The 51,723-nt window shown below is 47.1% G+C and carries 49 protein-coding genes, 2 tRNA genes and 1 pseudogene; 40 read left to right on the plus strand and 12 right to left on the minus strand.

The annotated features are described in order from the left end of the window. Window positions 1-115: 115 nt before the first annotated feature. From NFS35_RS22875 to NFS35_RS22965, 19 genes and pseudogenes are all read left to right on the plus strand, one after another. Window positions 116-189: transfer RNA gene (locus tag NFS35_RS22875), tRNA-Met, on the plus strand. Between the two features lie 37 nt (window positions 190-226). Further along, a tRNA-Phe gene (locus NFS35_RS22880) sits at window positions 227-299 on the plus strand. A gap of 43 nt (window positions 300-342) precedes the next feature. Continuing rightward, window positions 343-1,908: a glycosyltransferase family protein gene (locus NFS35_RS22885; protein WP_251209380.1), complete on the plus strand. Its 1,566-nt coding sequence runs from the start codon at window positions 343-345 to the stop codon at window positions 1,906-1,908. A gap of 170 nt (window positions 1,909-2,078) precedes the next feature. After that, window positions 2,079-3,701 (plus strand): L,D-transpeptidase family protein, encoded by a 1,623-nt coding sequence (locus tag NFS35_RS22890; protein ID WP_251209381.1) that lies wholly within the window; start codon window positions 2,079-2,081, stop codon window positions 3,699-3,701. Window positions 3,702-3,927: 226 nt separating this feature from the next. Beyond that, window positions 3,928-4,515: an HD domain-containing protein gene (locus tag NFS35_RS22895; RefSeq protein ID WP_251209382.1), complete on the plus strand. Its 588-nt coding sequence runs from the start codon at window positions 3,928-3,930 to the stop codon at window positions 4,513-4,515. 5 nt (window positions 4,516-4,520) lie between these two features. Beyond that, the gene (locus NFS35_RS22900) at window positions 4,521-6,098 is read left to right on the plus strand and encodes an aminotransferase class I/II-fold pyridoxal phosphate-dependent enzyme (RefSeq protein WP_275564729.1); all 1,578 of its coding nucleotides are present in this window, start codon (window positions 4,521-4,523) and stop codon (window positions 6,096-6,098) included. 75 nt (window positions 6,099-6,173) lie between these two features. After that, complete coding sequence (locus NFS35_RS22905; RefSeq protein ID WP_251209383.1) at window positions 6,174-6,569, plus strand: hypothetical protein; 396 nt, start codon at window positions 6,174-6,176, stop codon at window positions 6,567-6,569. A 1-nt stretch (window position 6,570) separates the two neighbouring features. Beyond that, window positions 6,571-7,986: a pyruvate kinase gene (gene pyk, locus NFS35_RS22910; RefSeq protein WP_251209384.1), complete on the plus strand. Its 1,416-nt coding sequence runs from the start codon at window positions 6,571-6,573 to the stop codon at window positions 7,984-7,986. A gap of 3 nt (window positions 7,987-7,989) precedes the next feature. Continuing rightward, window positions 7,990-8,586 (plus strand): nucleoside/nucleotide kinase family protein, encoded by a 597-nt coding sequence (locus NFS35_RS22915; RefSeq protein WP_251209385.1) that lies wholly within the window; start codon window positions 7,990-7,992, stop codon window positions 8,584-8,586. Between the two features lie 81 nt (window positions 8,587-8,667). Then, on the plus strand, window positions 8,668-9,108 hold the full coding sequence (locus NFS35_RS22920; protein ID WP_251209386.1) for a YaaR family protein: 441 nt from the start codon (window positions 8,668-8,670) through the stop codon (window positions 9,106-9,108). Window positions 9,109-9,208: 100 nt separating this feature from the next. Next, the gene (gene holB / locus NFS35_RS22925; RefSeq protein WP_251209387.1) at window positions 9,209-10,201 is read left to right on the plus strand and encodes a DNA polymerase III subunit delta'; all 993 of its coding nucleotides are present in this window, start codon (window positions 9,209-9,211) and stop codon (window positions 10,199-10,201) included. Between the two features lie 109 nt (window positions 10,202-10,310). After that, a pseudogene (locus tag NFS35_RS29765) lies at window positions 10,311-11,195 on the plus strand (PSP1 domain-containing protein); the annotation flags it as partial. A gap of 418 nt (window positions 11,196-11,613) precedes the next feature. Then, a complete protein-coding gene (locus tag NFS35_RS22935; RefSeq protein WP_251209388.1) occupies window positions 11,614-12,405 on the plus strand; it encodes a tRNA1(Val) (adenine(37)-N6)-methyltransferase in 792 nt (263 codons plus the stop codon). An 89-nt stretch (window positions 12,406-12,494) separates the two neighbouring features. Further along, window positions 12,495-13,346, plus strand: a complete 852-nt coding sequence (rsmI, locus tag NFS35_RS22940; protein WP_251209389.1) for a 16S rRNA (cytidine(1402)-2'-O)-methyltransferase — start codon at window positions 12,495-12,497, stop codon at window positions 13,344-13,346. Between the two features lie 58 nt (window positions 13,347-13,404). Then, complete coding sequence (locus NFS35_RS22945; RefSeq protein ID WP_251209390.1) at window positions 13,405-13,584, plus strand: DUF6472 family protein; 180 nt, start codon at window positions 13,405-13,407, stop codon at window positions 13,582-13,584. Window positions 13,585-13,845: 261 nt separating this feature from the next. Continuing rightward, a complete protein-coding gene (locus tag NFS35_RS22950) occupies window positions 13,846-14,031 on the plus strand; it encodes a hypothetical protein (RefSeq protein ID WP_251209391.1) in 186 nt (61 codons plus the stop codon). Between the two features lie 40 nt (window positions 14,032-14,071). Then, the gene (locus tag NFS35_RS22955) at window positions 14,072-14,326 is read left to right on the plus strand and encodes a spore coat protein (protein WP_251209392.1); all 255 of its coding nucleotides are present in this window, start codon (window positions 14,072-14,074) and stop codon (window positions 14,324-14,326) included. A gap of 173 nt (window positions 14,327-14,499) precedes the next feature. Then, a complete protein-coding gene (locus NFS35_RS22960; protein WP_251209393.1) occupies window positions 14,500-15,252 on the plus strand; it encodes a nucleoside recognition protein in 753 nt (250 codons plus the stop codon). Continuing rightward, on the plus strand, window positions 15,249-15,776 hold the full coding sequence (locus NFS35_RS22965; RefSeq protein WP_251209394.1) for a spore maturation protein: 528 nt from the start codon (window positions 15,249-15,251) through the stop codon (window positions 15,774-15,776). Before NFS35_RS22960 ends, NFS35_RS22965 begins: the two co-directional genes overlap by 4 nt. Before the next feature lie 201 nt (window positions 15,777-15,977). Here NFS35_RS22965 and NFS35_RS22970 read toward each other — a convergent pair whose 3' ends face one another. The 6 genes from NFS35_RS22970 to NFS35_RS22995 form a co-directional block, all read right to left on the minus strand. Continuing rightward, entirely contained in the window at window positions 15,978-16,532 is a 555-nt protein-coding gene (locus NFS35_RS22970; RefSeq protein WP_251209395.1) for a CAP domain-containing protein, read from the minus strand. A 238-nt stretch (window positions 16,533-16,770) separates the two neighbouring features. After that, a complete protein-coding gene (locus tag NFS35_RS22975; protein ID WP_251209396.1) occupies window positions 16,771-17,235 on the minus strand; it encodes a hypothetical protein in 465 nt (154 codons plus the stop codon). Next, window positions 17,180-18,607 carry an AAA family ATPase gene (locus NFS35_RS22980; protein ID WP_251209397.1) on the minus strand — a complete coding sequence of 476 codons (1,428 nt, stop codon included), beginning with the start codon at window positions 18,605-18,607 and terminating at the stop codon, window positions 17,180-17,182. The genes NFS35_RS22975 and NFS35_RS22980 overlap by 56 nt, the downstream gene beginning before the upstream one ends. A gap of 5 nt (window positions 18,608-18,612) precedes the next feature. Continuing rightward, window positions 18,613-19,143: a hypothetical protein gene (locus NFS35_RS22985; protein ID WP_251209398.1), complete on the minus strand. Its 531-nt coding sequence runs from the start codon at window positions 19,141-19,143 to the stop codon at window positions 18,613-18,615. After that, window positions 19,082-19,498, minus strand: a complete 417-nt coding sequence (locus NFS35_RS22990) for a hypothetical protein (protein WP_251209399.1) — start codon at window positions 19,496-19,498, stop codon at window positions 19,082-19,084. The genes NFS35_RS22985 and NFS35_RS22990 overlap by 62 nt, the downstream gene beginning before the upstream one ends. A 7-nt stretch (window positions 19,499-19,505) precedes the next feature. Further along, on the minus strand, window positions 19,506-19,706 hold the full coding sequence (locus NFS35_RS22995) for a hypothetical protein (RefSeq protein ID WP_251209400.1): 201 nt from the start codon (window positions 19,704-19,706) through the stop codon (window positions 19,506-19,508). 290 nt (window positions 19,707-19,996) lie between these two features. Between NFS35_RS22995 and NFS35_RS23000 the strand changes: the two genes are divergently transcribed. Beyond that, window positions 19,997-20,311, plus strand: coding sequence for a helix-turn-helix domain-containing protein (locus NFS35_RS23000; RefSeq protein WP_251209401.1), 315 nt, complete (start codon window positions 19,997-19,999; stop codon window positions 20,309-20,311). 94 nt (window positions 20,312-20,405) lie between these two features. On the opposite strand, the gene NFS35_RS23005 is transcribed toward NFS35_RS23000, so the two are convergent. From NFS35_RS23005 to NFS35_RS23020, 4 genes are all read right to left on the minus strand, one after another. Next, window positions 20,406-22,043, minus strand: coding sequence for a hypothetical protein (locus NFS35_RS23005; RefSeq protein WP_251209402.1), 1,638 nt, complete (start codon window positions 22,041-22,043; stop codon window positions 20,406-20,408). After that, window positions 22,028-23,452 carry a hypothetical protein gene (locus NFS35_RS23010; protein ID WP_251209403.1) on the minus strand — a complete coding sequence of 475 codons (1,425 nt, stop codon included), beginning with the start codon at window positions 23,450-23,452 and terminating at the stop codon, window positions 22,028-22,030. Before NFS35_RS23010 ends, NFS35_RS23005 begins: the two co-directional genes overlap by 16 nt. A gap of 139 nt (window positions 23,453-23,591) precedes the next feature. Further along, a complete protein-coding gene (locus NFS35_RS23015) occupies window positions 23,592-25,571 on the minus strand; it encodes a DNA-directed RNA polymerase subunit alpha C-terminal domain-containing protein (protein ID WP_251209404.1) in 1,980 nt (659 codons plus the stop codon). Window positions 25,572-26,061: 490 nt separating this feature from the next. Continuing rightward, window positions 26,062-26,838, minus strand: a complete 777-nt coding sequence (locus tag NFS35_RS23020; protein ID WP_251209405.1) for an inositol monophosphatase family protein — start codon at window positions 26,836-26,838, stop codon at window positions 26,062-26,064. Window positions 26,839-26,997: 159 nt separating this feature from the next. On the opposite strand from NFS35_RS23020, the gene NFS35_RS23025 reads away from it, so the two are divergent. From NFS35_RS23025 to guaA, 4 genes are all read left to right on the plus strand, one after another. Next, window positions 26,998-28,821: a glycerophosphoryl diester phosphodiesterase membrane domain-containing protein gene (locus NFS35_RS23025; RefSeq protein ID WP_251209406.1), complete on the plus strand. Its 1,824-nt coding sequence runs from the start codon at window positions 26,998-27,000 to the stop codon at window positions 28,819-28,821. A 16-nt stretch (window positions 28,822-28,837) separates the two neighbouring features. Next, complete coding sequence (locus tag NFS35_RS23030) at window positions 28,838-30,013, plus strand: Gfo/Idh/MocA family protein (protein ID WP_251209407.1); 1,176 nt, start codon at window positions 28,838-28,840, stop codon at window positions 30,011-30,013. Window positions 30,014-30,154: 141 nt separating this feature from the next. Next, window positions 30,155-30,898: an HAD family hydrolase gene (locus NFS35_RS23035; protein WP_251209408.1), complete on the plus strand. Its 744-nt coding sequence runs from the start codon at window positions 30,155-30,157 to the stop codon at window positions 30,896-30,898. A gap of 137 nt (window positions 30,899-31,035) precedes the next feature. Beyond that, the gene (guaA, locus tag NFS35_RS23040) at window positions 31,036-32,328 is read left to right on the plus strand and encodes a glutamine-hydrolyzing GMP synthase (RefSeq protein WP_251209409.1); all 1,293 of its coding nucleotides are present in this window, start codon (window positions 31,036-31,038) and stop codon (window positions 32,326-32,328) included. Between the two features lie 86 nt (window positions 32,329-32,414). Here guaA and NFS35_RS23045 read toward each other — a convergent pair whose 3' ends face one another. Beyond that, entirely contained in the window at window positions 32,415-32,975 is a 561-nt protein-coding gene (locus NFS35_RS23045; protein ID WP_251209410.1) for a helix-turn-helix domain-containing protein, read from the minus strand. A gap of 172 nt (window positions 32,976-33,147) precedes the next feature. Here NFS35_RS23045 and NFS35_RS23050 point away from each other — a divergent pair, with 172 nt between their 5' ends. The 16 genes from NFS35_RS23050 to NFS35_RS23120 all read left to right on the plus strand — a co-directional run bounded on the left by NFS35_RS23050 (window position 33,148) and on the right by NFS35_RS23120 (window position 50,661). Further along, window positions 33,148-33,342, plus strand: a complete 195-nt coding sequence (locus NFS35_RS23050; RefSeq protein ID WP_251209411.1) for an ICEBs1 excisionase — start codon at window positions 33,148-33,150, stop codon at window positions 33,340-33,342. Continuing rightward, window positions 33,339-34,418, plus strand: a complete 1,080-nt coding sequence (locus NFS35_RS23055) for a site-specific integrase (protein WP_251209412.1) — start codon at window positions 33,339-33,341, stop codon at window positions 34,416-34,418. The genes NFS35_RS23050 and NFS35_RS23055 overlap by 4 nt, the downstream gene beginning before the upstream one ends. Then, a complete protein-coding gene (locus NFS35_RS23060) occupies window positions 34,408-34,743 on the plus strand; it encodes a plasmid mobilization protein (protein ID WP_408629650.1) in 336 nt (111 codons plus the stop codon). Before NFS35_RS23055 ends, NFS35_RS23060 begins: the two co-directional genes overlap by 11 nt. A 113-nt stretch (window positions 34,744-34,856) precedes the next feature. Continuing rightward, window positions 34,857-35,504 (plus strand): CHC2 zinc finger domain-containing protein, encoded by a 648-nt coding sequence (locus NFS35_RS23065; protein WP_251209414.1) that lies wholly within the window; start codon window positions 34,857-34,859, stop codon window positions 35,502-35,504. A gap of 1 nt (window position 35,505) precedes the next feature. Then, entirely contained in the window at window positions 35,506-36,798 is a 1,293-nt protein-coding gene (locus NFS35_RS23070; RefSeq protein ID WP_408629651.1) for a VapE domain-containing protein, read from the plus strand. 608 nt (window positions 36,799-37,406) lie between these two features. Beyond that, window positions 37,407-38,771, plus strand: coding sequence for a plasmid recombination protein (locus NFS35_RS23075; protein WP_251209416.1), 1,365 nt, complete (start codon window positions 37,407-37,409; stop codon window positions 38,769-38,771). Between the two features lie 202 nt (window positions 38,772-38,973). Continuing rightward, entirely contained in the window at window positions 38,974-39,177 is a 204-nt protein-coding gene (locus tag NFS35_RS23080; RefSeq protein WP_330640422.1) for a helix-turn-helix domain-containing protein, read from the plus strand. Window positions 39,178-39,230: 53 nt separating this feature from the next. Then, a complete protein-coding gene (locus NFS35_RS29445) occupies window positions 39,231-39,545 on the plus strand; it encodes a type I restriction-modification system subunit M N-terminal domain-containing protein (RefSeq protein WP_330640420.1) in 315 nt (104 codons plus the stop codon). 3 nt (window positions 39,546-39,548) lie between these two features. After that, the gene (locus NFS35_RS23085; RefSeq protein ID WP_330640421.1) at window positions 39,549-40,823 is read left to right on the plus strand and encodes an N-6 DNA methylase; all 1,275 of its coding nucleotides are present in this window, start codon (window positions 39,549-39,551) and stop codon (window positions 40,821-40,823) included. Next, a complete protein-coding gene (locus NFS35_RS23090; protein WP_251209418.1) occupies window positions 40,810-41,919 on the plus strand; it encodes a restriction endonuclease subunit S in 1,110 nt (369 codons plus the stop codon). The genes NFS35_RS23085 and NFS35_RS23090 overlap by 14 nt, the downstream gene beginning before the upstream one ends. A 176-nt stretch (window positions 41,920-42,095) precedes the next feature. Then, complete coding sequence (locus tag NFS35_RS23095) at window positions 42,096-43,931, plus strand: AAA family ATPase (protein WP_251209419.1); 1,836 nt, start codon at window positions 42,096-42,098, stop codon at window positions 43,929-43,931. A gap of 6 nt (window positions 43,932-43,937) precedes the next feature. Beyond that, window positions 43,938-44,471 carry a hypothetical protein gene (locus NFS35_RS23100; RefSeq protein ID WP_251209420.1) on the plus strand — a complete coding sequence of 178 codons (534 nt, stop codon included), beginning with the start codon at window positions 43,938-43,940 and terminating at the stop codon, window positions 44,469-44,471. A gap of 1 nt (window position 44,472) precedes the next feature. Further along, the gene (locus tag NFS35_RS23105) at window positions 44,473-47,751 is read left to right on the plus strand and encodes a type I restriction endonuclease subunit R (RefSeq protein WP_251209421.1); all 3,279 of its coding nucleotides are present in this window, start codon (window positions 44,473-44,475) and stop codon (window positions 47,749-47,751) included. Window positions 47,752-47,858: 107 nt separating this feature from the next. Beyond that, complete coding sequence (locus NFS35_RS23110) at window positions 47,859-48,968, plus strand: hypothetical protein (RefSeq protein ID WP_251209422.1); 1,110 nt, start codon at window positions 47,859-47,861, stop codon at window positions 48,966-48,968. A 28-nt stretch (window positions 48,969-48,996) separates the two neighbouring features. Continuing rightward, a complete protein-coding gene (locus NFS35_RS23115; RefSeq protein ID WP_251209423.1) occupies window positions 48,997-50,364 on the plus strand; it encodes an ATP-binding protein in 1,368 nt (455 codons plus the stop codon). Between the two features lie 126 nt (window positions 50,365-50,490). Continuing rightward, on the plus strand, window positions 50,491-50,661 hold the full coding sequence (locus tag NFS35_RS23120; protein WP_183080572.1) for a hypothetical protein: 171 nt from the start codon (window positions 50,491-50,493) through the stop codon (window positions 50,659-50,661). A gap of 405 nt (window positions 50,662-51,066) precedes the next feature. Here the strand turns inward: NFS35_RS23120 and NFS35_RS23125 are convergent, their stop codons facing one another. Next, entirely contained in the window at window positions 51,067-51,627 is a 561-nt protein-coding gene (locus NFS35_RS23125; protein ID WP_251209424.1) for a helix-turn-helix domain-containing protein, read from the minus strand. Window positions 51,628-51,723: the final 96 nt, after the last annotated feature.

Here is a 51,723-nt window from a genome sequence, read left to right on the forward strand (position 1 = left end):
TTCCCGAGTGGCCAAAGGGGACAGACTGTAAATCTGCTGCAAATTGCTTCGGTGGTTCGAATCCACCTCCATCCATTTCCTTTCGGGGAAATAGAATATATCAATTGAATAATGACGCGGGGTGGAGCAGTCTGGAAGCTCGTCGGGCTCATAACCCGAAGGTCACAGGTTCAAATCCTGTCCCCGCTACTACAAACTTATGAATAAGAGTTCAATAAGTTTGAATGCCCAGATAGCTCAGTTGGTAGAGCAGAGGACTGAAAATCCTCGTGTCACTGGTTCGATTCCGGTTCTGGGCATTTTTTGCTGTATAAAAAAGCATTTAGATACAGAGGACTACAAATGTTAAAAAAGGCTTGCCAAAGGAAGATTACTGAAAATTTTTTTTGTAAGGTATTTTGTATCCTTGCAATGATTATGTTTGGCATTCTGGTTTACCATAGTTTGGGGATAACCGGAGAAAATAGCGGCGAATTGACGGATGAACATATATACTTTAGGCATAATTCAGTTGTGCTGAATTTGATTGTGCTTAGTCTTGCTTTTATTTTGCTTTCATTTTATGGACAGCTGAAAAAGTATTTTCATACAAAAAAGCGGAGAAATGTGCTTTTGGCAGTCGTCTGTATTTTTGCGGTCTTATTTGCTGTCTATTGGATTGCGACGACAAAAACGGCTCCATGGGGAGATCCGGGATACATATTAGCATATGCGAGACAGTTTCAAGAGGGAAATTATAGTGCATTTGGCCCCGGTGAATATCTGGCGGTTTATCCACAGCAATTGGGACTGATAACCGTATTGAGATTCTTCAACAGGCTGTTCGGGGAAAATGATTACAAAGCATTTAGCTATTTTACTGCTATGATGCTACCTTTGATTATATTGTCAGGTATGAAGATTGTCAGATATCTTGTAAAAGATAACGCAAGTGCAGAACTCTTTTATATCTTATTTGTGTTCACTTGTTTTCCTATGTATGGATATACGCCTTTTATTTATAGCGATTTATGTTCTTTAGAGATTGGGATGTTTTCTGTGTGGGCCTTTCTATCCTGCCTTGAAAGGCTTCGGGGCGGAAAACTTATCTGGCTGGGGATGACAACGGGCATTGCGTTTCTTTTGAGGAGCAATATTATCATTATGATTATTGCATTGTGGATTGTCCTGGCAGTGAAGCTGATTTGTGATTCGACGAAGAGACGAAGCGCCTTAGCAATGGGAATTGCGATGATTGCAGGACTCATGTTGTTTTATGCAGGCCTGAATTTCGCATACAGGGATGTCAAAGATAAAAATGCGGATGCGCTTCCGGCTATGGCATTTATTGTAATGGGACTGAATGATGACTATGGGTATTCAGGATGGCACAATTTTTATGGAGTAAATCTGTTTGCTGAATGTGAAAATGATGCCCGACTTACAACAGAGTATGCGAAAGAGGATTTGAAAGCTTATATAAGTTTGTTTGGCGGGAATCCGGAGTACATGGTAGATTTTTTTGTAAGAAAAATGAATGCTCAGTGGAATGCTCCGATGTACCAGTGTATTGTTTCCAACAATCATGTGGTGGGAACACAGGGAAAGCTGGCATCAAGCATTTATGAAAAGGGCTATTGGTATCGATTGGTGAATTCCTATATGAAGATTTTCCAGATGATTCTTTATGCGTCGATTTTGTGTTTATTGATTGCCCGGCATAAGGATTGGATGAGTATTGATAAATATGTGCTGTTAATTGCAGTATTTGGCGGGTTTCTGTTTAGCCTGATATGGGAAGCAAAGACAAGGTATATATTTCCGTATTTATTGATGATGTTGCCGTATATGGCTGTGGGTGCCGATGTAATTGTCAGATTTTTGGAGTCGAAGATTACTTTTCTGGCAAAGACTGCTGACATGGAATAATTTAGCGGGAAAACTTGTATTATGGGATAAGATCGATTCTGGATATTTTTGGTGGATATATAGCATGAAAAGGTATAATTTCAGCCTTTTGATGCTATATTTTTGTGATAATATGTGCTATAATAAGCTAAATGCATATATGAATAATCATTCATTTAGGGAGAAGCACGATGGAAGAGAGACAGACTGGGGAAATGGCGGAAACGGAAAATATTTTAGAGAAAAAAAAGCCGAAGCCGAAGCGAAAAAGAAAGTTTATTCTTACCGCGATTCTTCTTATACTTGTGGCATCGTTGGCAGTGGTGGCATATCTTTATTACCGGGGGGTAGTGTATTATCAAACCCATTTTTTCCCAAATACGAATATAAATGGTATGGACTGCGGCGATATGGAGGCTGCGCCTATCATAGAAGCGCTGGAACAACGTATCAGCGAGTATGCGTTGGCGGTGGTGGGCCGGGACTACCAGACAGGCGAAGGAGATACAATCCTCGGTGTCATTGCGCCGGAGGATATCCGGCTGAACTATGTCGGTACGAGGGAGGCTGTGGAGTCGCTGCTGCAGCAGCAGGATGAGTTCATGTGGTTCGAGGCTTATCTGGACAGAAGCTATATCTATACTTTGGAACAGGACATGACCTTTGACGAGGCGTTGCTGAACAGCACGGTAAAGTCCTGGGATGCCTGTAAGAGAAGTAATATGCGGATACCAGAGAATGCCTATATCAGCGATTATTCGGAGGAACTGGGCGGTTATGAAGTCATTCCGGAGACCACAGGTACAGTGCTTGATGTGGAGAAAGCGATTCTCCTTATCGTGGAGGCAGTTGGAGCGCAGGAGGCATCGATCAATCTGGAGGAGCTGGAGTGCTATCTGGATGCCACTGTGAAAAAGGATGATAAGCAGCTGAACCGCATTGTGGACAATGCGAACAAATGGCTTGGTACAAAGGTTGTCTATGATTGGAACGGAACGAGAGTCGTACTGGACAATGAAACTTTGAAAGACTGGGTTTCCATTGAAGACGGCAAGGCTACCTTGGATGAAGAAGCCATCGGGACTTTTGTAAAGGAACAGGCAGCATCATATGATACCTATGGCCGCAGGAGGAACTTCATGACCACCTACGGATATGAGATATCGCTTCCCGGGCGGAATTATGGATGGAAGACTGATGTGGAGAGTGAGACGGAGGAGCTGACAAAACTGATATATCAGGGGAGCAGCATTGAGAAAGAACCTGCGTACAGCATCAGAGCCAGGCAAAAGGGAGATAATGATATCGGGAATTCTTACATAGAGGCGGATATGAACAGCCAGCATCTGTACCTGTATAAGGACGGAGCGGTAGTGCTGGAGACGGATTTTGTGTCCGGCACGATGATTTCCTCTTTTGACTGTGTGACGCCGGAGGGTGTGTTTGGGCTATTGTACAAATCTACCGATGCGGTGCTGGTAGGAGAGACATATCGCACTCCGGTGAAATATTGGATGCCTTTTTACGGGAATTACGGTATGCATGACGCCAACTGGAGAGGCGCGTTCGGCGGAGAGATTTTTATAACGAACGGCTCCCATGGCTGCATCAATCTTCCGCCCAGCATGGCGGCGCAGATTTACCAATATGTATCGGAAGGCTTTCCCGTGATTTGCTATTATCCTCAGGGGATCCCTTATATAGGACCTCCCGCAGTGCCGGAGGAAGGTGAGATACCGGTGGAAGGCGAGGTGCCAGTGGAAGGTGAGGTGCCAGTGGAAGGTGAGGTGCCGGTGGAGGTTCCCATAGAATAAACGGGAAATAGCCTGTTCATGAGGTTCTGTGTGGGGGCTGGCCAGGGTGACAGGGATGCCGGTACGATGGCGGTCTGTAGTCGGGATTTGCGGCAAACTTTGCTGGCGTGTAGTATAGATTCGGGAGGAGCGTATGTTCGGAATCTGCCGAGACATTCAGGTTAATGTGAATAGAGATATGAGTCAAGAAAGAAATATGGGAAATATGGAAAATATGGAAAGGAAAATGACGAAAAAGCGTACGGAAAGACAGGCCAGAAGATGGCGGAAAAAACTGGAGCGTTTTCGGAGGGAAGAGCGCCAGATTCGGGAGGTGGCTCCGGATATTCTGAAATCGCATAATTTCCATCGGATGAAAGAGTATATCCAGCATGGGGATGTGACTGTGAATGCTCATGTACTGAGCGTGGCGAGATGCAGCATTGCCCTCAGTGAGTATCTGCACATCTCCTGCAGCAAGAGGGAGCTGATCAGGGGAGCGCTGCTCCACGACTATTTTCTCTATGACTGGCACATTCCCGATGAGGAAAATCCTCACAGGCTCCATGGCTTTTATCATCCGGGCACGGCCCTGCGGAATGCGTCAAAGGAATATCGGCTGACTGTCCGGGAGAAGAATATCATAAGCCGGCATATGTGGCCGCTGACTGTGGTGCCGCCAGGCTGCAGAGAGGCATGGATTGTGACAGCTGCGGATAAATGGTGCTCGCTTTTGGAGACATTATATATCTATAAAGGGCATGGCGCGGTACATGCCAGGTTAGGGACAGTACATCAAATCAGAGACAGGCATGTCAAAGTAGGGAATAGTTGAGCGGAGTGGAGCATTTATTTGAAAAATTATCAAATTATACGGAAAGAGATATCTATCCTTATCATATGCCGGGACACAAGCGCAGAAGTTTCGGAATGCTTCCGGAGGAATTGTATAAAATAGATATCACGGAGATAGACGGCTTCGATAATCTGCACCAGCCGGAGGATATTCTTCGCAGTCTGCAGCAGGAGGCCGCCGCTCTTTACGGCGCGGAGGAAAGCTTTTATCTGGTGAATGGGAGTACCGGCGGGATTCTGAGTGCGGTCAGCAGCGCATTGCCTGTAGGCGGACATATTCTCATGGCCCGCAACTGCCATAAATCGGCATATCATGCGGCTTATCTGCGAGGGCTTTCTGTCACATATCTGTATCCGCCCTTTCTGGAGGAATATGACATTTATGATGCCATAGAGCCATGGCAGATTCGGCAGGCTTTGGAGTGGGAACCGGACATAGGGGCTGTCCTGATAGTGTCTCCCACCTACGAGGGGAGGATATCGGACATCCGGGCCATCGCGGAGATTGTCCATGAAAAAGGGATTCCGCTGATTGTGGACGAGGCTCATGGAGCCCATCTGGGGCTGGGTGGAGGGCTGCCGCCGAACAGTTGCCAGTTGGGTGCAGATTTGGTCATCCACAGCATCCATAAAACTCTGCCCGCCCTGACACAGACGGCGCTGCTGCATGTGAATGGCGGCAGGATTGACAGGGAGCGCCTTCGGAGGTTCCTGCGCATTTATCAGTCCAGCAGTCCCTCCTATCTGCTGATGGCGGGCATCGACAATGCGCTGGAACATGTGAAAGAAGACAGGAGCGTTTTCGTTCGCTTCAGGGAACGCTATGAGAGCTTGGTGCGGAATCTGACGGATTGCTGCCGGTATCTGCGTTTTTTGCCGATGGAAGACGGAAAACAGGATGTGGGCAAGCTTTTGGTCTCGGTAAAGCAGAGCGGCCTGACTGGCAGACAGTTGTATGATATTTTGTTGCAGAAATATCATCTGCAGCCGGAGATGGCAGCTGTGAGTTTTGTTTTGGCTATGTTCACGGTGAACGATAGCGAGGAGGGATACCGGCGCATGGCTCGGGCGCTATTGGAGATAGACGCCAGCCTGGGAGGAGAGAGGGCGGAGAATATTTTCTGTGAATTTAGGGCACAGGGGCATGGGAAAAGGTGTAGTGGGCAAGATGCGGAAAACTTCGAGGAGGGGCGCAAGAGGCAAGACGTGGAAAGCTTTGAGAGACGGCTTTGCGTAGAGGTTTCAGACAGCAATCCGGAGCGCCGGGAGAAAGGGGAGCACCGGGAAAAAAGGCAGGACGATGGAATCATTCCATTGGCGGAAGCCTGGGACAGGAAGACGGAAATGACTTCTCTGGAAGAGAGTGTCGGCAGACTGATAGGGGAATTTATCAATCTGTATCCGCCCGGTGTGCCGCTGCTGGTGCCGGGAGAACGGATGACGGAAAGGCTGTGCGGAGAGATTCGAAATGCCCTGGAGCAGGGGCTCCAGGTACAGGGCGTCCAAAGAAAGAAGCGCCAGGGGGAGGCCGCAGAAGTGATTTCTGTCCCGGTAATCCTATAATAAGTGCCCTTTTTTCTGTAGAATGCCCTAAGGATGCTTATACAGGTAAAACGCTTTATTAGTGGAGGCGCGGAAGTGGATTTAGAGAAAATCAGAGCCGTTTTCCCGGATTTTCAAATCGGGCATTTTCATATGTTTCATACAATTACTTCGCTAAAATGGGAAAATATATTTGAGTGTGAATCCGGAGAAGAACACAAAAATCTTTCACTTATCATGACTTGTTCCGATGGTTATTATATCAAGTTGGAATTTGCAGATGTAAATGCTATGTGTTTTAGGGGAAACGGACAGATTTCGGGATTTTACATCAAAGACATGTCTGGAAGAGGATATGAAAATGGTTCAAGATATGAAGTCGGTGATTATGAGGAAAACGAAATTTCGTTTTATTGTTCCGATGTAATAGTCAAAGAGCTGGTGAGATTCCAGCACAGCACCAGAATCCAGAAAGAAAAGAGAGGTCAGTAAAATGAGGAGAACAAAAATCATCTGTACCATAGGCCCGGCCAGTGAAAGCGTGGAGCGGCTGCGGGAGCTGATGCTGGCGGGGATGAACGTGGCCAGGTTCAATTTTTCCCACGGCACCCATGAGGAGCAGCGGGAAAAGTTCAGGAGGGTGGTGCAGGCCAGGGAGGAACTGGGGCTTCCTGTGGCTACCATGCTGGATACAAAGGGGCCGGAAATCCGCCTGCGGGATTTCGAGGGAGGCAGAGCGGAGCTGGTAAGCGGCCAGCAGTTCGTGCTGACCACAGAGGAGATTTTGGGCACGGCGCAGAAAGCTGCGATTTCCTATAAGAATCTGAAGAATGATATCGAAAAGGGCACTACCATCCTGATTGACGACGGCCTGATTGAGATGACAGTGGAGGAAATCCGCGGAGAAGAAATCGTCTGCCGTGTGGTGAACGGCGGCTTCGTCTCCAACCATAAAGGCCTCAACGTGCCGGGGGCGGTTCTGTCCATGCCTTATATCAGCGAGGTGGACAGGGCGGACATCCTGTTCGGCATTGAGATGGGCCATGACATTCTGGCGGCATCCTTTGTGAGATGCAAGGAAGACATCCTTGAAGTGCGGAAGATTCTGGAAGAGCATAACTGCAATATGAAAATCATCGCCAAAATAGAGAATATGCAGGGCATCCAGAATCTGGAAGAAATCCTGAGCGTATCTGACGGCATCATGGTGGCCAGGGGAGATATGGGCGTGGAGATTCCTTTCGAGGAGGTGCCCATACTTCAGAAGAAGATGATTAAGCTGGCCAATGACCAGGGAAAGCATGTCATCACTGCCACGCAGATGCTGGAGTCCATGATCAAGAATCCAAGGCCTACCAGAGCGGAGACCACGGATATCGCCAACGCCATTTACGACGGCACCACGGCAATCATGCTTTCCGGGGAGAGCGCGGCAGGAAAATATCCGGTGGAAGCAGTGATGACCATGGCGAAAATTGCGGAATGTGCCGAAAAAGATATTGATTACGGAAAACGGATGCGGCGCCATGAGCATGGGCAGGGCGCGGACATCACCACGGCGCTTGCCTATGCCACCTGCACGGCTGCTATGGATTTAGAGGCGGCGGCAATCATCACGGTGACTATGTCGGGCTTTACCGCGGCCGCCATTTCCAGATTCAAACCCCAGAGCCCTATCATAGGCTGCGGGGTACAGGAAAAGGTCTGCAGGCAGCTGAACCTGCTGTGGGGCGTGACGCCTTTGAAGATACAGGAGGAGGAGAACGCCGAGACGCTGTTCGCCAACGCGGTGGAGGAGGCGAAGAGAGCAGGCTACGTGAAAAAGGGCGATGTAGTGGTAATCACGGCAGGTGTGCCTCTGGGAGTGGCCGGCACCACGAACATGATTCATGTAGTCGAGGTCGGGTAGGCCGTGGGCAAGATAGTATGCCTGATGGGCAAGAGCTGTGCCGGAAAGGATACGATTTATAAACGGCTGCTTGCGGACGGCGGAATGAATCTGACAAAAATAGTGCCTTATACCACCAGACCTATCCGCGAGGGAGAGCGGGATGGTGTGGAGTATTTTTACACAGATGAGAATGGTTTTCAACGGCTGAAAGAGCAGGGGAAAGTCATCGAAGACAGGGCTTACCACACTTATCATGGTCTGTGGAGGTATTTCACTGCGGATGATGACCAGATACGGGATACGGCCAGGAGTTATCTGATGATAGGGACGCTGGAAGCCTATCGGAAGCTCCAGGATTATTTCGGAGTGGACAGAATGCTGCCGGTGATGGTAGAATTGGAAGATGGCATACGGCTTCAGAGGGCGCTTTCCAGAGAGCTTACTCAGGAGAATCCCAAGTATGGGGAGATGTGCCGCAGGTTTTTGGCGGACAGCGAGGATTTTTCGGAGGAAAAAATCGGGGAGGCGGGCATCGTCAGACGTTTTGTGAATGATGATCTGGAGCGGTGCCTTGCGGAAATCAAAGGCTACATCAGGGATGAGATTTCTATCAAATGATTATGTGCCGCAGGGACGGGCTTCATAAAAGGGAAGTTTTCGCCTGGCCAAGGGGCATATTGGGGAAAGGAGGGCAGGCATATGGATATAAAGGTGACGCAGGTGGGCCAGAGCGCTCCCGTGGAGCAGGTGCAGAACGTGCAGCCTGCGGACGGCAGCTTTAAATTCATGCTTGCCAGCCATGTGGAGGGCGCAGAGCTTCAGGCCAGGCTGCAGACTCTCATGGAGGAGATTACCATGCAGGGGGACCGGCTGGCCAAGCGCCGGGACGTGAAGGACATGAAGCATTACAGGCGGCTGGTGAAAGAGTTCATGAACGAGGTGGTGACCCATTCCCATGCTTTTTCCAGAGAGAACTTTTTGGACAGGAGGGGACGGCACAGGGTCTATGGAATCATCCGGCTGGTGGATGAGAACCTGGACAATCTGGCCCAGGAGCTGATGAAAGATGAGCAGGACCATCTGGCAATCCTCAATACGATTGGGGAGATTCGGGGATTGCTGTTGGATATATTTACGTGAGCCAGTGCCCACAGGATTTACGGATATCGGATGGCCGGAAGCTCCATGCGGAGTCTCCGGCAGCGGAAGAACGGATGCGGAACTGGAATAGGAGGGGAGTATGGCGGGTTTTCAGGACATTATCGGGCAGCAGCAGATAAAGGAGCATCTGCAGAATGCGCTTGCCACAGGGAAGATTTCTCATGCGTATATCATCAATGGGGAAAAATCTTCCGGAAAGGAATTTATCGCCAGGGTGTTCGCCATGGCGCTGCAGTGTGAAAGGGGGGAGACAGAGCCCTGTCAGGAATGCCGTTCCTGCAAGCAGGCCCTGTCGAACAATCATCCGGACATCATCCAGCTTGTCCACGAGAAACCGGGCACTATCAGCGTGGACGATATCCGCTCCCAGGTGAACAACGATATAGCTGTGAAACCCTACAGCAGCGCCTACAAGGTGTATATCATAAACGAGGCGGAGAAGATGACGGTCCAGGCCCAGAACGCCATTCTGAAGACTTTGGAGGAGCCGCCGGAGTATGCGGTCATCCTGCTGCTGACATCCAATGTGAACAGCCTGTTGTCCACGATTCTCAGCCGCTGTGTGGTTCTGAACATGAAGCCGGTGGGGGATCAGCTGGTAAAGGAATATCTGTGCAGCAAGCTCCAGGTGCCGGACTACAGGGCGGAGGTATGCGCGGCGTTCGCCAGGGGAAATGTGGGCAAGGCCAAGATGCTGGCAACCAGCGAGGAGTTCGAGAACATAAAGGCGGAAGCGCTGGCGTTGCTGAAATACATACAGGATATGGATCTGGCTGAAATCATGACCGCTGTGAAGAAGATTACGGAGTACAAGCTGGAAATCAAGGATTATCTGGATATCTGCGCAATCTGGTATCGGGACGCGCTGATGTTCAAGGCCACCAGCGATATGAATCACCTGATTTTCAGGGAAGAGATACAGGCGCTGCGCCGGACTGCCCAGCGCAGCAGCTACGAGGGCATCGAGAATATCATAAAGGCGCTGGATACCGCGAAGCAGCGGCTGGATGCCAATGTGAATTTTGAACTGGTCATGGAGCTTTTGATGCTGGCCATTCAGGAGAATAGTTGAATGGAAAATCAAATTCCATTATTAACTATGGTTTTTTGCGGCGGAATGTGTTAAAATAGCACTGCATTCGATGATGAAAGGGCATATTTTGCCGCAGTGAGGTGGATAGATGGTTAGAGTAATAGGCGTAAGGTTTCGGACGGCGGGTAAGATTTATTTCTTCGATCCGCTGGGATTTGAGATAAAAAAGGGCGACCACGTCATCGTGGAGACTGCCAGGGGAATCGAGTTCGGCACGGTGATGGCGGGAATCATGGAGGTGGAGGAGGAAAAGGTAGTGCAGCCTCTGAAACCGGTAATCCGCATCGCGAACCAGCGGGATGTGGAGCAGGAGGCTGACAACCGGGACAAGGAAAAGCAGGCTTTCAAGATATGTCTGGAGAAGATTCGCGAGCACGGACTGGAGATGAAGCTGATAGACGCGGAGTATACCTTTGACAATAATAAGGTGCTATTCTACTTCACCGCTGACGGACGGATTGATTTCCGTGAATTGGTAAAGGACTTGGCCAGCATCTTCAAGACCAGGATTGAGCTGCGCCAGATAGGCGTCCGGGATGAGACGAAGATTGTGGGGGGCATCGGTATCTGCGGCCGTCCGCTGTGCTGCCACAGTTATCTGGCGGACTTTGTGCCCGTGTCCATCAAGATGGCGAAAGAGCAGAATCTGTCCCTGAATCCGGCCAAGATATCCGGCGTATGCGGCAGACTCATGTGCTGTCTGAAAAACGAGGAGGAGACCTACGAGGAGCTGAACAGGAGGCTTCCCGGCATCGGGGATTCCGTGACTACCGAGGAGGGCCAGAAAGGCACGGTGCAGAGCGTCAATGTGCTGCGCCAGCTGGTGAAAGTGGTCATAGACGCGGAGGATGAAAAGGAAATCAAAGAGTACCCTGTGGAAAAGCTGCATTTCAGACGCAGGCACAGCAAGAAAGAGAAAATGGAGCTGTCCAAGGAAGAGCTTCAGGAGCTGGAGCGCCTGGAAGAGGAAGAGTGGCAGAGGCAGGAGCAGGAGCTGGCAAATAAAGCGGAGGAAGCCCAGCGTCAGAACGCCAGGAACAGGCAGGGAAACCGCAGGCAGCCCGGGCAGCATTCCAATGAGGAGCACAGGCCCCAGAAGCCGGAAGCAGGCCGCAGGCCAAACGGTCCGCGGGCTGAGGGCGGTCAGAGACCTCAGGGACAAAGGAACGGAACGCCCAGGCAGAACGGCAGACATCCCGAGGAGGATTCAAGGCAGGCGCAGCATCACGACAGGACCCCCCAGCAGACAGAGGGATCGTCCGGGGGACAGGGGGCAGGCCAGCATCCCGGTAATCGGCGCCGTCATGACAACCGCAGGCGCCAGGACAGAAACCGCCAGAATGGCCAGAACCAGGAAAACCATGACAGCAATCAAAATGGAAAGAACCGTTATGACAACAGAAACAGGCATGAGGCAAGACACGCAGAGGGACAGGCAGGACCGGGAGACGGTCAGGCTTAAGAGTGGCGAGCGTGTGGACGAGCTGGAGCGGAACGGCTACCGCATCATCCAGAATCCGAAGAAATTCTGTTTTGGAATGGACGCGGTGCTGCTGACAGGTTTTGCCCGGGCCAGGGAGTCGGACAGACTGCTGGATTTGGGCACCGGGACGGGGATTATTCCGCTGCTGATGGAGGCGAAGTATCATTGCGCGCATCTGACAGGGCTGGAGATTCAGGCTGACAGCGCGGATATGGCGGCCAGAAGCGTGGAAATGAACGGTCTATCGGACAAAATAGACATTATCACAGGAGATATCAGAGAAGCAGACCATATATTCTTGTCTGCTTCTTTTGACTGTATCACATGCAATCCGCCCTATATGATAGGGCGGCACGGCATTGCCAACCCGGATGCTCCGAAAGCCATAGCACGGCATGAGATTCTCTGCACCTTTGAGGATGTGGCCAGGCAGACGGAGAAGCTTTTAAAGCCCGGGGGACATTTTTTCCTGGTGCACAGACCTTTCAGGCTGGCGGAAATCATGACGGCGCTGGCGGGGCATAAGCTGGAGCCGAAACGGATGCAGCTGGTGTATCCTTACGCGGACAGAGAGCCCAACATGGTGCTGCTGGAGGCGGTGCGCGGGGGAAAGCCACGGATGACGGTGGAGAAGCCGCTGATAGTATTCCGGGAGCCGGGGGTCTATATGCCGGAGATTAAGGAGATTTATGGGTACTGAGGCAAGGACGGAAGAAAGCAAGATGCAGGCCGTGATGGAAGTTCGGGAGGGTATGGCAAAGAGACATTACAGAGCCGGGAGGAGGAACGATGGCGGGAACATTATATTTGTGTGCCACACCGATTGGGAACCTGCGGGACATGACGCCGCGGGTCGTCGAGACCCTGCAGTCAGTGGACGTAATTGCGGCTGAAGATACACGCAACAGTATTAAACTGCTGAACCATTTCCACATCCATACGCCCATGACCAGCTATCACGAATACAATAAGGTGGAAAAGGCAAAGCAGCTGGTGGGAAAGCTGCTGGCCGGGCAGGACATCGCGCTGATTACGGACGCGGGCACTCCGGCCATTTCGGATCCCGGGGAGGTATTGGTGCGGATGTGCCATGAAAGCAATGTGCCGGTGACCAGCCTGCCGGGGCCTTCTGCCTGTATCGCGGCGCTGGCTTTGTCCGGGCTGTCCACCAGACGGTTCTGTTTTGAGGGCTTTCTGCCCAGAGATAAAAAGGAGCGGCGGGCTATCCTGGGAGAACTTGCGGGGGAGAGCCGCACTGTGGTTCTGTACGAGGCCCCCCATCATCTGAGGGGTACGCTGGAGGAACTGCTGGAGAGCCTGGGGGACAGGCGGATTACTCTTTGCAGGGAACTGACCAAAAAATACGAGACCGTGCTGCCTGCCACCCTTTCCCAGGCGCTGGCTGTCTGTGAAAAGGAAGAGCCGAGAGGGGAGTATGTGCTGGTGGTGGAGGGAAAGAGCGTTCAGGAGCTGCGGCAGGAGGAAATCGCTTCCTGGGAGGCTGTGTCCATAGAGGAGCATATGGCCTATTATGAGGGACAGGGCATGGACAGCAAGACGGCCATGAAGCAGGTGGCCAGGGACAGGGGCGTGGGAAAGCGGGAAATTTACGCCCGCCTGCATCAGGAAGACAGAGGCTGAAATCAGAAACGGAAATGGATGTTCGGAACCGGAGCGGAAATGGAACAGGAGCAGAAACATGGCGGCGAACAATTGTGACACATGTGTCAATTATGTGTATGATGAGGACTATGATTATTACTATTGCCTGGTGAATCTGGACGAGGACGAGATGTATCGGTTCCTGTCGGGAAACCAGAGGGAATGTCCTTATTACAGGCTGGATGATGAATATGGCGTGGTAAGGCATCAGCTGTGAAAATCACGAAAACGGCAGATATGGGGAAAAATGGACAAAAAACCAGAAATCGACAATAGTGTCGGTTTCTGGTTTTCGACATTTTCCGGTATATATTTTTTTCGGCGGACAATAATAAGCTTGTGTCCACGCGGCGGAAAGCTGACGATAGATTTTCTGCCCCGGGATACAGCGCATTAGCTTAAAATGTCGGATACAGGTTTTCAGGCGGCAGGCGTTCCGTGAAGGGACCTCCGCCGCCGGGAGTAGGAGGTTAAGGAAATGAGCAATATTTCAGAACTGGATTTGCAGAATCTGCGTCATCTCATAGGCGGATTCGACACCACCCATTGCAAGATGCAGGCTTACGCCAAAGAGGCGGAGGATCCCCAGATCAGGCAGTTTTTTGAAAAAGGCGCCAGATCCGCCATGGACAATAAGCAGCAGCTGATGAAGTTTTTGAACTGACCCACGAAGTTGAACGAATTCCAGAATGAGAGGTAGAGAGATGCAGGAAAAGACAATGGTAGCAGATACACTGGCAGGCATCAACGGGGAGCTTACCCGCTACGCAGGCATGATCGCGCAGTCTGAGAACAAGGAGCTGAAGCAGACCCTGAAGCAGATCCGCAACGCCTGTGAGCAGTCCCAGGAGGAGCTTTACCAGTTAGCCAGGGAGAAGTCCTATTATGTGCCCGCCAGCAAGGCGACAGCGGAAGAGGTGGCTCATGTGAAGAGCCTGTTCACACAGGGAACTCTGTAAGAGAATCGGCAAGGCAAGAATCATGAAATGAGGGAAAGGCGCTCACCAGACGGATGGGTCTGGGGCGCTTTTTCCTTTTTGCCGCTCTCCCTGTGAAAATCGGGTGCTATTTCGAATATTCCCATGCATATGCTGATAGAGAGGATGACCAGACAAGAAAAGCGGTGTGGGAAATGTTGAATGGAATATGGGCGGGCATGATACTGCTTGCGGTGATTTACGGAGCGGCCACGGGCCATATGGCGGAGGTGACGAATGCGGCGCTGGACAGTGCGGGAGAGGCGATTTCCCTCTGTTTCACCATGGCCGGGGTGGTGGCGCTGTGGATGGGGCTGATGGAGATAGCGGGGAAAGCGGGGCTGGTGGAGAAGCTGACGGTGGGAATCCGGCCTTTTTTGAGATTCCTGTTCCCGAGGATTCCCGAGGGGCATCCTGCCCAGGGGTACATAGCCACGAATATCATAGCCAATGTGCTGGGACTGGGCTGGGCCTGCACGCCGGCGGGATTAAAGGCCATGGAGGAGCTGGCGAAGCTGGAGACGGAGCGGGGGAACCCGGAGTATCTGGAGACTGAGAGGGGACGCAGGCGAGAAGAGGCGTATGTGGGCAGCCCGGGAAAGAGCGGGGACAGGCGTGCCAGCAGTGAGATGTGCATTTTCCTGATTCTCAATATTTCCTCTCTACAGCTGATTCCTGTGAATATGATTGCTTACAGAAGCCAGTATGGCAGCGCCAATCCGACGGCAATCATTGCCCCGGCCATTGTGGCTACGCTGGTGAGCACTTTGGTGGCAATCGTGTATTGTAAAATCAAGGATCATTCCGCTGGATCCGGCGTGGGTGGAAACGTGGGTTTCCACAGAGCTGACACATCTGTCGGAATATCATCGATAAGACGAAGGGGCAGGGGAGGAAAAGCGGTATGAACGCATTGGCTCATCTTTCGGACATTGTTATTCCTATCCTAATCTTTTTTATCGTTGGCTATGGCTTTGCCTCCAAAGTGAAAGTATATGAGACTTTTCTGAAGGGCGCAAAGGACGGACTGAAGATTGTGGCGGATATTGTCCCTACGCTTATCGGTCTGTTGGTGGCGGTAGGGATGCTGCGGGCATCGGGCTTTTTCGAGATGCTGGGGACGCTGCTCGGCCCTGCGGCGGCAGCGTTTGGTCTGCCCGCTCAGCTGCTGCCGCTGCTGGTGGTGAAGCTGTTTTCTTCTTCCGCTGCCACAGGGCTGGTGCTGGACGTGTTCCGCACTTCCGGGCCGGACTCCTACGCGGGGATGCTGACTTCCATCCTTATGAGCTGCACGGAGACAGTGTTCTACACCATGAGTGTATACTTTCTGGCGGCAAAGGTGACGAAGACAAGGTTTACCCTGACGGGGGCACTGCTGGCCACCCTGGCGGGGACGGTGATGAGCGTGGTGCTGGCCAGGTGGATGGCATAATGCCGCTCTGCCTTTCATATGTTCCCGCAGAGGGGAGCCTTTTATGCCGTTTCATGCCGAGGTCAGGGGTGCCGGGGCCGGTTCAGGAACGGGGCCCGCTATACGCTGTCTCGCCCGGACCGCTGCCGCATCTGGCAGAGCGTTGCGCAAGGGTATCCGAATGCGGAGTTGAGCTGGAGAATGGTATGCGGACGATTCGCATCACAGCCCGGTGTGTCCCCAGTCATGGGCTCCATAGCCTTCGCTGATATTGACCCAGCCCCTGTAACAGGCTGCTGCCGCCAGCTCAGGGTCGAATTCCAGGGGATCGATGCCGACCTCGGCGCGGTACTCGTTGACTTTCTCAAATTCTTTGGCCTGTATCTTTACGCCGAGCTGCAGCGGATAGCTTTTGCCCGATGTGGCGATGCCTTTCTGGGAATCCTGGTTCAGCATCCAGTAGAAATAATAGCACTCATAGTGGTCACCGAAAGCGTCGCGCAGCGCTTTTTTGCAGTTCTTCTGATAGGCGGCCACGTTGAAGGCACTGTTTCCCTGGCGGCCTTCGTGGATACCCACGGTCTGGAAATGCTCCAGCAGAAGCTCTTCGTCATATTGGTACAGAAACGCAAGAGCCGGGAAGGATTCCATATAGAAATCCGCATCGAACACCAGAGACCAGTCGGCTTCTTCGATATAGGCATCGTACAGCTCGCCGTAGTCCCACTCCACATCGTAGGTCTTCCCCTTGATACGCCTGCCCCGATTCGGTACCAATGCGTATTTCTCCGGGGAGATATCCCCTCGGACGGTCATTATGAAGTTCATGTCAAGGTGCGTGCCTTACAAGGAATAGTATAGCAGGCTCCCGACGTGAACTCGTAATTATTACGGAAAAACATATTTCCCATGGAGCATATCTAAAGAACTGCCGCAAGGTAAAGCTGCGGCAGTCCCTTGCTGATTGTTCAGGATGCTATTTTCAGCAGTCCCGCCGGCCAGGGATGACGCGCGGTCATTTCGTATAGCCCAGGTTCCTGCGGTACCGATTGGATACATATTCCAGGTTATTCAGATAATGCAGCAATTCCTCCTGAAGCGGTCTTTCGTAGATCTGAATGACCAGGTAAGCCTTTTCGTGATCCTCCAAAAAGCGTTCCGCCATTCCTTCCATCAGATACCATGCAAAAGACATTCCGTTCTCGGCTGCTTTCGCCTGATACCAGCTGATTTCTTTCCTTCCCAGCACAGCCAGACGCATCACCCCTGCTTCGTCTGTTTCTGCCTGGCAGTGGACGAGTTCTCCCTCTTTCAGTACAATCAGCTCCTTTACGAATCTGTCTTCTCTATTCTCCTTGTCCGTTGATTGGGCGGCCGCCTCCTTTTCTGCCAGCGCCAGCTCCGCCATTTCTGCCAGGGCATCCTCATAGAGATTGCAAAAACGTTGATCTCCCTGACGGAAGACTTTCAGCTCCAGCATTCCCAGATACTCCCGCGCAGCCTCTTCGCTTACAAAACGGCGGCACTTTGCGCCTTTTTCCCGCGCAGCGGCAAAGGCTTTCTGAAGATTCCCGAAAATCTGAGGATTTTCCGCATCTTTCACAGCATAGAGATATTGCCCGGAATTCCAGATTCTTTTCCTGCCAGACAGCCCCGTCCGTCTCGGCATGCACCCGGTCGAACAAAAACTTCTCAGTGACAGATTCCGCAGATCCTGTTTTATATACTGCATCCGCGATGGATTCCTCAAGGAAGGTCTTGATCTCCGCATAGTTCCTTATCTTTCCGCTCATCATCAGGCTCAATGTCCTGGCTGCCCTTTCGGAGATCCGGTCTTTCAGGCCCTTCTTCTCCAATAGGTCAAGCAGGAACCTCTGCCGTTCCTCCAGGGTAGGATAGGGGACATGAATCCTGGCGCTGAATCTTCTGGTCACTGCAGGATCGAGATCCTCCAGAGAATAGTTGGTGGCGGCCACCACATAAACCCCATTATTATCTGTCTCCAGGCCATCCATTTCCTTCAGGAATTTATCCAAAACGGTTTCCTGATAACTTGTCATCCCATAACTGCCTCTGTCTTTGGAAATGGCGTCAAACTCGTCAATAAAGAAGATGCAGGGACTTCTCCGCCGTGCCGTCCGAAACATTTCTTCCATTTTGAGAACACCATCTCCGCTCAGGAAATCTGCTCCCACTGCGGAGATGAACGAGGCATTGGCCTCAAAGGCCATGGCCTTGGCGAACATGGTCTTGCCCATGCCCGGTGCGCCGTACATCAATATGCCCGTCATCAGCTTCGCTTCGGCATTCCGGTATTTCTCAGGATTTCTGATATTATCGATACAGCGCTCCGCCGCCTCTTTCACCAGCGCATTGCCGAAGATATCCTTCACCCGCACCTGGGGCCTCTCCGCCAGCAGATATTTTCTGTTCTGCCGCCTGGATTCGGCATCCTCTTCCTCCGCCGACTCTACCCGCAGATCGGTAAAGCGGATCTCCAGTTCCCCGGGCTCTTTCTCGGCATATTCGTAAACTGCATCACAGGCAAGCCTTTTTCTTTCCCGGGCAAGCTCCCCCGCCATTTTCACAAAGTGCTGCCTGGCAAAAATTGCCGTCAGATCCTCCCTGTCCAGCGCCAGGCCCTCCGGATTGCTCTCATCCATCGGATCGCTCTGCGGCTTATACAGCGTGCCCCGCACGAAATCCGTAACGCCAAGCGACAGAAACGGAGCCTTGTCCTCCACAGCCCCTCTGTCCACAACGATTATGGGGATATCCGGTTTTGCTTCCGCCGCAGCCTTCAGGCACTTATAGCCTTCTGATGTTTTGAAATTCTTAGAATCTTTTCCCAAATCTATCAGGATTGCGTCATATCTGTCCTCCCTCCTGCTTCGATTTCTGCCTGCTCCGCCAGGTCACAGTCCGCCATCAGTCCCAGTTCTTTCAGCCCCTTCTCCGGAAGGAAACCGCTGCGCAGACGGGCAGTCTCGCCTGTATACAGCCCTATGCCCTCTTCCGCGTATAGAAGGATCCGCAGCCGCTCCGTCATCTCGAAATATTTCCGGACATTCTCTGTTACATCTACTGAGACGGATGCCTTCTTTAATTCCCCCAGCTTTCCAGGACAGCGTCTTCCCATATATTCCACGGCTTTCAGGAAATGATCTTCCACCGTCTTCCGGACATTTGCGCTGATGAATCTGGCATCGATCCTATCCCCCTTGCTCAAAAGATAAAGCTTGGACAGTTTATCATCATAGACAAGATCAAAATGCAGATTATCCCGGTTCCTGCATATCTGTGCGGCGGCCTCGTTCACGGAATTCTCAAAGATAGCCGACATATTGAAATAGTCCAGGTGGTTGAACATGACGATTGTCCCGGACATCCACCTCCCTGTTGTCTCCCGTATATCGGTATTCGCCGCTGCTGTCCTTCCTGAATTCCACATCCTGCATGTCCCTGCACTGCCAAAAGCTGAGCCGCCGGGCGCCGCCCTCATAGGCCTGATAGATTCTGTTTTTGCCCAGCAGGACCCCTTCGTCCAGCATGGAATGGAAGACAATCTTTTCGTCGCGGATTTCTCTGACAGTGGCCTTGTGCTCTTTACAGCAATACAAGAGCGAAAGGATGACTTCTGCCTCATCACAGCAGACGAAAAAGTCTTCTTTATCCTCCCCTTCATGTATCCGGAATCTGTCATCCGCCGTTTTGCGCTGGTGGAACGCCCTTATCCAGTCCATCGCATCCTCATAAAATGCCCTGAAGTCCCCGGCCACTTCCATATGGACCGAAGAGCTTGTGATTCAGCTCCTCCTCAATCCGCAGATATTCCTCACCGGAGATGTGGGCCGAAAGCTCCGCGCACAGCGCTCTCTCCCTCCGTTCCAGCTCCGGAGGTCTGTCCCCGCCCCTGCGGGCATATAGCGTGTCTGATAAGCAGCGTTCCATAGCAATCCCTCCTTCTTCCGGCCGCACCGGCCGTTGTTTTCCGGGGTGCGCGCCTTACTGAAATCAAATATAGCAGATACGCATATGCAGCTTCGTAATAATTACGGCCTTCCCAATGCAGGTTCCTCCGGCCGGGAAAGGCGCTGTACCACCGGGGTGAACAGCCTGTAGATGGTACATGGGAGAGAAGGAAGAAGCGCGTAGCAAAACAAAATAATGTGCTGCGCGGATTCCACTAATTCCTGGCTGTTAGTATTATCTGGGTATACTATAAGCACTGGAGGGATTCTATGGAACAGAAGACATTGGGCGGGCGCATCCGGGAGGAGCGGCTGAAGCTGAATCTGACACAGGAGAAGCTGGCGGAGGACGTGAACCTTTCCATGGCATATATCGGACAGGTCGAGCGCGGCGAGCGCAGCCTGACCCTGGATAACCTGGTGGCGGTGGCGAACCGGCTCGGTGGATTACCTGCTTTCGGATTCCATCACCGCGAAGGACGATACGGAATATCTGCTATTAAGGCAGTTGTTGAATGGCAGGTCGAAAGAGGAGAGGGCGCTGGCAGTCAATATGGTGAAGCTCATGTTCGGCTATCTGGATAGAAACCTGTGATTCCCGGCTTTGCTTTTGGTCCAGGGGCTGTCGGGAGATAGTTATATTTCCATGACAGACCCGTAGTCTTTTGCCGGGGAAATGTCAGAATGCTTTTTCCGCCAGTTCCCGCGTCTGATAGAAGGAAGACGCTGCCTGGGGGCTTACTTCCATCTCCTCCAGATTGTCGAAGGCCCAGCGGAACTCATCCGGAATATCGGCGGGCGACTCCTCGTTGAGGTTCTTGACTGCCCGGCGCGGGCTGCCGGTTCCGGTCAGGCAGTACCGCTTGAAGTCCCTCAGGACGTCCAGGCAGCTTTTCCCCTGGTTCTCATGAAAGGTAGGCTGCAGCCGGAACGCCCCTCCCATGTCCCCGGGGAACTTCTCCCGATGCCCTTCGTCCAGGCGCAGATAGTCGAAGCAGTAACAGCCCTCCGCCTCCTGGTAAGCCATCTTCAGCTCCGGTTCCGCGTCCTCATATGCTTCCCTGTAGTTCTCCTTCCCCGCCAGGAAGAAGATGCAGCCGCTTCCCAGGTGCATGGCCAGCGGTATGTAGAGGTACCTTTCGCCGCTCTGTTCCAGGCTCTCCCGAAGCTTTTCCGCCTGGGACAGCCCCAGCACGCAGAACCCCTGGCCGTCCATATGCCAGTCCCCGCAGTTCTCCTGGCCGCTTAAGTCTTTTTTGTAGAAGTCATAGCCCTCCTCGCTGTCACAGTATGCCTCGAAGAGCCGCAGGGAAAAGTCCTGCTTCCGGGGTTCCCTGGGCGATTTGTCTGCCTTGCCCCGTCCCCCCAGAGGATATCCGCTGTCCTGCAGCCAGGTCTTGATTTTGATGTGGAGTGCCATCCGCTCCAGACGGGCAGTCAGCCAGGGCAGATAGTCCTTTTTGATTACCACGCCGTTCCTGTTCTTCGAACATTTCAGATCGTGCAGCCGGGCGGCGATTTGGGTTCCTCCGGTATCCCGCTCCTGCCGGATCAGCCTTGCCGCCTCCGCCAGCTTCTTTTCCACATTCGCCTTGACGTTCAGGTCTTCGCTGTCCTTGCCCTTCTGCCGGTTCTCAGGGTTCTCCGTGTTCTCCGCGTTTTCCGCAGCGTTCCCATTTCCCGTATTCCGGATGCCCGCAACGCCTGTCCGCAGCAGCAGTCCTCTCAGCCATAGATGGGCATCCGCTATGCTGTTGTCCTTATAATAGATATCCCGCACCGCCAGATATTCCACCAGCCAGAAGTAATATTCCGTGTCGGTGATTAGCCCGGCCAGGTAAGCGGCATCTCTCAGCCAAAGCTCCTCCCAGAAGTCCCGGCGCTCCTTCCGGCCCTTCTCCGGAACCTCTTTTATCAGCAGCTCTCTGGCCCAGGCCGGATGCTCCTTCATGGCCGCTGCCAGCCGCTCCTTGATGCAGGCCTGGTCAGACGGCTTTAAGGGGTGCTTTGCCAAAAGCCAGGGGTAATCCCAGCTCCCCGGCCGGCTGTTTTGGCAGACCGGAGCCATATAGTTCTCCAGCAGGGCGGAAGTTTTGGGGCCATGCTTGGTACCATGTTCAGCGCCATGTCCAGTGTCATGCCCGACGGCATGCTCCGAAAGCGACCGGTCAAGGCGCTTCAGCAGCCCGGAGACGCTGTCTGCCCAAAAGGCCCTGTAGAGGAAGGACTTCTCCCGTTTGTCTTCATATCTGCACTGGTAATCGTAGATGATATCGCTGTAGAAGGACTCGCGGATTCCGCTCACTGATTCTCCCATTGCAGCCTCCTTTCATAGCTGTCTGCCTGCCGGCAGGGGCCGTCGTAGACGCTGCCGTACACGTCCAGCGTCTTGTCCGTATCCGTCAGGGGGGAGAGGTTCCGTTCGGCCAGATACAGGTTCACGATTTCCTCCAGCTCCTGGTAAAAGCCTCGCAGGACATCCGGCCTGGCTTTCCCAAAGAGGGCCGCAAACCGTCCGCAGGCTTCAAAATACTCATCCTGGCAGGCAAAGGTCAGGGCAAGGGCCGCCAGATAGTCCGCTCTTTCATACTCCTCTGCCAACTGGTCCATCCGGGCGGCTTCAAATTCGGCCTTGCTTTCGAAATCAGGGAAGGGATATGGGTCGTCGTCATAATCCTCATAGGCATCATAATCATAATCGTCCTCATAATCAAAATCGTCCTCATAGTCATCGCTGTCCTCATGGTCCTCATAGCCGCCGGCGCTGTCCGTGCCGCTGCAGCCCTCCGTATCGGTCATCCCGTCCTCGCTGCGGCTGTCCTCTGCCGGTGCCGCATCCTCCGCCCGGACTGCCGCTTTCAAAGGAGCTGCCCCTTCAGCACGGACGGTTCCCCTTCCCGCAGCTGTCTCTTCGTTCGGGCCAGCCTCTTTGTCCAGGCTGGCTTCTTTAGCCAGGTCTGTCTCTTTAGTCAGGTCTGTCTCTTTGCCCGGGTCTGCCTCTTTGTCCAGGTCTGTCTCTTTGCCCGGGTCTGTCTCTTTCGCCAAGGCTGCCTCCGCAGCCTTTCCGCTCCGGAAGAAGCCCGCAGAGTGTTTGATGTAGAGGCGCTTCATGCTGCCCTCGTTCGTCAGGAAAGCGAGATGATCCCGGGGCAGACTCCATTGGGGGCTCAGGGTGCTGTTGGAGATGGTTCCCTGGGGATCCGCAAGGGTCTTATAGAGATGGAAGCCGAAATGGAGATCAAAGCCCTCATAGAGCTCGTTTTTTTTGCTCCCGTCCGATTTGGCCATGACGCACCAGCTTCCGGAGAGACGCCTGGCCTGTTCCAGCAGAAAGGCAAAATCCGTCCGCTCCCTGGACACAGGGCCATAAGGATAGGCTTTTGCATACGCTCCCTCGCACAGGCTGCACCGCATGACCAGGTAGAGGTAGAGGCCATACAGCTCCCGCCTCTCCCGGATATAGGGCTCTGCCAGGCTTTCTCCGGTGTCCGGATTCTTGTCCGTGTTCTTCCGCAGAGTCTCTGCCCAATGCCCCACAAGCTCCTTCACCAGGCTGCAGAGCTTCTCCTGGCTGAAACTCCCCTTCCCGTCCGTGATCTCCTGCCGGAAGGAGTATCCGTGCCCCTTCATGTGGCTTAATAGCCTGTCCGTCACTTCCTGGATGCACGCCAGATTCTTTCGATAGTCTTCCCCTTGTCCGCAAAATGATTTCGTGAATGTTATCATGCTTTTTTCACCTTTCCTTTCTCAAAATCTGCAGAATTCACTGTGGTGGATTCACTATAACAGATAAGGGCCTTCATGTCTGTAAATTATACGGCCGCGGGCACTGCCCGCGGCCAATGCCCATAACGAATACCCGCAGCTAATAACGGAAGCCTATGGGCGCGGATTTTTTTGCCTCCTGTATTTCCGGTATGGCCTGCATATTGTCCGGCAGGGAGAAATCCTCTTCCGCAAGGATGAAATCCTTTTCCGCGCCGTCGTCGGCTTCCGCCCCTTCCCCGTAGACCCGCAAGGCATAGCCCAGGATTGCGTTTTCCACCAGATTCCTGCAGAAACGCCCGTTCCCTGTGTCGGAACGCTGCTTCGCCTCCCCGCAGAGGGAGACCGCCTTTTCCAGCGCCCGGGGACAGAGGGAGAAGCCTCGCTTCTGCGCCTCCAGGCTGACGATCTGTGCCATCTCGCCGACGGAGTAGTCGGGGAAGCTGATGCGGAAGGGGACGCGGGACTGCAGGCCCGGATTCATGGAAAAAAAGGATTCCATCTTATCCGGGTAACCGGCGAAGACCACGACTGTATCGCCGCGGCTGTTCTCCATCTCCTGTACGATGGTGTTGATGGCCTCATAGCCGAAGTCCCTGGGGGAGTCCGATGCGAGGGAATAGGCCTCGTCGATGAACAGGAGTTTCCCCCTGGCCCTCTCGAACACGGACTTCACATTGATGGCGGTCTGGCCGATATAGCCGGCTACCAGATCCGCCCGGCCGGTCTCCACAATCTGGCTGCTGGAAAGGATTCCGATCTCCTGGAAGATTCCGGCCAGGATTCTGGCCACGGTGGTCTTCGCCGTACCGGGGTTCCCCACGAACTCCATGTTCAGCGCCACCGGGACGGACGCCTTGCCCAGGGTCTCCATGTCTTTCTTCATCCTGGCGAACGCCGCTATTTTCCTGACCTGCTCCTTCACGTCCTTCAGGCCTATCAGTTGTGCCAGCATGTGGGAGCTGCTGGGAGGCTGCTGGTCGCCCTGAAGGGCCAGGCCCATTGACGCAAGCTTATTTATGACTTCCTCCAGGCTTCTCGATCCAAGGTTCCGGATCTCTGCGAGGTCCTCCCGGCTCATTTTCCGGAGTTCACCCACGGTGTTGATTCCGGCCTGTCTCAGACAGGTATAGGAACGTATGCTCAGTTCCAGCTCATCGATGGTGAGATCGTCAAGCTCCCGGTCCCTGTCAGGGTCCTTCCCGCCGTCGGATTTCTCTCCGGATTCAGGCTGGCTGTGGGCTGCTGGATTCTCCGGATCGTATTCCTCCGGATCGTATTCCTCCGGATCGTATTCCTCCGGATCGTATTCCTCCGGATCGTCGTAACCATAGGCTGCGTCCGGATCATCTTCATTCTCCCAACGGAATCTGTAAGCAGAATCCTCGGAATCTATGGAGGAATCCTCAAGGATAACGACCTCCAGCAGCCTTTTCATGCTTTCCATCAGGCACTTTGCCGGAATCCTGAAATCCGTATTTCCGTCTGCCATGGCTGCCTCCATCAGGACAGTATCCGGAAATGCCAGGGAAAGCATGGCGCGCATCCGGAGGGTCATCTCTTCCGCCAGGCTGAACAGTATCATGCCCTGGCCGTCATGACCGGTCTCTGCCGTAATCCGGATGATTCCTCCGGATTCCTTCACAGCCCTGACCACATCCCGGAGATAATCCGTATCCTCAGAGGGCAGATGCTGGTTCCCGAATGCCTGGAGCTCATCGGAAATCCCCGGCACATGCCGCAGGACATATATCTTGCGGAAATCCTTGGGCAGATTCTCAAAGGAATCCGCCTTCTCCGCTTCGGCGTCCGCACATTTCTGAAAAATCCACCCAAAGTCATCGGATGTCATATTGACGTCCTGGCTTGAGAACGCAAATGTACGGAGGTTTCCTTCTTTATCAGAATTCATCTGCCATCCGAGGAACCCGTTCTCCGGAAGCAGCGATGCTGTCCGCACGAATCGCCCCACTGCCCTGGAAGTCCTTTCTGACAGATAATAACCGTTGCAGGCCTCTGCGGCCAAAGGTGTGATATTCGCGATTTCTTTGTTTTCCTGGTTCCATATATAGTCTGACATAGGCTGTGCCGCTCCTTTCATCATACAAAGAAATTGATAAGTTTCAGTGCCGCAGGATGAGCTGCGGCGTATGGCATAATTTGTAGTGCAATTTGCGCCGCAGTCCCAGCGGTTTATCCTTGGCACGCTCACTGCGGGATCATGTCAGGAACTGCCTGCAGGCGGTTCCTTATGATGTTCATGATCTTGCAGGTCATGGCGGCGCTTCCCTGACCGACAGAGACTGCGGTTAAGTTGTCAAGGAGCGGGTGTTCCCCTGTGGGAAAATGTCGGCACAACAAAAAAGCCGATGTACAGTACCTTCGAGAGGGCAGAGTACCCCCCTGGGATACTCTTTCTGCACTCTTCCATATACTGTTACATCAGCTTGTCTATCAAACTATATATGACTTGCCGTGTGAAATGATATAAATTCACACGAGAGATATTATATCAGGTGTTCGTGTGGGTGTCAATAGAAAATTTCAGACCGGATTCTATAAGGGGCTATTCAAAGACTGACATCCAGCAGCTCCACCCTTGGCGCTCTGGCAGCGATGGCCTGCCTGCGGTCATAGGTAAGGGGCCGCCCCTGCAGGTCGCTTACAAAGCCTCCGGCCTCCTCCACAATCAGGGCTCCGGCGGCGTAGTCCCAAGGCGACAGTGCCAACTCAAAGAAGAATTCAGCTCTGCCGCATGCTACCATGCACAGATCAATAGCGGCAGAACCGCTTCTGCGCAGGTCCTCCGCCCGGGACATATAGCGGTAGGCTACCTCGAAGGATTTCCGGGTCAGCGCCTCATTGTAGGGAGCTGTGCCGAACAGAATTAGGCTTTCCGCCAGCGTCCTGTCCGAAGTGTGAATCCTCTCGCCGTTCAGATACGCGCCCTTTCCTTTCAAGGCACAAAAGGTCTCCTGCTGATAGGGGTTATGCACTACCCCCAGGATAGGAGAACCGTCCAGCGCCAGCGCTACGCTGATGCAGCTGGCATGATAATTTCTGGTAAAATTGGCGGTGCCGTCGATGGGATCCACGATAAAGGCATAGCCCTTTGAAATATCCGTATGGTCCATCTGGTCCTCCTCCCCCAGAAATACGGCATCCGGAATCAGCCCCAGCAGGCGGGTCTGCAGGATTGCCTGTACTCTGGAATCGTAGTCTGTCACGAAGTTTCCCCTGCCGGCCTTCTGGTGGATTTTCCGTTCCATATCAGTGGCATTCAACAGGATGCCCTCACAGTCCCTGACGATATCTATGATTTTCTGAAGCAGATTTTCTTCCTGCATGATTGCCCTCCATCTTTGACTTATCGGAATCTATTGCAATTATAACTATTTTCTCCAACTTCTGCAAGGGCTTCGTCATAATGATTGACTTTTCGGGCAGATTCACTATAATGTGTTTAGTGGGGAAAATCGGAAAGCATATCACGAGGGCGGAAATCAATGGGGAAAGTAAGGCAACTGGGGAGGCTGGTGAATCAGAACCGAAAGGCGCTGGCAGAATTTGAAATCGTTTTCAAGCTGCTGACGTTTCTGGTGGCCGTGCCGCTGTTCTCAGGAGGCGTCCGTCTGACGATGAAGATGACAGGATACAGGTATCTGACAGTGGAGAATATCCTGTTTTTTGTTATCCACCCGGTGACGATTGTGTCATTTCTTGCGCTGCTATTGCTTATGACCGCATATACCATGTTCGATATCGCCACGGTAATCATCATACTGGATCAGTCCTGCCAGAACCGAAAAGTACGCCTGCCGGACGTGGTTCGGCTGTCTGGCCGCAAATGTGCGGGAATGCTGCATCTTAAGAGCCTTTCGCTGACATTCTTTACCCTGTTTTTGATTCCGTTCCTGAACCTGGGGCTGGCCTCCGGGGTAATCTCTACCATTCAGGTGCCGGGATTCATTCAGGATTATATCCAGAAAAACCATATTTTGCTGGTGTTGTGCATTGCCCTGGTCGCGCTGCTGGCGGCATTGCTGCTGCGCTGGCTGTATTCGCTGCATTATCTGGTTCTGGAGGACATTCCTTTTAAAGAGGCCAGAAGGCGCAGCCGTCGTCTGGGAGCAAAAAGGCATGTCAGGGACCTGCTTTCTCTGGTTGCCATGCAGCTGGTGATATCTCTGGGTTTTTTGGGCTGTGTCCTGATCGGGATTCTGCTGATTATGGCGGTGGATGGCATGCTGGAGCGTTTTGTGCTGCTGAACAGCCTGGTGTCCACGATTATCTGGATGTTCATCGCTTTGTCGGCGGTGGTGTTCATGTCCCTGTCCATGCCCATCGGCTATGCGGGCATCAGCGTTCTGTTCTATGCCCATAAGCGGGAGCAGGGGGAGGAAATCCGCAGTCTGCGGCTGCAGGAGAGGGAGAGCGGACTTTGGGACAAATCGCATATGCGGGCGGTCTGCGCGGGAATCGCCATAGTGGCCCTGATTCTGGGAGTGGCGTTCACCTATGGGCTGCAGCTGGGAAAATACAACTTGAACATTGAGTACGCCCGAACCACGGAGGTCACGGCCCACAGAGGGGCATCTGTGGACTATCCGGAAAATACCATGAGCGCCTTTGCAGGGGCCAGCGAACTGGGCGCGGACTGGATTGAGCTGGATGTGCAGCAGACAAAGGACGGACAGATTATCGTCATCCATGATACCAATTTCAAGCGCACCACGGGCGTGAACCGCAATACCTGGGAGCTGACCTGCGATGAGGTGAGCAGGCTGGATGCCGGCAATCTTTTTGGAGAGGAGCACGCGGGGGAGCGGATTCCGCTGCTGGCGGAGGCGGTGGAGTTTGCTAAAGAGAATCTGATTAAGCTGAACATCGAGCTGAAGCCCACGGGCCATGAGACGGATTTTGAGAAAACTGTGGTGGATATCGTGACGGAATATGACTTTCTGGAGGAGTGCGTAATCACTTCCCAGGTCTATCATGTGCTGGAGAATGTGAAAGACTATAACCCGGATGCCGTGACGGTCTATGTCATGAGCCTGGCCTATGGGGACATCACGGCGCTGGAGGCGGCGGATCATTTCAGCGTGGAGGCTGCCAATGTAACGGAGAATCTGGTCACCAGAGTCCATGGGGAGGGGAAGCAGCTGTACGCATGGACCGTGAATACGGAGGCCGGCATCCGGAAGATGGTGGAACTGAACGTGGACAATGTGATTACGGACAATGTGACGCTGGCAAAGGAAACGATTTATGCGGAGAAGACCAGTGATTTGATTAGTGAATATATAAAACTGCTGGAGAAAATCTTCTAAGTCGGGAGGGACGGAGATGGATAGTTTGCGTTTTGGAATCGTGGGAATCGGAAACATGGGAGGAGCACATGCGGTGCAGCTCTTTGGGGCCAGGGTAAAGGGCGCGGAGCTGACGGCAGTGTGCGACTGCAGGGAGGAGCGCCTGAAATGGGCGGAGGAACGGTTTGCGGGAGTCTCTCTGTATCGGGATTATGAGGAACTTCTGGACAGCGGGGAGATAGACGCGGTGCTGATTGCCACGCCTCATAAGCTGCACCCTGTGATTGCGGAGAAAGCTTTTGGGCGGAAACTGAATGTGCTGACGGAAAAGCCGGCTGGCATCGATACCGCCAGCGTGGCCAGGATGAACCAGGCCGCGGCGGAGAGCGGGACCGTGTTCGGCATCATGTACAATCAGCGGACGAACCAGCTTTACAGGAGGCTGCATGATTTGGTGCGGGAGGGCGCGCTGGGGGAAATCAAGCGCTTTGTGTGGATCATCAATAACTGGTACCGCACCCAGGCATACTATGATTCCGGCGACTGGCGGGCCACCTGGAACGGGGAGGGAGGCGGCGTGCTGCTGAACCAGTGCCCCCACAACCTGGACATCTGGCAGTGGATTCTGGGGATGCCGGTAAGACTGCGGGCATTTTGCAAGGAGGGGCATTACCATAGGATTGCGGTGGAGGATGACGCTACTATCTATGCGGAGTATGAAAACGGCGCCAGCGCGGTGTTCATCACTTCCACCGGGGAGTATCCCGGTACAAACCGGATGGAAATCAGCGGGACTTTGGGGAAAGCCGTGGTGGAGAATGGATGCCTGAAGCTTTTCCTGCTGGAGCGGGATGAGAGGGAGATCTGCCAAACCTCAAAGGAGGGGATGCCTCAGGAGAAAGTGGACTGCCAGATTATGGAGCAGGAAGAACCGGGCGGGGGGCATCTGGAGATTCTGCAGAACTATACCAATGCAGTGCTCTATGGAGAAGAGCTCATTGCGCCGGGTGTGGAGGGGATTCGGGGACTGACCCTCAGCAATGCCGCCTATCTCTCGGCCTGGAAAGACGAGTGGGCGGAGTTGCCGTTAAACGAGGAAGAATTTAACGCTATTTTGCGTAAAAAGCAGGAGTCGGAGGATGCGGTGCGGAGGAATGTGCGCCATGAGGAGTTATCCGGCGAGTATTCGGAGCGGTGGAGCGTCAGGTGGTAAGTGTGAGAAGTGCGCTCACAGGGCAGAGTGTTCCGGGTGTGGGCATTCTCCCGGGTGCGGCTTGGGGGATTTGTTTTACGGAGAAGGCTGTGGAAGAGGAGACCTATTCAGGGGTTTTGGGTATGCGGGGGAGGGAAAACAGTGAAGAGACCGAAGATGGTACTTTTTGATTATGGGCAGACACTGGCAGACGAGGCGAAATTTGACGGTGTGAAAGGGACGGAGGAAGTGCTGAAATATGCCGTGAAAAATAGGCATGGACTATCCGCGGCGCAGGTGCAGGCAGAGGCGGAGAAAATCAACAGGGAGCTGGGGAGGGTTGACCCGGAGAGGCGCCATTTGTTTCAGATAGAGGTGCCGAACCATATGTTCACTGCCTATCTGTATGAGTCGCTGGGGATTGAACTGTCCCTTGCGCCGGAGCAGATTGACAGTGTATTCTGGGACGCTGCCGCGCCCGGAAAGCCCACGGAGGGGATTGAAGCGTTTTTGGAATTTCTATCGGAAAATCAAATCCGCACAGGGGTGATCAGCAATATTTCCTATGGGGGAAAGGCGGTGCGGAACAGGATTGCCGAGATTGTCCCGAAGAATCATTTCGAGTTCATCATCGCCACCAGCGAGTATATGTATCGAAAGCCCAACAAAAGGATTTTTGACCTGGCTCTGGAAAAGGCGGACTTGAAGCCGGAGGAAGTCTGGTATGTGGGCGACCAGTATGAATGCGACATAATGGGCGCGATGAATGCCGGGATTTTCCCGGTCTGGTATCTGGGGGCATCGGATCTGCCCTGCGGAGAAAAAGAGGGAATCATGGCGGTCAGGGACTGGAAAAGGCTGCAGGAAATCCTGGAGGGAGAGGGAGCTGGAGAAACGTCGGGATAAGTTTTTGACAAAGGGATTGCAATCTGCCAAAGATGCTTTTATACTGAAATAAGAATCCGCAGGCCCGCCTGAAGCGGCGTGTCTGCGAGGACGACGGGTAACATACACCATGGATAGAAGAGAAGGAGAGCTTTGCGATGAAACAAGACTTAATCGTTATTCTTGACCTGGGCAGCACCCAGAACACGATCCTTGCCAGGGACATCCGCGCCCTTGGCGTGTACAGCGAGATACATCCCCATGACATCACGGCGGAGGAGCTGCAGGCCCTGCCGAATGTAAAGGGCATCATTTTGAACGGCGGTGAGAACCGCGTGGTGGACGGACAGGCGGTGGAGGTGCGGCCGGAAATTTACGGGTTGGGATATCCTGTGATTTCCGTTGACTATCCCCAGTCGAAATGCGAGTCCCGTTTTGAGGCTCTTCCGGAGCAGGAAGCGCTGAAAAAGTTCCTGTTTGAGGATTGTCGGGCGGAAGCCAACTGGAATATGAAGAATTTTATCGAGGATCAGGTAGAGCTGATCCGGCAGCAGGTGGGAGAGCGGAAAGTGCTGCTGGCTTTGTCCGGGGGCGTGGATTCTTCTGTGGTGGCGGCTATGCTGATCAGGGCGGTTGGCAGCCAGCTGGTATGTGTGCATGTGAATCATGGGCTTATGCGCAAGAATGAGTCCGAAAGCGTGGTGAAGGTGTTCCGGGACGAGCTGCATGCGAATCTGATTTATGTAGACGCTTCCGAGCGTTTCCTGGGCAAGCTGGCCGGGGTGGCGGATCCGGAGCAGAAGCGGAAGATTATCGGCGGGGAGTTCATCCGCGTGTTCGAGGAAGAAGCCAGGAAGCTGGAGGGAATCGATTTCCTGGGACAGGGCACCATCTATCCCGATATCATTGAGAGCGGGACAAAGACGGCGAAGATAGTGAAGTCCCATCACAATGTGGGAGGGCTTCCGGAGGATCTGAAGTTCGAACTGGTGGAGCCGCTGAAGCAGCTTTTCAAGGATGAGGTGCGGGCCTGCGGCGTGGAACTGGGGCTGCCCCACGACATGGTGTACCGTCAGCCGTTCCCCGGGCCCGGACTCGGGGTAAGGTGTCTGGGCGCGATTACCAGGGACAGGCTGGAGGCTGTGCGGGAATCGGATGCCATCCTGCGGGAGGAATTCGCCAGGGCGGGGCTGGATAAGAAAGTGTGGCAGTACTTTACTGTGGTGCCGGACTTTAAGTCGGTGGGGATGAAAAATAATGCGCGGGTGTTTGAGTATATGGTGATTATCCGCGCAATCAATACGATTGACGCTATGACGGCTTCGGCTGAGAAAGTGGACTGGGATGTGCTGGAGAGGATTACGAAACGGATATTGGCTGAGGTGGAGCAAGTGAATCGGGTTTGTTATGATATGAGTCCTAAGCCGCCGGCGACTATAGAGTTCGAGTGAGAGGGTAAATCCTCGCAAGTCTTGAAAAATCAAGGCTTGCGGGGATTTTTTAATTGGCGGTGGGTACGATTTGGGTACAGATTTTTTTAATCCAGTTTGTCATCTATCAGACGGTGTTCTGTATCTTCCATGATTTGGTCGTGGAGCTGCTGAATACTGAGGTCATAAAAAGTATTTCCGTTTTGTTCGGGATAAGTGTCCATCCAGCGGTCGTAATCCATTTCAGCTTTAATAAGAGCTTCCCCGCGTTTTTTCGCATCTTTGATTTCATTGCATTTTTCTACATCTTCTAAAAAGTTCTCGTAACGCTGGCACCATGCATTCATCAGCGTCAAGGTTTCAAAACGTATACCAACTGTATCATTGCCCTCATCGTCTTTGCACGCAAAAAGATGTCCGTTGTATTGCCGGGCAATCTGGAATAAGCGGTGCATGGCTTTAATCATGTCAAAATCGGAATTTTCCAATACCTCCGGATTGACGGCAAGGGCATTTGCTATTTTTTCAAGTGATGACGGCTTGGGATTGCGCCTGCCGCTTTCGTAGGCACGAATATAGGCTTCGCTTGCACCAACCAATTCACCTAATTGTTTCTGGGTAAGACCACGCTCTTTGCGGATGCGGCGGATATTTTCTCCAACAGTCATAAGTCTGCCTCCTAAAGTTTTAGCTGTGTATTTGCACTAAATCAATCATACCACATAAAGAGAAAAAAATAAAGTACAAAAGATATTGACAAGAAACAAAAGTTACGATATGATAAAAACGAAACATAATGATACTGTATAGAAACAAATATAGAGAAAGAGAGGAAAAAGCATGAATGAAAAGATTTACTACAATGCAGAGGACATTTCCAAGATGCTCGGTGTGAGCATGGGAAAATCCTACAAGATTCTCAGAGAGATGAACAGGGATTTGGCAGGCATGGGATTTCTTACGATTGCAGGGAAAATCCCCGTAGCCTATTTCAAAGAAAAATGGTATGGGGCGGCAAAGGAGGCGGTTGTATGAGCTGTAATGCGAAAAAAGATCCCAACGGCACATGGCGGATACAATACCGCTGGACGGACTGGACAGGAGCGAAAAAGAAGTCACAGAAAAGAGGATTTAAAACAAAGAAGGAAGCAGAAGAATGGTATGCGCACTTCCTGTTGCAGCAATCCTCTGATCCGACAATGACGCTGGCTGATTTTTGGGAGATTTACAAGGCGGATATGGAAAAGCGCTTGCGGAAAACTACCATGAAGCAGAAGGAGTATGTAATGAAAGATAAGGTGCTTCCTTACTTTGGCAAGACACCAATCAATGAAATTACGGCACCGATGATAAGGAAATGGCAGGGTGAAATGATGGAAAAAGGCTTCAAGCCAACTTATCTGAAAACCATACATAACCAGCTCAGTGCAATTTTAAATTATGCAGTTAATTTTTACGATTTGCGATCCAATCCATGCCGGAAAGCAGGAAGCATGGGAAAGAGCAGGGCGGATGAAAGACCATACTGGACGTTGGAGGAATTTCAGAAGTTTTCGGATGCAATTATGGATAAACAGGATTCGTGGGTTGCATTTCAGATTTTATTCTGGACGGGAATGCGTCTGGGAGAATTACTTGCCCTTCAGGTAAAGGACGTAAATTTTGAAGAAGGCACGATTACCGTTGATGAATCCCTTGCGAGGATTGACGGAGAGGATTTGATAACCGCACCGAAAACAGAAAGCTCGATCAGAATAATTACAATACATAAGGAATTGCAGAATGTGATCAAAGAGTATATTTCAACACTCTATCGTGCAAGGGCAGGAACACGTCTTTTTGCAGGCAGAACAAAGAGTTTCTTTGAGCATGAAATGGAGAGGGGAATTAAACTGTCAGGCGTGAAAAAGATAACTGTCCATTGTACCAGACACAGCCATGCAAGTATGCTTGTACAAATGGGATTTAGTCCAGTTGAGATTGCAAAACGATTAGGGCATGGGAAAGTTACAACAACGATTGAAACATATTGCCATCAGTCTATGGATGCACAGGTAAAAATTGCAGACAGACTTGGAAAAGTGGAAAGGGGTGAGGAAAGTGGCGTGTAAACGTGAGGACAGATTTCGGTGTAATACAATCGCTTTTTGGTTGAGTGACGAGGAAAAAGCCCAAGTGGAAGCAAAGATTATATTATCAGGGCTTCCTAAAGGAGATTATTATCGGAAAGCCATATTGGGACAGGAAGTGACAGTGGCTGCTGGAAGTTATATGTCCAACAGAGTTGCAAAGGTTTTGGAACAGATATTGTCGCATCTGAAAGATGGAAATGCGGAAGATGAAAAACTACTGTTGGAACTGGTAAAACAGCTAGTGGAAATTGAACAAAATGAAAATGCCCCTGCTGGTAACAGGAGCATTTCAGATACGGATTGAGTTGGTGGTACAACTCAGTCCATGCTGCAAAAAGGACGAGCCTCTCTACATAAAATATGCAAATTTATTATAGCAGAGGCTTTTCCAGATGAAAAGGAGGAGAAGTCATAAAATTGAATATTTTTTCAGAAGTAAAGGAACATCTGACAGCAAGACAGGCAGCAGAATATTATGGTTTGAAAGTTAGGAGAAATGGAACTGCCTGTTGTCCATTCCATGATGATAAACACCCAAGCATGAAGATTGATAAAAATTATCACTGTTTTGCCTGTGGTGTCGGCGGAGATGTCATTGACTATGTTTCCCGTATGTTCGGACTGTCACAGTATGATGCGGCATTCAAGCTGATAGGGGATTTTTCTCTGCCTATTGAGGTAAAGGGAAAAACAGAGTTAAATGCACAGGAAAAGGAGCGTATCCGCAGAAAAAAAGCAGAGCAGGAAAGAATAACTCGCATTAAGGAGCGTTTTGAAAAATGGTGTAATGAGGCTGTTGATATTTTAAGGGACAGTTTATCAGAAATTAAAAGTGTAAGTGATTTCCTTATTGGAAAACCGCCTGACATTATTTTTTCGGAAGATTATGCACAGATACTCCATGCAGAGCCACTTATCAATTACTGGCTCGATATTCTGTGCATGGGAGAAGTTTCAGAAAGGCAGGAGTTATTTTTAAAAGACAGGAAGAAGGTGGAGGAGATTGCAGGAAAAGTCTGTGCAGGTGGAAAACGAATTATGGGATGCAGTAGGGGAAGCGCTTGATATGGAAATGAGTACCGTGGAGGACGTGCTGGAGTCGCTTGCAAGAACACAGAAAGGGAATGTGAAATCTTCCATCGAGAACTGTATGACTATTTTATACAGAGATCCAGTGCTGAAAGATGCCATATGTAAAAATGAGCTGACAAATAAAATAGATATTGTAAAGCCGTTATTGTGGAAACGGAATGGAAGCTGTGTCACTGATGTGGATATGTACCAGATTCAGCGTTACATAGAAACAAATTATGGAATTTCCAGTGATAAGGCAATTAACAAGGCGGTCAGCATTGTAGCAAGTGAAAAAAGTTATCACCCAATCAGTAATTTTCTTGAAGCCTTACAATGGGACGGAAAAAACAGAATTGCAAGTCTGCTTCCGCGTTTTCTGGGCGCAGATGATAACGAATATACAAGAGAAATCATGCAGCTTTTGATGCTGGCGGCGATACACCGGATTTATGAGCCAGGCTGTAAGTTTGAGATTATGGTCTGCCTTGTGGGTGGTCAGGGCGCAGGAAAGTCCACATTTTTCCGTTTTCTTGCTGTCAATGATGAGTGGTTTACAGACGATTTGAAGCGTATGGATGATGAAAATGTTTACAGCAAGATGCAGGGGCATTGGATTATTGAGATGTCGGAAATGCTTGCCACTGTCAATGCAAAAAGCATTGAAGATATTAAATCATTTTTAAGCAGACAGAAAGAAACATACCGTATTCCATATCAGACTTATGCGGAGGACAGACCAAGACAGTGTATTTTTGTCGGTACATCAAATAATCTTGATTTTCTTCCGCTGGACAGGACGGGAAACAGAAGATTTGCGCCTATTCTGGTTCATCAGGAGCGTGTGGAGAAACATATCCTTGAGGATGAAAAGGAGTCGAGGGAATATATTGTGCAGGCATGGGCGGAGGCAATGGTTATCTATAAGAACTGTACACATGAGTTGAAACTGTCAAAGGAAATGGAAGAATATCTGAAGGAGATGCAGAAACAGTTTATGCCAGAAGATACAAAGGTGGGCGTTATTCAGGCTTGGCTTGACGACTGTACTGACGAATATGTGTGCAGTGAGATGATTTACAGAGAAGCGCTTCGGCATGAGTATGAAGAACCGAAACAATGGGAGATTAAGGAAATTAACAGCATTATGAATACCTGCATTGAAGGGTGGGAGAAAATCAGTTCTCACAGGTTCGGAAAGTATGGCTTGCAGCGTGGCTGGAAACGCAGGACAGATAAGCAGGGCTTTACGCCGCTGCCGGACAATGCGCAGACGCCTTTTAAGTAAAACATTATTTTAAACTCTTTTTTATCCCGTTTACAGGGTGTGTTTACATTTTTGTAAACGGTGAGTTTACAGTGGAATATAGGAAAATCAAGGTTTTCAGTCATTTGTAAACGGTGTAAACAGAAAAAACGGAAAACGCAATCATTAGATTAGCAACAAAATGGACATTTATTATACAGAAATATAACATACAAGAATCATTATCAGGCTGGCTTATGGCTACGGCAACATAAAAACGGCGCACAGGACATGGGTAGATACAGGAAATAGAATTATCTGAGGATATGATGGTGTTTATATTTGAAATGGGCGAATAGGTGGTTCCGAATTTTTATATTTGGTACTCAATCCTGAAAGGAAAGCTTATGGAATGGTAGCAAAAATGCTTTATTCGGCGCCGCTGTCTTTAGCGAATGACGGCTGTATTTTTCCGGAATGTGTCGGATGGTTTTCCGACAGATGGTATTTGCCAGCGGCAAATACTATTCTCGGAGAGCGCCTTACTTCTGATGCGTATGCGTCAGAAGTAATAAGGCGTTACTTTTGACAAAAGTAACAAAACCGTAGTTAGTCTTGATACATAAAAATATGAGAAAGAGAGTGGTGCGTTGGCGGCAAAAACAATTTCTTTTCCAAAAGGGAAAGGACATCTTACGCACAATAACAGGGAATTTATCTGCAATAATGTGGTGCCGGAAAGAACAGCTTGGAACCGGATTTACATACAGGAACCATTAAAAGGTGCTTATGAAAAATGCTTCGGACAGGCGCTTCGGGATTATAATGCGGCGCAGAAGCGTAAAGACAGGCAGAAGGAAGATTATCTGAAAGAGATAGAAAATTCCGGCAATAAGGAAAAGACATTTTATGAAAATATCGTACAGATAGGCAAAAAGACGGATACTCCGGTCGCAGATGAGAACGGGGTGATGACAGAGGAGGCAAAAGCAGCGATAGAGGTCTTAGACCGCTATGCAAAGACTTTTCAAGAACGTAATCCAAATTTATATTTATTTAACTGTGTGATGCATTTGGACGAGGCAACGCCGCATCTGCATATAGATTATATCCCTGTGGCGCATGGATATAAAAACGGCATGAAAACACGCAACAGCCTGACAAAAGCATTCCAGCAGATGGGGTTCGCAAAGGCGGTCAGCAGAAAGCAGAATGAAACGGTTGCGTGGCAGGAACGGGAGAGGGAGTATCTGACAGAACTGTGCAGGGAGCAGGGGATTGAGATAGAAGTTCTAGGTGTACAGAGGGATAATCTGTCACTGCCGGAATATAAGGCGGCTATGCACAAGGTGGAGGAACTGGAACAACAGGCGGTGGCGCTGGATAGGCAAAATGAAATTCTTGAACAGCAGAATGATAATCTTGAACAACAATCATCAGAACTTTGTGGACAAGTTCAGGCGTTGGAGGCACAAAACAATGAATTGGTTTTACAGGCACAGAAACTCACAGAGCAGATTGAGGAAGCGGAGGCAAAAGAGAAAGCGGCGAAGGAAGTGCTTGCAAAACATGATTTAAGGGCGGAAACTTTTAAAATGATTTCAAAGGAAGTGACAGCAGAAACAAAAAGCATGAAAAGTGTTGCTGTTCCAGTGACAAATTTTTTCGGCAGTGAGGAATATGTCAAAGTAAAGAAAAACGACTGGAATAAAATATTGGATGCTTTCAGCAAGGCAGTATCAAGAAATCATCTCTTAGAAAAGTATGAGAAGAAAATATCGGATCTGGAGCAGAAGATAACTACGCTTAATGAGCAAGTCGAAAAATTAAAACGGTTTGTAGCATCAAGGGGACTTGGAGGGGCATTTGTGGAGTTTGTAAAATCACTTGCACCAAAGACAATGAAGCAGAAGTTAGGGGAAGCTAAAGTGGATGCGGCTGAACATAACCGCCAGCGAAAAATGAATCAGCAGGAATTGATAGAAAAGGATAAGCATTGGCAACAAGAGATGTAAAGTAAATGTGTTGATGCAGATGACAAGGCAAAAAGATATGATGGAACAGTTAGGAGATGGGAGCAGAGTAATCTGCTCCTATTGAGTTTATGAAACTTATTTTGAGAACTCAAAATAATAATTGAAAAATCAAATATAATGTGATAGAATTATATATGAATTTGATTGAAACATGGAGAGAACATCAGTGAAAAAAGAGCGAATAAAAGTAAATTATAAGCCATTATGGAAGATGATGATTGACAAAGATATATCAAAAGGGGAACTTAGGGCGAAAACAGGGATTGCACCAAGTACTTTTGCAAAAATGTCCAATAATGAATATGTAGCATTAGACGTGTTAGTAAGAATCTGCAATGCTATGAATTGTGGATTGGATGATATTGTTGAAATAGAGAAATATTGATTTTCGAGGCATATAAGTTATGAAATATTATGTGAGATATGGAGGAAATACAAATGGCAAAGAAAGCTGCCGTGAAGGAAGTTACATTAGAAACAACTCTGTGGAATTGCCGTGTTGCATTACGGGGAATTGGCAGTACGGAGAAAAACAGAGATGCAGTTATTGGATTGGTATTTTTAAAGTTTGCAGGGGATAAATTTGAAAAAAGACGTGCAGAATTGATAGAACAATATGGAGAAATACCGGCATTTTTGGAAAAGGTGTCTTTTTATAATGCTGTAAATGTATTTTACTTAAAAGAAACAGCAAGATGGTCATACATTGTGAATCATGCAGGTGATAATGATATAGCGGTAATCGTAGATTAGGCAATGGCAGATATCGAAGGAAGCAATCCGCCCTTAAAAGGTGCATTACCTCAGAACTTGTTTGCAACGCTTGGTGCGAGTAAGTCGGCAATTAAATCTTTGATTGATGAAGTTAATAATATTACTGAAAAGCGTTTTCAGGAAGAAGATCTGATTGGTCGTGTTTATGAGTATTTTCTTCAGGTTTATGCAGCAGCAGGAACAAAAGAAGATGGCGAGTTTTATACCCCGGCGAGTCTTGTAAAACTGATTGCGGAAATGATTGAGCCATATAGTGGCATTGTTTATGATCCCTGTTGCGGTTCAGGAGGGATGTTTGTTCAGTCATTAAAATTTGTTGACCGTCATAATGGCAACAGACAGAATATCTCTGTAATTGGTCAGGAAAGTAATCCTGATACATGGCGACTTTGTAAGATGAATCTTGCTATCCGTGGGATTTCCCATAATCTTGGAGAAAAAAATGCATCTACGTTTACTGAAGATTTGCATAAGGACAAAAAGGTAGATTACATTATGGCAAATCCCCCTTTTAATCTGAAGGGCTGGAGAGGCGAAGATGAATTGCGGGAGGATTATCGTTTTCAAAATTGGCAGGCTATGCCTCCGGTGGCAAATGCAAATTATGCATGGATACTTCATATGATTTCAAAACTGGATGTGACACATGGTATCGCTGGATTTTTGCTTGCCAATGGAGCATTGAATGCAGATGGCGCAGAGTATGAATTGCGGAAAGAATTGTTGGAAAAAGATAAGGTGGAAGCGATTGTCGTATTGCCTCGTGATATGTTTTATACCACAGATATTTCTGTGACAATGTGGATTATAAATATGAATAAGAAAGCTGGTATTGTGAATGGCAGACAATTGCGTGACCGTACAAATGAAGTCCTTTTTATGGATTTACGGAGATGGGATGCCAATATTGAAGAAATTGTGATTGATAAAGGTAAGAAGAAAAAGAAAACGGTTTTAACAGATGAGCAGATTGTAGAAATTAAAAAGATTTACAATAACTGGCAGGGAACGGGTATCTCTATATATAGTAATGTTCCTGAACTGTGTCAGAGGGTAAAGTTGGAGGAAATTCGTGAAAAGAATTATTCTCTTGCCCCAAGTAAATACATAGAGTTTATTGACCATGATTTGGATATTGATTATGAAAAGGAAATGGAACGTATTCAGGAAGAAATGAGAGATATTTTGAAAGCTGAAAAGCAATCTCAGACTATGCTGGAAGAAGCGTTTAGGGGGATTGGTTATGGGATTGGCTAAGTATAAAATAAAAGAACTCATTACAGTAGTATATGAAAAAAATGATAATGGCATTAGAGATTTTTATGGTATAAATATTAATAAAGAGTTTATGCTAACAGTTGCAAATACTAATGATTTGGATGAAAAGAAATATAAAGTAGTTAGGAAAGGACGGTTTGTGTATAGTGGTATGCAAACTGGACGTGATGAGTGTATTCGATTATCTATGTACACAAAAGATAAGCCTATTGTTGTTTCTCCTGCATATATAACATTTGAAGTTACAAAAACAGATAAAATTGTACCATTGTATTTTTTTATTTATTTTTTATCAACAGAAAAGGATAGACTTGGTTGGTTTTATAGTGATGGTAGTGTTCGTGCAAATTTAGATTGGGATATTTTTGGTGATATAGAAATTCAGCTTCCTTCTATAGAAATTCAGAAAAAATATGTGAATATCTATACTGCAATGGTAGCAAATCAGCAGAGTTATGAGCGTGGATTGGAAGATTTGAAGTTATCTATTGATGCTTCCATCGAAAAATTTAAGCATAATGAAAAACGGATTCCATTAGGAGAAATGATAGAAGAATCGGATATTAGAAATATTGATGGTGATATTTTAGTAGTTCATGGAGTAAATAAAGATAAAGAGTTTATGCCATCAGTAGCGAGTGGGGCAGATTTGTCAAGATATAAAATTGTACGAAAAGGACAATTTGCCTGTAATCTTATGCATGTTGGAAGGGATGTAGCTGTACCCATTGCATTACATAAGGAGGACAAGCCAATTATTGTATCACCAGCATATTTTGTATTTAATTTGATAGATGATTCGGTTTTATCAGAATATGCTATGATGTGGCTTTCAAGGAGTGAAACAGATAGGTATGCATGGTTTTTAAGTGATACCAATGTACGAAGTGGAATGGAGAAAAAAAGATTTTGTGAGATTGAAATACCAATACCAGATATTCAAAAACAAAAAGCATTAGTAGAAATGTATAAAGTGTATATTGAAAGAAGAAGTATCAATGAAAAATTGAAACAACAAATTAAAAATTTATGTCCTATATTAATTAAAGGTTCACTGGAAGAAGCAAGTGCATAGTATGGAGGTAGAATGATGATATTTTCTGAAAGATATAAAGAATTAATTAGATGTTGGACATGATGAAGAAGATAATATCTGTGGTAGAGTCGAGCAAATCGTGTGAAAAAGATCCTATACGGATTTGTTTGTAGTATTAGGTTTAAAAGAAAAAATTGTGTATAAAAGGTGAGTTTATGAAAAAATTGGACATTAGCATTTTAGAGCCATATAAAGTATATAAAGGGGGGACTTCATATAGTTTGGAGGGTGATTTAATTGTCGTTTCTGGAATTAATGGTAGTGGAAAAAGTCAGTTATTGCAGATTATTGCGAAAAATAGTAAAGAAAAAATATTGAGAAATATTGTTCAAACGCAGGATAGCGGAGTTTCCTTGAATTTAGAAGGCATTCTTTTATTATCTTTTAGGGACAATATTAATTTAGGGGAGGAATTTGGGCACTTTTCTGTTACCTATAAAGAGAATTATGCCACTGACGCATGGGAATATTATGAGAGGAATATTATGCATTGTCACAAAAATAGTTTCAGTGATAATAAGAGAACAGAAAAGTATAAGGACGGGACTCTTGCCTTTAACAATGATGACATTAAAAATCCATTCTGGAGATCTATTAACAGATTGGTAGATTTATTAAAGAGTAATTATTCTGATGATAAAGTTTTTGATTTATCAAAATCTGAGATAGAAAGTATTTTGCCAAGTGATTTTATTTGGAGAAATGAAAATGATATTATTTCTCAGGTAGGTAATTTATTTTACATAGCTTGTTGTGATAGAGTTAATAAGCAAATCGAATGTTCAGCCTCTACTACGGTATTTGATAACTTTGAGTGGTTAAAAACTGCACCATGGACGATTTTAAATCAACTATTTGAAGAATTGAACTTTAAATATAGATTTAAAACGGACTATGTTTTTACCACTCCATATATGGAAGAAAATCCCAAATTAAGAGAGGATACCGATATTCGTAATTTGATGGATTTAAGTGATGGTGAAAAAGCAATTTTGAAACTTGCTTTGATATCATTAGACGAAGAAATTAGCAAAGACATCAAATTGGTATTGTTTGACGAGTATGACGCTCCACTCAATCCGTCATTAACTGAGTCTTTCTACCATGTTATAGAAAAGTTTTATATTGAAAAAGGGATTCAAATTATTATTACAACGCATTCGTCGGCTACTATTTCATTAGCTCCAGAGTATGCTCAGTTTTACGAGGTTTTTCCTAAAGACAATGATTCTCCTAAAATTATAAAGGTTGAGCAATTTGATTACAGCGAGTTACGAACAGCAAACAAACAGTTCTATGACAAAATCAAGAATCAGGAAGAAAGAATCGCTGAATTAGAGAAACTCACAGAAGTATCTGAAAGAATGTTGTTTGTAGAAGATAAGTATGATCAAATATACAAAATTGCGTTTTTGAAGATTAAGGGGATTGAAGGCATATCAGAAGAAAACCTCGAAGAAAAATTTAAGGAGCATTGTGGATTTACGCTGCACGGAAATTTTTCTTGTGGAGGTCTTTACAATAGATTGATAAGTTCAAATGTCACTAATGATCAAAATAGAGTGATTATATGTTTATTTGATTTTGACAATGAAGGATATCGAAAGTTTGAGGAGTTATCAAAAAAGAGAGATAATCAGACAAAACTATTTCCCCTTATAACAGGTTCGGTTAGAGAAGGTTTAAGTTTAAAACACTATCAGTCTAATCGATATGCCTTAATGCTTCCGATTCCTGAACGATTAGATGATTATGTAAGTGAAAAAACAAGCTCTGATTGTTTTGTTGAAATTGAAACATTGCTATCTGAAGAATACTTAAAGACAAATACTAAAGCAGAACAACGAAGCAATGTATTGAAATTTTATAAAATGAAAGATAAGCACAAGAATGATTTCTGGAAAGATCTTTTTGATGTTGATAGAGAATATTTTATAGACTTTGAACCATTGTTCAATCGGATAGAGAAAATTTTTGAAGAAGCTAAATAAATACAATTGGCAATGGTTTATTTGTTGAAAAGGATATTCCATGATGACAGATTCATAAAAATTGATGCAAAGAAGTTTGAGTTAGATGTAAAGGAAAAGACACTTGCGTTGATGAAAGAATTAAAAGATTGTGATGCAGTTTTCCAAGCACCATTCAACGAACTGACAACAGCTTTAGAATTTTGGGAAAAGGGTTCTTATGCGGAAGCAATTTCTAATGCGGAAAAAAGTTATGAAAGTGTATTGAAGATATTGTGCAATGTAAATCGCGGAAATGCGGATAAGCTGACAAAGCAGGTATTGGAAATAAATATATGTAATATACCAGAAAGTATGACAACAGAAGGATTTAGAGAAAAAGTGCTTTTGTCATTGCCATATGTGAGAAATAATTCTACTGCTTCACATGGTTCAGGAAAAGAAGTAGTAGAAATTACAAAAGAAATGGCAAATCTATCTATCAATATGGCAGCAGCGCTTAATACTTATCTGATAGAAAGTTATGTCAGAAATGTATTCAGTGAAAAAGAGGATGAGTAAAGTGGACTATATATTTGAACGTGGCAAATTCACAGAAGCCGAGCTGGAAGCGGCTATTATAGAAATTTTTAAACAGCAGGGATATCAGTATGTTCTAGGAAAAAATATTCACAGAAAATATGATGATATATTGTTGATAGATGATTTAAAGGCATATATTTCAGATCGTTACGCATCGGAATCTATAAGCGATTCAGAGATGAAAAAAATTATAAACCAGATTGCGCTTATTCCGGCAGTTCCTCTTTACAATGGAAACCGAGAAACATTCTGGCTGGTAAATGAAGGATTTGATTTGGTGCGTGATGACATCAGCAAAGTTGCATTGCATATAGATTATATTGATTATGATCACCCTGAAAACAATATTTTCAAGGTGGTAAATCAATATTCTGTTCAGGATACACATTTACGCCGTCCTGATTTGCTGGTCTTTATTAATGGTATTCCAATTGGAATTTGCGAATTTAAGACTGCTATTGAAGAAGATACAACCATTTTTGAAGCATGGGAGCAGATTACCATTTGTTATAGCCGTGATATACCAAATCTGATGAAATATTGCTTTTTATCTATTATCAGTGATGGCGTGAATACAAAGATGGGTAGTATTTTTACACCATATGAATATTATTATTCATGGAATAAAGCAAATGAAACAGACAAAGTTTCTAATGGTATCAGCTCTTTGTTTACAATGATTGCAGGGGCATTTGCAAAGGAACGTGTAGTAGCAATTATTCGGGATTTTATATTTTATCCAGATGACAGTAAAAAGAACGAAGCAATTATCTGCCGTTATCCTCAGTTTTTTGCAGCAAATAAGATGTTGGCAAATATAAAAGTACATATGCGACCGCAAGGTGATGGAAAAGGGGGGACTTATTTTGGAGCAACAGGTTGTGGGAAAACATACACGATGTTGTTTCTTGCACGTCTGATTGCGTTGCGGGATAGTAACGCTTTTCAAAACCCAACAATAATTATTATTGAAGATAGAGAGGATTTAGATACACAAACATCAAAACTGTTTGTTACTGCAAAGAAATATCTTCACGAAAAAGATGTTCGCAGTATTGAGGACAGGGAAGATTTGGGCATGACATTAAGGGATAAACCAAGCGGTGGTGTATATATTACAACCATTCAGAAATTTTGCGAGTCCATAGGTTTGTTATCAGACAGAAATAATATCATATGTATTTCTGACGAAGCACATCGGACACAGACAGGGATTGGCGCTAAGGTGAAGAAAACAGATGACGGCATATTTACTACATATGGATTTGCGAAATATTTGAGAGATAGTTTTCCGAATGCCTGTTATTGCGGATTTACAGGAACACCAATTGATGATACGATTTCTGTATTTGGTGATGTGGTTGACAGTTATACAATGAAGGAATCCAGTGATGATGGGATAACAGTGCGGATAGCTTATGAACCACGGCTTGCCAGAGTGATTGTTTCAGATGAGCAGGTAAGGGAAATACAAAAATATTATGACCAGTGTGCTGCAGAAGGCTCTACTGAGGAGCAAATTGAAGCAAGTAAACGTGCTATGAGCAGTATGGCGGCTATTTTGGGGCATCCAGATCGGATAAGAAAGCTGGCTCGTGATATTGTGACACACTATGAATTTTTGTGTGCAGAGAAGCCAGAAGTTGTACAAAAGGCAATGATTGTGTGTACAGACAGACAAGTTGCGTTTCGTGTATTAAATGAAATCAAAGCGATACGACCAGAATGGGGGATTCCAAAGAAAGCAGAAAATGAATCCGTTCTTACGAAGGAGCAAAAGGACAAGCTACTCGCTTTACCAAAAATAAATTTGGTTGCGACAAGAAGAAAGGATGACAGAAAAGAATTATATCAGGCATGTGGTACGAAAGAATATCGTAAAAAATTGGATGAGCAGTTTAAAAATAATGATTCTAATTTTAAGATTGCGGTTGTCGTGGATATGTGGATTACAGGCTTTGATGTTCCAGCTTTGGCAGTCATGTACATTGATAAGCCATTGCAAAAACATACTCTAATTCAAACGATTTCCCGTGTCAACAGAGTTTTTGACGGGAAAGATAAAGGTTTGGTAGTAGATTATATCGGCATTAAAAATGATATGTTGGAGGCAATAAAAAAATATGGAGCTTCACAGGAAAGTCCAGTTGATGAGTTAAACATTACATTGGGTATTTTTCGTAACCATCTTGCAATGATAGATGAATTGATGATTCAATTTGATGCAAGAGATTTTTTTGCCGGTCAGCCGCTTGAGAGATTGAATTGTCTGAGTCAGGCAGCAGAATATATTCAAATGAAGAAAGAGATACAGACAAGATTTATGGGGCTTTCCCGTCGGTTAAAGGAGGCTTATCATATATGCTTTCCTTCTGGGGAGCTTACAGATGAAGAAGTCGCAAAAGCGCAGTTTTATCTGGCGATTCGTTCTATTATATACAAGCAGGTAAGAGGAACAGCTCCTGACACAGAAGTTATGAATCGTGTTGTGGAAGATATGGTTCGTGAAGCAATTACTTGTACAGGCATTGAAAGTATTGTGGATGAGAATCGGTCGATTGACTTGTTTAGTGATGAATTTCTGAAAGAACTAAGCACAATTAAGATGCCTATAACTAAATTTAATGCCCTTTTAAAGCTGCTCCGCAAAACAATTACGGCGTATGGGAAAACCAACAATGTTAAGGCAGTTGAATTTGATGAACGATTGAAGCAGGTTGTTGAGGCATATAATAACAGGGATAAACTGGTATTTACAAGCGAAGTGGTTGCGGATTTTGTAAATGACTTATCTGACAAGCTGCTGAATATTTTTCAGGATTTGCAAGAGGATAGAATATCATTTGAAAAGCTGGGTATCACGTATGAGGAAAAGGCATTTTATGATATTTTGGTGAAAGTTCGTGATGATCATGGTTTTCCTTATGCAGATGAGAAATGCCTGGTGCTTGCAAAGAAGATAAAAGAACTCGTGGATGATAAGGCTCAATATGCCGACTGGTCTACTCGTGATGATATTAAAAACCAGCTTAATATGGACTTGACGGTTCTCCTTTACCAAAACGGTTATCCGCCTGAATGGGATGAAGAAATATTTGAAAAAGTAATGGCGCAGGCAGAAAATTTTAAGAAATTTTCCGGTGATAAGCAGTCTGGATTTTCAGACAATACAAGATATCAGTTTCCAGCAGAAGAACCGTTATCTATGGTTGCTGAAAGTGCGTTAGTATATAGGGCGAAAGATAAGTATGATTGTTAAGTAATAATATCAAGACATATACATATTGGATGTCGGAAAAAGGGTTATTGAGCAGGATTTTCAGTTGCTAATATTTAAGAATTTGATATATATCGAGGAGGGTATAAATGGATTTATTAGATGAGAAAGAGTATTATATTGCATATTTTGATATATTAGGATACAAGGATTTTTTTACACATGCATCTAAAAAGCAGATTCATGATATAGTTTCTATGATTTATGATGGGATTTCTGGTATAAAAAGTTATCTTAATAGGTTTAGCAATTTTTCTATTGTGCCAATAATAGAGAATATAGAGATAAAATTTATTGGTTTTTCAGATAATTTTACATTTGCAATGCGAGTGGAAGAAGGACAGAATGAGATATACAAATTGTTGGCTTTCCTATCAATCATAGCTGATATTCAAAGGAATTTCATTGTAATGTATGGATTGTTAGTTCGTGGTGGAATAGTTAAGTCAACAGCTTACATTGGAGAGAATATTATACAAGGAAGAGGCATTATTGAAGCTGTAAGTTTAGAACATAAAGCTGTTTATCCTCAAATTATCATTGACTCATCGATATTTTCTGATATTCACAGATTACATTTTTTGACTGATAAGGAATTAGAATATGGTGGTTCTGTTCAAAACAAAATTAATAAGGGATTGGAATTGAGTTCAGATGAGCAGAAATTTATGAAAGAGATTTTTAATAGCTATATACAAGAACAATTAGTTTTAACATGGAAAGATAATATTCTTATGCGTTCTAACGATGAAAAACCGTTTTTAAATTATATGTATAATATTGGTATCATTAACTATTATTTAGAACAAAATACACTATTTAATGAGTTTCAAGATTTGTTACAACAATTTAATATTCAACATTCATTGAAAATTCCTCAAAAAGGAGATGCTGAGAATTTTATTCGGGTTCATAAGTCAGTTTTAATTGATAAAATTAAAAAATACGGCAGTTATGCAGGGGTAAATATCAACGATGTAAGTGAATTATACGAAAGAGAAAAGGTAATTAAAAAATATATTTGGTTATGGTTGTATCACAGAAAGCTGTGTGATTTATACAAGTTGTCAGAATATGATTTGCAGATTAGTTTAGATATAGATGTTAGGGTAATGAAAATGGTTATTTTGTTAAATGATAAAGATACCAAAGAAACAGCGGATAAAATCATTAATGTGATTCAAGATGTGAAAGAATAGGTTGGAAAATAGAAAGCAGGTGTAATATATGCCAGAACACCAGACGATAGAGTGGAAAGAATCATGGCATGATGAATTTTTAGAGTGGATTTGCGGATATGCGAATGCTTATGGAGGAACACTTTATATTGGCAAGAATGACAATGGAGAAGTTGTTGGGCTTAGCGATAAAGATAGGAAAAAACTATTGGAGTCTATTCCAAATAAAATTACAGATACGATGGGCATTGTAGCAGATGTCAATTTGCTATATGAAAATGACTTGCAATACATTGAGATTATTGTAGACAAGTACCCGTCCCTCATTAGCTATCATGGTAAATATTTTTATCGTTCTGGTAGCACGATGAGAACGATAACAGGAAAAGAACTGGACAAAGCGATTCTGAAGTCACAGGGCAGAACATGGGATGGTATGCCAATACCGAAGCTGAACGTGACAGATTTAAGGAGAGAAGCAATTGATTTGCTGAAAGAAAAGGCGATAAGAAGAGGAAGGCTGACAGAGGAAGAAACAAAAGTTGATGATACAATATTGATGGAAAATCTTCACCTAATTGATGAAGATGGTTATCTGATAAGAGCAGCAATGTTGGCATTCTATAAAGATCCAGAGAAATGGGTTACAGGTTCTTACATCAAGATTGGTTATTTTGGCGATTCCGATTCTGATTTGAAATATCAAGATGAGGTGCATGGCTCTCTGATTGAACAGATTGATAAGACAGTTGATTTGGTTTATACGAAATATTTGAAAGCGTTGATTTATTATGATGGGATTCAGAGGATTGAGCAGTTTATGTTTCCACAGGAGGCATTCCGTGAGATATTGCTGAATGCGGTGGTTCACAAGGATTATAGCGCATGCAATCCTATCCAGATTAGCGTATATGAGGATAAAATATATATCTGGAATGATGGAGAGATGCCGTCTGAACTGGATTCAACGGAGAAACTGTTTGAAAAGCATTCTTCCAAACCGTATAATCCCAAGTTGGCAAATGTTTTCTTTAAAAGTGGTATGATAGAGGCATGGGGCAGAGGATTTGACAAAATCAAGGAGGCTTGTGCAAAGTATGATGGACGCCTGCCGGAATATAATATCAGCGCATCTGGAATTATGGTGCTTTGTAAGGCGTGTGATAAGTATTTGGAGTTGCGGAATGAAGATTCACGTCTTGGTCAAAGTGCCCAAGATAATGACCAAGATGTGACTAAGATGATAATTGCCTTTTGTAAACAGCCACATTCTGCTAAGGAAATTATGGAGTATATTAAAATAAATGATAGGAGCTTTTTTAGAAGGCATTATCTTAATCCTATGATTAAAACAGGACAGTTAAAAATGACAATTCCAGATAAGCCAAAAAGTGGAAATCAAAAATACTATGTTTAGTGATTAATCCGCTCACATCTTGGTCAAAGTGACCAAGATAATGACCAAGTTGTAATAATGAGAATTTAGAAAAATTGTAATTCGCTACATGTGTGTAGCGAATTGGAAAGAATGAGGGAAATAAGTATGACGGAACATCAATGGAAAGAATTATCAAAATATTTTTTGGATAATGGCAATCGAAAGTTATCTACAGAAGAAAAGGAAAAAATAAAATTAGCAATAGATCAAGCAAATTGTTTAAATGAACTACTACAAGTGGCGTTTGCCAGTTTAACTATTGATGCACATAGGTGATTATTGAAAATTTGTGGTGTGGGTACAATTTGGGTACACCAGCTTTGAAACCACATAAACGAGAGATAAAAACGCATCAAAATGATAAGATTTTGTAAGAAAAAGTAATGTAAAACAGGACTTGCAACGAACTGGAAAAAGAGTTCGAGTGATGAAATGGGATTTAAGAACCCAGTGTTTATGTGGGTTTCAAGCAAATTTGTTTAGGTGCCGGCAACGATTTGGCAACATTTTCAACATCACGCACTAAATAATTACATCAATGGCATAAGAAAACCTTGCTGATTTGCGCGAGCAATGAGGAAAATGGGAATGCTTGCATTTCCATTTGACGAATGCCGCGACAACCGCACGACAGTGCGGGTTCAGATATGGAAACTGAATATCGGCAAGGTCTTTTTATGCTTATTTCTGCTTTTTCTTTTTAGCTATTTTCTTTTCTTCTTTCTCGATTTTCTGAAATTCCTCCATAAGCATATCACTGACCGCCTGTGAGGGGACTTTCGCCCAATGCTTTGATGTGTCCAGTTCAGGGTACTTGTACCGCCACTGGTCGTATTCCTCTTTGGTAATCTCGCCCTGTTCCAGTTTGGCGGCTTGCTCCTGCCATGCGTGGAACATATCATACATGGACGTATAAGTGGAATAGTCGGACTTGTCAAGGCGCAAGCAGATTTCCCCGTCAATCTCCCCGATTTTCAGCCCGTACATATCTTCCAACGCAAAGAGTGTGTGCATAAGCCCGATATAGGTATCAATATCCGGTACGGTGAGGGCGTGGGTGCTTATATCAAAGATACCCGCCATTTCTTTTACAAGGTCGTGCTTCGGTGTCCGTGCTTCGGTTTCATACTGTGCCATGCGGACATCAGAGGTCTTTCCGAGAAAACCGAGGATTTCGCCTAACTGTTTCTGTGTCATGCCTTTTCGGTTGCGGAAAAAGCGGATACGTTTGCCGATTGCCATAATAAAACCTCCGTTGTAGGTAAGTAGGTAATCATCCGTATCTGTTATTCCCTGTTTTTCTTTGATACAATACCATCAAAACGTTGGAGGTATTGT

Origin of the sequence: Acetatifactor aquisgranensis, assembly GCF_943193215.1 — a bacterium.
GTDB lineage: Bacteria > Bacillota > Clostridia > Lachnospirales > Lachnospiraceae > Acetatifactor > Acetatifactor aquisgranensis.

Bases quoted from the DNA above. Each gene is read 5' to 3' on its own strand.
- NFS35_RS22945 (WP_251209390.1), top strand. From the start codon at position 13,405: ATGGCGGCGAACAATTGTGACACATGTGTCAATTATGTGTATGATGAG.
- NFS35_RS22885 (WP_251209380.1), top strand. From the start codon at position 343: ATGTTAAAAAAGGCTTGCCAAAGGAAGATTACTGAAAATTTTTTTTGT.
- NFS35_RS23015 (WP_251209404.1), bottom strand. From the start codon at position 25,571: ATGTCAGACTATATATGGAACCAGGAAAACAAAGAAATCGCGAATATC.
- NFS35_RS23070 (WP_408629651.1), top strand. From the start codon at position 35,506: ATGGAAATGAGTACCGTGGAGGACGTGCTGGAGTCGCTTGCAAGAACA.
- NFS35_RS23120 (WP_183080572.1), top strand. From the start codon at position 50,491: ATGACGGAACATCAATGGAAAGAATTATCAAAATATTTTTTGGATAAT.
- NFS35_RS23085 (WP_330640421.1), top strand. From the start codon at position 39,549: ATGGCAGATATCGAAGGAAGCAATCCGCCCTTAAAAGGTGCATTACCT.
- NFS35_RS23005 (WP_251209402.1), bottom strand. From the start codon at position 22,043: ATGGGAGAATCAGTGAGCGGAATCCGCGAGTCCTTCTACAGCGATATC.
- NFS35_RS22960 (WP_251209393.1), top strand. From the start codon at position 14,500: ATGTTGAATGGAATATGGGCGGGCATGATACTGCTTGCGGTGATTTAC.
- NFS35_RS22975 (WP_251209396.1), bottom strand. From the start codon at position 17,235: ATGCTGGAGCTGAAAGTCTTCCGTCAGGGAGATCAACGTTTTTGCAAT.
- NFS35_RS23055 (WP_251209412.1), top strand. From the start codon at position 33,339: ATGAGCTGTAATGCGAAAAAAGATCCCAACGGCACATGGCGGATACAA.
- NFS35_RS23020 (WP_251209405.1), bottom strand. From the start codon at position 26,838: ATGCAGGAAGAAAATCTGCTTCAGAAAATCATAGATATCGTCAGGGAC.
- pyk (WP_251209384.1), top strand. From the start codon at position 6,571: ATGAGGAGAACAAAAATCATCTGTACCATAGGCCCGGCCAGTGAAAGC.
- guaA (WP_251209409.1), top strand. From the start codon at position 31,036: ATGAAACAAGACTTAATCGTTATTCTTGACCTGGGCAGCACCCAGAAC.
- NFS35_RS22990 (WP_251209399.1), bottom strand. From the start codon at position 19,498: ATGGACTGGATAAGGGCGTTCCACCAGCGCAAAACGGCGGATGACAGA.
- NFS35_RS23010 (WP_251209403.1), bottom strand. From the start codon at position 23,452: ATGATAACATTCACGAAATCATTTTGCGGACAAGGGGAAGACTATCGA.
- NFS35_RS23125 (WP_251209424.1), bottom strand. From the start codon at position 51,627: ATGGCAATCGGCAAACGTATCCGCTTTTTCCGCAACCGAAAAGGCATG.
- rsmI (WP_251209389.1), top strand. From the start codon at position 12,495: ATGGCGGGAACATTATATTTGTGTGCCACACCGATTGGGAACCTGCGG.
- NFS35_RS23030 (WP_251209407.1), top strand. From the start codon at position 28,838: ATGGATAGTTTGCGTTTTGGAATCGTGGGAATCGGAAACATGGGAGGA.
- holB (WP_251209387.1), top strand. From the start codon at position 9,209: ATGGCGGGTTTTCAGGACATTATCGGGCAGCAGCAGATAAAGGAGCAT.
- NFS35_RS22890 (WP_251209381.1), top strand. From the start codon at position 2,079: ATGGAAGAGAGACAGACTGGGGAAATGGCGGAAACGGAAAATATTTTA.
- NFS35_RS22995 (WP_251209400.1), bottom strand. From the start codon at position 19,706: ATGGAACGCTGCTTATCAGACACGCTATATGCCCGCAGGGGCGGGGAC.
- NFS35_RS22965 (WP_251209394.1), top strand. From the start codon at position 15,249: ATGAACGCATTGGCTCATCTTTCGGACATTGTTATTCCTATCCTAATC.
- NFS35_RS22935 (WP_251209388.1), top strand. From the start codon at position 11,614: ATGACAACAGAAACAGGCATGAGGCAAGACACGCAGAGGGACAGGCAG.
- NFS35_RS22985 (WP_251209398.1), bottom strand. From the start codon at position 19,143: ATGTCCGGGACAATCGTCATGTTCAACCACCTGGACTATTTCAATATG.
- NFS35_RS23050 (WP_251209411.1), top strand. From the start codon at position 33,148: ATGAATGAAAAGATTTACTACAATGCAGAGGACATTTCCAAGATGCTC.
- NFS35_RS23095 (WP_251209419.1), top strand. From the start codon at position 42,096: ATGAAAAAATTGGACATTAGCATTTTAGAGCCATATAAAGTATATAAA.
- NFS35_RS23025 (WP_251209406.1), top strand. From the start codon at position 26,998: ATGGGGAAAGTAAGGCAACTGGGGAGGCTGGTGAATCAGAACCGAAAG.
- NFS35_RS23115 (WP_251209423.1), top strand. From the start codon at position 48,997: ATGCCAGAACACCAGACGATAGAGTGGAAAGAATCATGGCATGATGAA.
- NFS35_RS23090 (WP_251209418.1), top strand. From the start codon at position 40,810: ATGGGATTGGCTAAGTATAAAATAAAAGAACTCATTACAGTAGTATAT.
- NFS35_RS23045 (WP_251209410.1), bottom strand. From the start codon at position 32,975: ATGACTGTTGGAGAAAATATCCGCCGCATCCGCAAAGAGCGTGGTCTT.
- NFS35_RS22955 (WP_251209392.1), top strand. From the start codon at position 14,072: ATGCAGGAAAAGACAATGGTAGCAGATACACTGGCAGGCATCAACGGG.
- NFS35_RS22895 (WP_251209382.1), top strand. From the start codon at position 3,928: ATGACGAAAAAGCGTACGGAAAGACAGGCCAGAAGATGGCGGAAAAAA.
- NFS35_RS22950 (WP_251209391.1), top strand. From the start codon at position 13,846: ATGAGCAATATTTCAGAACTGGATTTGCAGAATCTGCGTCATCTCATA.
- NFS35_RS23000 (WP_251209401.1), top strand. From the start codon at position 19,997: ATGGAACAGAAGACATTGGGCGGGCGCATCCGGGAGGAGCGGCTGAAG.
- NFS35_RS23110 (WP_251209422.1), top strand. From the start codon at position 47,859: ATGGATTTATTAGATGAGAAAGAGTATTATATTGCATATTTTGATATA.
- NFS35_RS22920 (WP_251209386.1), top strand. From the start codon at position 8,668: ATGGATATAAAGGTGACGCAGGTGGGCCAGAGCGCTCCCGTGGAGCAG.
- NFS35_RS29445 (WP_330640420.1), top strand. From the start codon at position 39,231: ATGGCAAAGAAAGCTGCCGTGAAGGAAGTTACATTAGAAACAACTCTG.